Below are 57,671 nucleotides of genomic sequence, written 5' to 3'. Positions count from 1 at the left end.
TCAGGTAAGAAATGTACGATACCTTTGTGGCAATCAATACAGGTCTGTCCATTGGCTTTTGCGCTAATATGGGTTTGTTTGGCTAATTTTGCTTGTGCGGAAAGTTCCATTGCATCAAAACTGTGGCAGCTACGACAGGTTTCGGAATCCGTTGATTTCATTTCATCCCATACGCGTTGTGCCATTTCTGCTCGGTGTGCTTCGTATTTCTGTTTAGAATCCAGTTTGCCTTGCAATTCATACCACACATCTTTCAGGGCGATGAATTTCGCTTTCAGATAATGCCAGCCTTCTTGCGGAACATGACAATCGGCACATTCTGCACGAATACCTTTTGCATTCGCAAAATGGGTTGAACCTTCCCATTCTTGTTGCGGGTGAGTCATGGAATGGCAACTAACACAAAATTCCGGTGAGCTGGTTTTATGCATAATTGTTTGTGTTCCCCACAACGCCATTGCCCCTATGCCGATAAAGCAGAGTGCGGTCAGAATTTTGGTTGTTTTTGACATAGATGTACTCCAAATTGATAAAAAATAATAAAAAGATAAATAACTATTAATAGTTAACAGTATTTTAAAGAAATTGAGTTAATGAGTGATGATCTAAGTCAAGGAAGTGGGATATAAGAGGATTTTTAAGCGTTTTTATCTTAAATCATTATATAGTGATTTTTATAATGATTGGGGGGGCGGGAAAAAGTGCGGTCAAAAATACAAGAAATTTTGACCGCACTTTAAAAGTGTTTGAATTAGTCGGGATTATTTCGCCGCTTTTAATTCTTGATAATATTGTTCGTAGTATTGAATTGCATCACCTACATCATCCTGCCAATGGCTATTTTTTAATATTTCAGCTGTTGGATAGATTGACGGATCTTCGGTAATTTCTTTTGGTAATACTTTTTTCGCTTCAACGTTGGCAGTTGGGTAACCAATCGCGAGGGTTAATTTTTCAGCTGCTTTTGCACCTAACATATAGTTGATAAGTTTATGTGCGCCATCAGGGTTTTTTGAAGTTGCCGGAATCGCTAAGGTATCAACCCAAAGTACAGGGCCTTCTTTTGGAAATACCATGTCTAATGGTGCTTGCTCTTTTTTAGCGATACGCACGGAACCATTCCATAACTGACCGACTTCTACTTCACCGGAGATGAAAGAGTTAGCCGGGTTGTCAGAATTGAAAGAAAGAACATTTGGACGTAATTTCAATAATTCTTCATAGGCTTGTTTGATGATAGCCGGATCTTGAGTGTTCGGGTCTTGACCAATTTTTAACAGTGCAATGTTAAATACTTCACGGGCATCATCTAGTAATTGTACTTTATTGGCAAACTCAGGTTTCCATAAATCGCCCCAAGAGGTGAAATCTGCCCCTTTGTAAGTATTGGTGTTAAACGCAATACCCGGTGCACCCAATAATTGAGGAAGCGAGTATTTGTTTCCTTTGTCATAAGGTTTGTCGAGCCAATCAGGATCTAATTCTTTAATTACAGGTAATTTACTGTGATCAAGTTCTTTTAACATCCCTTCACGTGCCATTTTTGACACAAAGTAGTTAGAAGGTGCGATAACATCATAACCGCCGGCTGCGCCTTGGGTTTTGAGTTTTGCATACATGGTTTCGTTTGATTCAAGACTTGAAACGATAACTTTAATGCCGGTTTCTTTGGTAAAATCATCCAATAGACCATCCGGAACATATTCAGTCCAAGTATATAAGTACACAGTATCATTAGCAGTAGCCGGTGCGTTTGCATTTTCAGACTTGCTTTCTTTATCATTACAAGCTGTTAAGGTTGCAGCCACCAAACCGGCGGTGATTAAACCTGCAAATTTTTTCATTTTTGTTTGTTCTCCGTAAAAGAGGGGTAAAAAAACCACCTACAGGAATTGTAGGTATAAAAAAACGCCTTGATTGTGCGTCAAGGCGTATTCTATTTGATATTAAAAGGTTTGTGAAACCTTTTATTATGTCTTAGTAATTATTTTTACGAGTAATGAGTTGGCTTAAAATTACCAGTGCTAATGAAAGCACAATCATGATGGTTGCCAGTGCATTGACTTCAGGTGTTACGCCGGTTTTTACCAATGAGAAGATACGTAACGGTAAAATTTCATAGCTGACACCACTCACAAATGAGGAAACCACAACATCATCCAGTGAGATGGTGAAACTTAATAGCCAACCTGAAACGATTGCAGGTAAGGCAAGCGGAATAATGATTTTGCGTAAAATCGTTACTTCGCTCGCTCCCAAGTCTTTTGCTGCCTCCAACATTTTGGAATCAAATCCGTTTAAGCGGGAGAAAATTGTTACGGTAACATAAGGTAAACAGAAGGTAACGTGTGCCAAGAGTAATGACCAAAAACCTAATGAAATCCCTACAACCATAAACAATGCCAACAAAGACACGGCCATAACGATATCCGGCGACATCATCACAATAAATAACATACCGCTTACCGCTTGTTTACCGCGGAAACGATAACGATACAATGCGATTGCGGTTAAGCCACCCACAATGGTTGCTAAGGTGGCGGCAAAAAATGCGATGGTTACCGAATGGATCGCCGCTTGAATTAAGGTATCGTTATTGAATAAACGCTCGTACCAGTTCCAACTAAATCCTTTCCAACTCAAACCGTAGCGGTCGGCATTGAAAGAATTGGTTACCAAAATGATGATTGGGATATACAAATAAGCGTATACCACAAATATAAAGATATTACGTAGTAAACGGCTCATTATTCCAACTCCACTTTTTTATTTAGTAGTTTATTTGCACGATAGTAAACGAAGATAAGCAATGCCATCAAAATCGTTAAACCGATACTAATTGCAGAACCGAACGGCCAGTTACGGGAAATCAAGAATTCGCTCTTAATGACGTTCCCTACTAACAAGACTTTCGCTCCGCCTAATAAATCCGCTACATAGAACATTCCCATTGCCGGTAATAGTACTAATAAACAACCGGCAACAATACCCGGCATGGTTAATGGCAAAATAACACGGAAGAAACGTTGGAATGCATTTGCGCCTAAGTCTTTTGCGGCTTCAAGTAAACGTCCGTCTAATTTTTCAATGGCAGAGTAGAGCGGAAGAATCATAAACGGTAGAAGTAGATAAACTAAACCGATAATAACCGCAACTTCCGTATTCAAAATACGAATCGGCTCGCTCAAAATCCCCATTTCCATTAGCATAGTATTCAGTACGCCTTTCACACCGAGGAAGATTTTCATTCCATAAATACGGATCAACGAGTTTGTCCAAAATGGTAATACCACAAGAAACAATAAGAGCGGTCGGTATTTCGGGTGAATTTTGCTGACCATAAAGGCGAACGGATAGCCAATCAGTAAGCAAATAATCGTTGCAATGCCGGACATATACAAGGAATTCCACACCACCTGCGCATAAAGCGGGTTGAACAGGTTGATGTAGTTATCAAAGTTAAACGGCAAAGTGTAGAAGTTGCTACCATCTCGGGTTAAAAAACTTACCGCTAATACCAATAGGTTTGGAATCAGCACAAAGAAGATTAGCCAAGCGAAGATAATTGCAACAGTAATTTTCTGAAATTTGTTATTAATTATCTTCATCGTTGAGTACAACCTCCCAGCCTTCGTGCCATGTAACGCCCACACGTTGTCCGACGCTGTGATCCATATGAGGATCATCTTCGTTAAAGAATTCGCTCACAAGTACACGCATACCGTTATGGTCAAATTCTACGGTAGATTCTAATGTCATACCTTTATAAGTACGGTCAATAATATGGCCGATAATTGCCTTAGATTGTTCATTTTCATCAAGTTCTTCAATCACAATATCTTCAGGACGAAGGAGAACTTGAAGTTTTTGATCTTTTTCTACCGGCATATCGGTATAGATATCACAGACACGACCTTCTACATTTGCCAGTACCACGTTCTCGGATTTACGTTCAATTACGGTTGCATTAAAGACGTTAATTTCACCAATGAAACGTGCGACAAATAAGTTTGCCGGTTCTTCATAAATCTCTCGTGGCGAACCGTCTTGGGCGATTTTACCTTTACGTAACAACACGATGCGATCGGACATGGTGATCGCTTCTTCTTGATCGTGGGTGACGAAAATAAAGGTAATTCCCAATTGGCGTTGCAATACCTTAAGTTCGTATTGCATTTGTTTACGTAATTTATAATCTAAAGCAGATAATGATTCATCCAATAATAATACTTTCGGTTTATTAACTACTGCACGGGCAATAGCGATACGTTGCTGTTGGCCGCCTGATAATTGGGTCGGTTTACGATCTGCCATCTCTTCCAACTGAACCATGCGCAAGGCTTCCAACACACGGGGTTTGATTTCAGCCTCGGGTACTTTTTGCATACGTAAGCCGAAAGCCACGTTTTCAAAAATGGTCATATGTGGGAACAGCGCATAACTTTGAAAAACCGTATTAATGTGGCGTTTTTCTGCAGGGACATTGGTAATGTCTTCACCGTCCAGAATAATATGACCGGAATCTAGTTCCTCTAGGCCTGCCAATAAGCGCAAAACTGTTGTTTTACCACAACCGGAAGGGCCAAGAATAGTGACAAATTCACCGTTATTAATGGTTAAGTTAAAATCGTTAATGATGGTGTTAGAACCGTAAGATTTTTTGACTGAACGAAGCTCAATGATAGGCTTGTTTTGAACCGGATTTTCCACTAGCTTTGGTTTTCTCCCTAATTTCACCAATAAGTTGGTACTGAGTAGAAATAAAGACCTGCAAAGTTGCAGGGGCGACATAAAAACAAGCGCCTATGATATAGCGAATTGTTAATAATGAAAAGGATTTCATACACTTGAACATAAAAAAAATTACCGCGTTCAAAAGAAGGTGAAAAATCTATCGCACTTTCTGTTTTATGAGTTGATTTTTTCACTAATTGATGGGCGTTTTGCTGAAATTTATAGCAGAAATATGTCTGAATAACTAATATCAGGAGAAATGTAAATTTTTGTCTTGCTTTTGTAAAGATATGTAAATATAATCGCTAGCGTTTTATCGAGATTCCTTTTGATAAAGCTAAACTTTAGAGATTTTATTCATAAATTCCTTTTTTATCCCCTGTTTCAGCAGGGGATTTTTTTATGCATTTTGAAAAGAGCAGAAAAAATAACCGCACTTTGATTACCCCATCAAAAGTGCGGTTAAATTTTTCGTCATTTTTATTGATTAGGGAGGGCTCCTGAATTCCAATCAGGTGATTTTACAGGGCGTTTAATTTGTAATAAAAAACGCTGATTTGCCGAGGCTTGTGGTTGAACAACAGTACTTGACGGAGTAGAAAATGAAATGCCGCCTTTCAGTAGTTGTTGAACGCTACCGGTGTTAAATTCCGCTCCTTTCCAACCTAAGCTGAAGTCATAGCCGGATGATACCCAAAATTCAGAATTTTTACGTACTAAATGTTGGTATTTTGGTGTGATCGCAATATGAATAAGCACGCGATCACCCAAATCATTGAGATCAAATTTACGTATCGCTCCAACTTCGACACCACGATAAAGCACAGGTGAACCTTCCGTTAAATTCATCGCATCATTGGTTTCAAGAATAAACGGCACGCCGTTGCTGTATTTATTGCGACTCGGCGAAGTTTGTGCAAGATTAAACTGCGTTTTAGCTTTTCCTTTTCCGACTTCCACATCGATATAGGGTTGTAATAAACTATCTAAGTTTTCAATTGCTCCAGCTGAAATCTGCGGTGAAATAATCTTAAAGGTTGCCCCTTCTTTAGCAATCATGCCCATATAATTAGGGTTGATAAGGGCTTTTGCGGTAATTTTGTGTGATTTCGGATCTAACGTAATACTTTCAACTTCACCAATAGACAATCCTAGATAGCGTAAGCTCATACCTTTGCTCAAATTTGTTGCATCATCTGCGGTCAGAGTGATTACTTGCCCGGCAGATTTTGCCCGCAGCTCATTTGGATACAATGTGTTATTTTTTCCTGAACCGCTGTTATCAAAACTAATTGCTCCTTTTAACGAGCGGGCAATAGGTGTTGCCTGAATACTAATACCTTTCGGAGTAATATCCACTTGGGCGGCACTTTCTACCCAGAAGATACTTTTATCCGTTAATAAATGTTTATAAGGCGGATAAATATAAACATCCACATTAAAATGGTTTGTTTGAGGTTGAATATTGGTAATTTTACCTACTTCATATTGATGATACAGTATGAGAGAGCCTTTACTGATACTTGGTAACGTTGAAGTTTTTAACGTAATATCGGGTTCGACTAAATTGCCGGTAATGCCGGATTCCGCATTTTGTGTATTTTTGTAAAGCGGGTAAGTTTTGAGTGCATTGCCTAAGCCTTTTTTCGCAATAATACGAATGCCCCCTTGTAGCCATTTTTCCGGATGGGCGGATTCAAAACGAACCCCATCTATGCCTAAATTGACATCGAAGTTTGAAGCTGCGACAAAAAGCGTATTTGGGTTAATTAAATTCCGATATGCGGACCCAATAGCCACTTGGTATTCGACACCTTCTACGTTAATTTGTTGTTTAACAATTTCACCAATTGCAATATTGTTGTAATAAACGGATTGCCCTTCCGATACACCGTGGCTTTCCGGCGCGGTGAGTTTAATTACCAGCGTATTTGGTGCTTTTAACAGTAATTCGTTTTCTTTAACCACATCAAATTGCAATTTTTCTGTTCCATCACCCGGAATGATTTCAAAGTAATCGCCACGGAAAAAACGTTGTGGATCGGCTAAATCAGCCAAACTCGGTTTTTTGTTACGAAAAATAATATGGGTATGGGTTTTTAATAAATTTATTTGGTTCGGATCAACAAGTAACGTACCTTTTAGCATACCTTCATTATTTTCATCAACAGTGAGTGCTGAAAGTACGCCAACTTTGTGTTCTTGAAAATAGACATCTGTACGGCCAGCTTCTAAACCGGCAACATTTGGTAGCGTGATACTGACTTCAATGCCACGTTTAGCCTCTTGTAAGCTTGAGTAGAGTGTATAGATTGTATTTTCGGTTGCATTTGCACTGTTTACCGGTGAATCAAAAGAAACGGCACCTTGTACAACGGCATTGAGACTCTCCATACTGAAGTTTAAACCGGACGGACTAATATTTGCGGTCACGCCACTGATATTCCAAAAGCGTGAGTCCTTTTTCACAAAATGCGTATATTCTTTGCCAATGACGACATCAATTTCAACTTTATTATTTTCATTAAAGCGATAATCATAAATTTTACCAACAGGTAATTTTTTGAAATAGACGGAAGAGCCGATAGAAATTGATCCTAAATCATCGGCAACCAAATGAATTAACAAATCACCGGGAGAAACTTGGGCGATAGGGCCTTTTTCTTGGGCAATAAATTGATCTTCAGTATCGCCGTCTCCCGGTTGTAGCGTAATATAGTTTCCCGAAACGAGAGAATCCAAACCTGAAATACCGGCAATCGAGACGCTTGGTTGTACTACCCAAAATTTTGTATTTTCACGCAGTACTCCGGTCGCTTCAGGGTAGATATTGGCAATGACTTCGACTTTTTGCATATTATCGGTAAAGTTGACTTTCTTGACGACACCGATTTGTAGTCCTTGATAGCGAATCGGTGTCTTATCAGCGACTAAACCGGATCCGTTTGTAAACGTAATCTTGATTGTTTTACCTTGTTCTTCAATAATTTGGAAGAAAAGAATTGCACCGATACAAAGGGCAATAAAAGGTAACAACCAAAAGGGCGAAACTTTTCGGTTTTTACGTAAAACGGCTTGAATCGTTTTATATTGCGAATCAACGTTTATAGTGTGATTCGTTGAATGTTCATTATTCGGTTGTTGTTTTTCGGTCATAAATTTTCCAAATAAGTCGGCTATCGAATTGTGAGGTTGAAATCATTGTGAGAAATACAGCTGCACCAAAGTAAAAAGCTGCCGGCCCCACTGTAAAATTAATAATCTGCCCCCGCGTGACAAGTGACATCATTAACGCAAGAACGAATAAATCAAGCATGGACCAACGTCCGATAAAGTGTACGATATGTAATAAACGTATTTGCCATTTAATAGAGTGTTGCCAGTTAAAGTGAACGCAGGCAAGTAGATAGAGCATAATTAAAATTTTACTAATTGGCACAAAAATACTGGCAAAAAATACAACAAAGGCAACAAAATAGCTTTTCATTTCAATAAATGAAATTACACCAGACATCAATGTATCCTCGCTTAAAACACCGGTCAGATAAACACCGGATATTGGCAATAGGTTTGCTGGAAAAAGCATAATAATACCGGCAATCAAGGTTGCCCAAGTACGCTGTAATTTTATTGACTCGGGGAGATCTAAATGTGAGTCACAACGAGGGCAAATATGCCGGTTATTTATCTGTTTTATGTCTGAATGAGGAAACGAATAATTGCAAGCGGTGCATAATTCAGTTTTATCTTCTGTTGATGAAAGCATTTTCTTGTGTTCGGGGTAAAATTCGTCCCATAGTTCGTTCAGATTAATTTTGATAAATAATAATGTGGTTAAAAGAGCGGTAAATATAAACGCTAGTAAATAGACATCAATTTCCAATGCAGCATATTCGCGCACTTTAAACATTGATACACCGAGTGCTACGAGATAAACATCAAACATCACCCAGGGCTTAATATAGCTTAAAAAAAGTAACACATTACGTGGACGCATATTAAGTAACTTAGCGAACCATAACATTAAAACCAAGAGAGCGAAAGAAATCGGCATTAAGACGGCACAAATAAATACCAAAAAAGCGGTGTACTGGTAGCCCGCAGTCGCCATTTTCCAAATTCCTTCCCATACAGAGGCACTCACTTTTACACCGAGTAAATCAATGCTTAATAGAGGGAATTTTAAGGCAAAGGGCATTAAAATAAGAATTGAGAGTGCAATCATCGCACAGCGATGTAACGACCAACGATTTGTTGTATTTAATACATGATGACAACGAGGGCACTCTGCATGTTCATTTTCGGGCAACGGATAAGGTACCGAGACGACTTTATCGCATTCACTGCAACGAGTGATTTTATTGTGAATGTTTGCAAGATTCGGTGTAGTCGCCATAATAATATTTTTGCTGTACAAAGTGCGGTCAAAAAAGATTGACTATTCTATCCTTATTCCTCTGTATTTGTGAAGTTTAAATGAACAAACGTTTATTTAAATTGATAGCGTAACAAATAACTTGTTCTCTAAACTTGTTTGGAACATTGTCAATCCTTATAAAAGTGCGATAAACTACGCAAGTTTTTTATTTCAATCCTAGGACAAAAAATGACAGATGCCCAACTTGATGTTCAACAAACTGAAAAAACATCATCAAACCCACAAAAACTGACAAACAATAAGGAAATTATTGCTTATTTAGCGGAAAAATTTCCACTTTGCTTTATTTTAGAAGGTGAGGCAAAACCGTTAAAAATCGGTTTGTTCCAAGATTTAGTCGAAGCCTTAAAGGAAGATGAGCGGGTAAGTAAAACGCAATTACGCCATGCGCTTCGCCAATATACATCCAACTGGCGTTATTTACACGGCTGTCGTGAAGGGGCAGAACGTGTGGATTTGTATGGTAATCCGGCGGGTGTACTGGACGCTGAACATGTTGCACATGCGGCAGAGCAACTTGCTGAAGCAAAAGCAAAATTTGCTGAGAAACGCAAAGCGGAATTGGCGGCAAAAAAAGCGCAACAAAAACGCCAACCGCGTCGCCAAAATAATTTGAAGTCAGTGCGTAAACCAAAAGTTGAATTAAGTGCGGTTGATTTATCCACACTTTCTAAAGGTGCGGCTGTTAAAGTAAAAGTAGGCGATCGTGCTAAGAAAGGCATTGTTGTTGAAGTATTAAAAGATTCGGCACGTGTAGAACTTGAAAATGGCTTAGTAATGAATATCACGTCTGATCGTTTATTCGCCTAATCGCAATATTGATATTTTATCGGGAAAAGATTAAATGAAATTGATAATGACCAAAAGTATTTTAGCTACTGCTATATTAAGTGCATTGTTCCTTCACTCCAATTTGGGGTTTGCTGTCGAATCTAAGTTGAAGTTAAGCGATATTCAGATTCCTTCAGCAACGGAAGAAAATCTGTTGGCGACAAAACGTGCGACAACGCGCTTAACACAGTCTCATTATCGAAAATTTCAACTTGATGATGCTTTTTCAGAGAAGATATTTGATCGTTATATCAAAAGTTTGGATTATAGTCGGAATACTTTTCTACAATCGGATATCGATGAATTACGTCAGAAATACGGTACGCGGTTGGATGATCAGTTAAACCAAGGTGATCTTTCAGCCGCCTTTGCAATTTATGATTTAATGATGAAACGTCGTTACGAACGTTATGTCTATGCACTTTCATTGTTAGATAAAGAACCGAATTTAAACGGTAAAGATCAAATTGAAATTGATCGTGAAAAAGCGGATTTTCCTAAAACGGAAGAAGAAGCAAACCGTCTTTGGGAAGAACGTGTAAAAAATGATGTAATTAATTTAAAACTAAAAGATAAAAAATGGTCGGAAATTAAAAACAAACTGGCAAAACGCTATAATTTAGCAATTCGCCGTTTAACGCAAACGAAAGCGGATGATATTGTTCAGGTGTATCTAAATGCTTTTGCACGCGAAATTGATCCGCATACCAGTTATCTTTCACCACGTACCGCAAAAAGCTTTAACGAAAGTATGAATCTTTCATTAGAGGGGATCGGTGCAACACTGCAATCAGAGGATGATGAAACCAGCATTAAGTCGCTTGTTCCCGGTGCACCGGCGGAGCGTAGCAAAAAATTAAAAGCCGGCGATAAAATTATTGGTGTCGGACAGGAAAAAGGTGAAATCGAGGATATAGTTGGTTGGCGTCTAGAAGATATTGTTGACAAAATTAAAGGCAAAAAAGGTACGAAGGTTCGTCTTGAGGTTGAACCTGCTAAAGGTGGAAAATCACGTATTATTACCCTCGTGCGCGATAAAGTACGTATTGAAGATCAAGCTGCTAAATTAACTGTTGAGAAAGTCGAGGGTGAAAATATCGGGATAATTAAAATTCCAAGCTTCTACATCGGTTTAACGAAAGATGTAAAAAAATTATTGCTTCAGGCTGAGAAAAAACAGGTTAAAGGCTTGATTGTGGATTTGCGTGAGAACGGAGGCGGAGCCTTGACTGAAGCGGTGGCATTGAGCGGTTTATTTATCACCGACGGCCCTGTGGTGCAAGTTCGTGATGCTTACCAACGTATCCGTGTACATGAAGACGATGATCGTGCAGAGCAATATAAAGGGCCGTTATTGGTTATGATTAACCGTTTTAGTGCTTCCGCTTCAGAAATTTTTGCTGCGGCGATGCAAGATTACAATCGCGGTATTGTTGTTGGACAAAATACTTTCGGTAAAGGAACTGTGCAGCAAAGCCGTTCATTGAATTTTGTTTATGACTTAGATCAAACTCCTTTAGGGATTTTGCAATATACTATCCAAAAATTTTACCGTATTAATGGTGGATCCACGCAGTTGAAAGGCGTTTCTGCGGATATTCAGTTCCCTGAAATTATTGATGCGAAAGAATATGGTGAAGAAAAAGAGGATAATGCACTGCCTTGGGATAAAATTCCGGCATCCTCTTATTCGGAAACGGGCAATGTTCGCCAATATATTTCAGAATTAGAGAAAAAACACCAAGCTCGTGTTGAGAAAGAACCTGAGTTTATTGCGTTGAATGAAGAATTAAAAATTCGTGATGAACGCCGTGATCGCAAATTTATGTCTTTAAACTATCAAGAACGTAAAGCCGAAAATGATAGTGATGATGTGAGACGTTTGAAAAATATCAATGATCGTTTTAAACGCGAAGGGAAGAAATTATTAAAAAATATTGATGCTTTGCCGAAGGATTATGAAGCACCGGATTTCTTCTTAAAAGAAGCTGAAAAAATGGCGGCGGATTTGGTGAAATTGAGTTTAAAACAAGAAAAACCAAATGCACATATTCAACAAGAATCAAATAAATCAGTGATAAAAAAATAATAAATTTTGACCGCTCTTTGAATAAAGTGCGGTCTGTTTTATAAATCTTTAAAGGAACGCTTATGTCAAAAGGTATGGTTAAGTTGAGCGCACTGGCCTTATCACTATCAATGATGGTGTCAGGTTGTGCGTTGGCGGATTGGGCTAAAGAGACGGTTTCACCTCCTCGTCTATCGACGCTTGATATGTCGAAACTTTCCCCTGAAGAACGGGCTAAATTAGAGGCTGAAATCAAAGAAGATCAAGTCCGTTTGGCGGCTGAAAAGCAAGCTATGCTTGAGATGTCTCTTACTCACGAGATCGGTGAGCAAAATTTACAGTTTAAACCTATTCTTGCAAAACTTTATGCGGATAATAAATATGATTTATTGTGGCAAGATAAATCTGCGGAAAAACAATTTTTGCGGGAATATGCCGCTATGGTTGCGAGTAGTATTTCCAAACGTTCGGCTAAGTCTTTGGAGAGTTTAAGTCAAGCAGAGCAGAACGGTGGCCTAACGTATGATGTACTTTTGACTGACGCGTTTTTAGACTATATGTATTACAGTAAAAACGTGATCCAGCAGGCGCAACGTTGGCTGTATGCTTCTAATTCATACAAGCCACAGACACCAAGTGATGAGCAAATTCAACAATGGTTAAGTGCGGTTAAAAATAATGACGTTTTAACTTATGTGGAAGGTTTATCTACTGATAATTCACATTATCGACAAACTATTCAAGCTTTGTCGTCAATGATATCCGGTTCGGGTTTAACACCGACCGGTAAAAAGTTAGCGATTAATGCACAACGTTTGCGGGTAATCCCTGATTTTCATAATGGTATTTTTGTGAATATCCCAAGCTATCAGTTGCAATATTATCGCGATGGACGACTAGTATTAGAATCTCGCGTCATTGTAGGGAAAGATCAGCGCCGTACACCGGTTATGTACAGTAAATTAAGTAATGTGGTTGTGAATCCGCCATGGAATGCGCCGACACGTTTGGTTAATGAAGATATTGTTCCGAAATTAAGACGGAATCCGGGTTATGCGGCTGCACACGGCTATAGTATTCTTGATAGTAAAGGAAATAGCGTTGATCCCTATTCCATTGATTGGAATAAAATCGGTAAAAATTTTCCATACCGTATTCGCCAAGCGCCGGGGGATAGCGCATTAGGTAATTATAAGTTTAATATGCCGAGCTCAGATGCTATTTATTTACATGATACACCGAATCGTGGTCTTTTCTCGCGTAAAGATCGGGCACTAAGTTCAGGATGTGTTCGTGTGGAAAAATCCTCCCAACTTGCCGATATTTTATTAAAAGAAGCCGGTTGGTCGGATAATCGTAAACAAAGTGTTTTGGCAAGTAAGAAAACGACTTCAGCTAGTATTCGGTCGGATAATCCTGTTTTCCTATATTATGTCACGGCATGGGTTGAAAACGGTCAAACTAAAGTGCTACCGGATATTTACAAATATGATAGTGTCATTGGCGACAGTGAAATTAACTGGAATATCGTAAAAAAATATTTGTAATATTGACCGCACTTTAGTGAACTAAGACTTATCTTTATAAGTCGAAAAACGAAAGAATGAAATAAGAGAAAATAATGAATAAAATTAATCAAAGCCGACGTAAATGGCTATCTCTAGGCGGTATCGTATTGGGTGCAAGTATTGTGCCTAATACGGTTTTAGCGATGGTTTCTACTGCTAAACCCCGTATTTTGGCACTTCGCAATGTTAATACTGGTGAACGTCTAAGTGGCGTGTTTTCATCAAAGGGTGGATTTTCAACATCAATGCTGAAAAAGCTTGATTATTTTATGCGGGATAAACGAACAAACCAAATTCACAGAATGGATCCGAACTTATTTCTGAAACTTTATCGTATTCAAAGTAATTTAGGGCTACAAACCGCTGAAATTCAGATCATTTGTGGTTATAGATCTCCGGCTACCAATGCAATGCGTCATCGCCAAAGCCGTGGAGTTGCAAGCAATAGCTATCATGTAAAAGGTCAAGCGGTGGATTTTCGTATTGATGGTACATCATTAGTGAAAATCAAACAGACGGCAGAAAAACTGAATAACGGTGGGGTAGGATTTTATCCGCGTAGCAATTTTATCCATGTGGATACCGGCCCGGTAAGAACTTGGCGGGGCGTGTAAAAGTATTGAAAAATTGACCGCACTTTGGTGCGGTTTTTGTTATGAGGAAAAAAATGAATATTGAGATTATTCCCGTTACTCCCTTCCAACAAAATTGTAGTTTGATTTGGGATAATGAAAGAAATGCCGCTATTGTTGATCCGGGAGGAGAAGCGGAAAAACTAATTCAGCAAATTGAAAAATTCGGAGTAAATTTAAAAGCCATTTTACTGACTCATGCCCATCTCGATCATGTTGGTGCGGCCGAGCAGATTAAACTGCACTTTAATGTCGAAATTTGGGGCTCACAAGAAAGTGATCGGTTTCTATTCGATAGTCTGCCGGAGCAGGCTGAACGTTTTGGTTTACCAAATATTAAAGCGTTTTTACCGGATCGTTGGTTGAATGAGGGAGAGGTGGTTAATATTGGGGATTTTCGATTTGATATTTTGCACTTACCCGGTCATACTCCCGGCCATATTGGGTTCATTGAGCAAGAGAAAAAATTTGCTTTTACCGGTGATGTATTGTTTCAGGGCAGTGTAGGAAGAACGGATTTTCCTCAAGGGAGTCATGAACAGCTTATTTCTTCTATCCGTGAGAAATTATTTAAGCTTCATAATGATATGATCATTATTGCCGGTCATGGCCCTTATACCACTATTCAACGTGAAAAAGCCACTAATCCTTTCTTAAAGTAAAAAATAAAGGCACATTTTCGTGCCTTTATTTGAAATAACTACATTTTTTCAACGGTTTTAATACCTAGCAAATCTAACCCTTGTTTTAAGGTTTTTTCCGTTAATAAAGCCAGTTTTAAACGGCTTAACTTAACCGTTTCATCTTCCGAATTTAGAATTGGGCAGTGTTCGTAGAACGAAGAAAATGCACCGGCTAATTCATATAAATAACCACAAAGGACATGAGGCGTACCTTCTCTGCCAACGGTTTGCACCGCTTCTTCAAATTGTAAAAGCTTGATAGCAAGGGAACGCTCTTTTTCATCAATTAGCATTAACGGAGTGTTGTAAAGTGCGGTCAATTCCACCTGAGTTTTGTTGAAGATTGAACGAATACGCGTGTAGGCATATTGCATATAAGGCGCAGTATTGCCTTCAAAACTGAGCATATTATCCCAATCGAATACATAATCTGTGGTACGGTTTTTGGAAAGATCCGCATATTTCACCGAACCAATTCCCACCGCCTCGGCAACGGCTGCTTTTTCGTCATTAGACAAATTATTGCTTTTTTCGTTAATTAATATTGTCGCCCGCTCAATGGCTTCATCTAATAAATCTGCCAATTTTACTGTTCCACCGGTACGGGTTTTGAATGGCTTGCCATCTTTACCGAGCATCATTCCGAAATTTTTGTGCTCTAATGAAAAGCTATCAGGTACGTAACCCGCTTTACGGGTAATCAGCCATGCCTGTTGCATATGCTGGCTTTGGCGAGTATCGGAAAATACTAAAGCCCGATCGGCTTTCAATGTTTCATAACGATATTTTGCCGCAGCGATGTCGGTAGTCGTGTAAAGGAAACCGCCGTCTTTTTTCTGTACGATGACCCCCATCGGTTCGCCTTCTTTATTTTTGAATTCATCTAAATACACGACAAGCGCACCATCGTCTTCAACCGCCAATCCTTGCTTTTTTAAATCCTCGACAATGCCGGGTAACATTGGATTATAAAGGCTTTCGCCCATAACATCTTTTTCCGTTAAGGTCACGTTTAAACGATCATAATTATGCTGATTCTGCTGCATAGTGATGTCCACTAATTGTTTCCACATAGAACGGCAGTATTCGTCTCCACTTTGCAGTTTCACCACATAATTACGGGCTTTCTCAGCAAATTGCTCATCTTCATCATAGTGTTTTTTAGCTTCTCGATAGAAGGCTTCTAAATCCTGCAATTCCATTTCACTTGCGTTTTCGTTTTGCATTTTTTCAAGATAAGCAATCAACATCCCAAACTGGGTTCCCCAGTCTCCCACATGATTGGCACGAATCACCTTGTGTCCTAGAAATTCAAGCGTACGCGCGACGGCATCGCCAATAATTGTTGAGCGCAAGTGGCCGACATGCATTTCTTTAGCTACGTTAGGTGAAGAGTAGTCAATCACAACAGTTTGTTTATCTAGAGTTTGAATACCTAAATTAGATTGGTTAAGTGTGTGGGAAATTTGTTCTGCAATCCAGTTTGGATTTAAGAAAATATTAATAAAACCGGGACCGGCAATTTCTAATTTTTCTGCAATATCCGCAAGATTTGCCTTCATTAATACACTTTGTGCAAATTCACGTGGGGCTAAATTCATTTTTTTTGCGGCAGCCATAATACCGTTTGCTTGGTAGTCACCAAATTGAGGTTTTCCTGATTGACGTACGAGTGCGTCACAAGATTCGTCAGCACCGGCTGCTATCATCGCTTGTTTAATTTTATCGGATAAAATAGATTGGATATTCACGCTTTTTCCTGTGTTTAAATTGAATATTAAAAATAATGGATTATGATAGCGTTCTTTATTGATTTCTCAAAGGGAGAATATGAAATTAAACGAAAATCTAATCGAACTTGAAGAAGAATTAGAGGAGTTTGAGCGAAAAATTCAAGAGCTTGCGAATATGATGGAGATTAATTTATCTGATTATGAAATCGATCATCTTGCTTTGCGGGTAAATAGTGAACAAAAAGCCAAAAATTGGCTGACACATTTATTAAAGTGCGGTAGAATTTTGTCCGGTAACATCATTAACGGTCGGTCTATCTATTTAATTCAATTAGACAAGCCTTTTGCCTTTGCCGGGCAATTTGTTGATGTTATTGAATTACCGTTTCCTAAAAATAAACAATATCCTCAAGAAACTTGGGAGCATATTGAGATTGTTGTTCCTTTCCTTCCAGATGAGCAGACTGAAGATTGGGTTGAACGAATCAATAAGCAATTTTTATGGCAACGATTATCCGAATTAACAATAAAAGTGAGTGAACCTAAAGCTGAAGGGGAACGTTTAGCAAATCCTTCTATTGCAGTGAGTTTCGTCGATAAAAGCGAAAATGATACTTGTATTAAAGTTCACCCTTATTCTATTAAAAAAATACTCGAGGTTTAGCACAATGAAAAAAATGACTTTAGCATTGACCGTTTTATTAAGCTTAGGTTTGGCAGCTTGTTCATCAAATAACCAAAAAGATGAAAGTGCGTATAAAGGTCAAGTAATTTTTAGTGAAATGAAAGGTGAAAACCTTCAATTGACTATTCGTAAAAATAATTGTTCTTACAAGGTTGAGGGCGAATCAGAAACAGTTACCCACGCGTATGATTCAACTTTAGTGGTGGGAGCTTGTGTAAAAGTGTCTGATAATGGAAACGGTTTAAAAAATATTTCTACTTGGTCTCCAAGAAATCCGATTTAATTTATAAGTTATAAGGTTGGTTAATTATGAAAAAAATGGCAGTAGCACTAGCGCTTGCTGTTACGCTCGGTGTAACAGGTTGTGCGAATACTGATATTTTTAGTGGTGATGTTTATTCTGCCGGTCAGGCAAAGGAAGCCCGTTCAATTAGTTACGGTACATTAGTTTCTGTTCGTCCGGTAAAAATTCAAGCGGATAATCAGGGCGTAATCGGTAGTGTCGGCGGTGGTGTACTTGGCGGTGTTGCGGGTAGTGCAATCGGTGGTGGTCGCGGTCAAGCAATCGCTACGGCTGTAGGTGCGATTGCCGGTGCTATAGCTGGTAGCAAAGTTGAAGAAAAAGCGAGCCAAGTAAATGCTGTGGAACTTGTAATTAAGAAAGATGACGGAAAAAGCATTGTTGTCGTGCAAAAAGCAGATCCTAAATTTGTTGCTGGGAAAAGAGTGCAAATTGTAGGTGGTTCATCACTCAATGTTTCTGTAATTAACTAATGGATTTTATTCCATGAAAAAAGCGAATATCATGTTCGCTTTTTTAGTTTTTTAAACACTGTCTAATATTTCCCGTATTTATTTAATTCCCTTATACAAATTTTTTCAAATTCTTCAAAGAATGTGGGAAAGGTTTTTGCCGTACATTGAGGATCAAGAATAGTGACTGCGGTATCTGACAGAGCAACAAGAGCAAAACACATTGCCATACGATGATCATTATAGGTCTCAATATTTGCATGTTGAAATTTGTTTAATGGAAGCGGTTGAATGTGAATAAAATCTTCTCCTTCTTCAACTTCTGCTCCGATTTTTCTTAATTCAGTTGCCATTGCGCTGAGACGATCGGTTTCCTTCACACGCCAGTTATAAATATTGCGAATAGTTGTTTCACCTTCAGCAAAAAGTGCGGTTGTTGCTATAGTCATTGCGGCATCAGGGATATGGTTCATATCCATATCAATTCCGTGAAGTTTGGATTTTTCCACCTGAATAAAATCCGCTCCCCAAGTTACTTTAGCGCCCATTTTTTTTAACACTTCAGCAAATAAACGGTCGCCTTGTATGGAATTTTTTCCAATACCTGTGATTTTTACTTTGCCTTTGATCGCTGCGGCCGCTAAAAAGTAAGAGGCGGAAGAGGCGTCACCTTCTACTAAATATGTACCGGGTGAAAGATAAGATTGGTTACCTTGAATACGGAAAGTTTTGTAGTCGTGGTTTTTTACATCTACACCGAAATCCTTCATCATTGCCAGCGTGATGTCAATATAAGGCTTGGAAACTAACTCTCCAATTAGTTCGATTTCCGTATCATTCTCTGCAAGGGGTGCTGCCATTAAAAGTGCGGTCAGAAATTGAGATGAAATTGAACCGTCAATTTTTATTTTTCCACCTTTGATACCACGATTTCGAATAGCAAGAGGAGGATAACCCTCGTTTTCCAAATAATGTATGTCTGCACCTGCTTGGCGAAGCGCATCAACTAAATGTCGAATAGGGCGTTCTTTCATTCGGGGTTCTCCGGTAAGAATCACTTCACCCTCTGTTTCGCCTTTCAAACAAAGTGCTGCACTTAACGGGCGCATTGCTGTACCGGCATTACCAAGAAAAAGAGAAATCCCACCTTGAATATTAAACGCACCATCCAAACCTTTAATTTCGCAGGACGTTTTATCCTCAGAAAGTTGGTAATTGACTCCGAGTGCTTTGAGCGCATTCAACATATGACGAATGTCATCACTATCGAGCAAATTAGTCACTTTTGTTGTGCCTTTAGCTAATGCTGCTAGAAGCAGAGCTCGGTTAGATAAACTTTTTGAGCCGGGAAGGTTAATTGTGCCTTCAACCGCTTTAATTGGCATGAGAGTAATTGATTCCATTACAGCACCACTGTTTTGTTTTTATAAACGAAAATTCTATCGTGCAGTGCTAGATCAAGTGCACGGCTGAGAACTGTTTTTTCTACATCCCGACCGGCATGCATCATCGCATCTGCGCTATAAGTATGATCTACATTAATTACATTTTGCATAATGATTGGGCCTTGATCCAGCTCATTATTGATGAAATGTGCAGTAGCTCCAATGATTTTTACACCGCGTTCATAGGCTTGATGATAGGGTTTTGCGCCAATAAATGCAGGCAAGAAAGAGTGATGAATATTAATTACTCTGTTTGGATAGCGCTCTACGAACTCAGGATTGAGAACTCGCATATACTTGGCTAGTACAATATAATCCGGAGCATACTCGTCAATTTTTGTCGCAAGTAATTTATCATGTTCAACGCGGCTTAAACCTTCATGGCTAATGTAATGAAATGGAATATTAAAACGCTCGACTAATTCCCGTAAATTATTATGATTGCCAATAACTGCAACGATTTCTACATCCAGCGCGCCATAATAATTTTTCATTAAAATATCACCAAGACAATGTGCTTCTTTTGTGACTAAAATGGCAATACGTTTGCGTTTTGAGCTAATTAATCGACAATTTGTCCCTTTCGGTAAACTATATTTGAGATCTTCAAGTAATGTTGTTTCATTAAAAATCCCTTCAAGTTCCGTGCGCATAAAGAAATGTTTTGTTTCAAAATCAACAAATTCATTATTATGTAAAATATTTAATTGGTGCTTATAACAAATATTGGTAATCTTAGCGATCAATCCTTTATCATCAGGACAATCGGTAAGAAGTATTTTCTTTTCGATCATAGTCTTAATACAATGCTTTTATTATAGATAAAAGAGAACCCATAAGATATATGGGTTCTTTAGAGAGAGGAAATAATTAAATTTCAAAGTCTGATAAAGACTTACCGGCATCCAATGCCTTTTGAATTACGCTTGGAGTACGCCCTTGACCGGTCCATGTTTTTTGTTCCCCGTTTTCTGTCGTGTATTTATATTTCGCAGGGAGCGGTTTACGCTTTTTACGGGAATTCGACGAGAAAGTACCGATAATGGCTTGCAATTCTTCAGCAGTAATTCCTTCCTGCTTAATTAATTCTTTATATTTTGCGATACGTGCCTTACGTTCAATTTCTGCTTGTTGAATTTCTTCCATTTGTACACGTTTTTCAGCAATCGCTTCTTCAAGTTTTTTTAATGTATTTTCAGCTTGTTCTAATGTTAAATCACGTACTACTGCACGAATACTGTGACGGTTAGTAAATATTTTGATTAAATCAGCCATAATAAACCTCTACTTTATGATGTGTAAAAATATAAACCTTAGTTGCTCATGATAACGAAATTAATTCATAAGGTAAATCTTAAATTTAAATAAAATTAAGCTAAATGATGTGATGAACGTTATTTTTAAATATTTATTATGGTTATTATCTCATTATGGATCTTGACAAATTAAAGTGATTTATAGAATTTATTAGATTTTTCTTCTGTTTTCCTGTAATCTTCCGACTCCTTACAAAGTAGAGGTGCGATTACTATAAGTATTTTTTCCGAGTGGATAGCGATGACGAAAAAGGAAAGGAGTAGTTGCCGAAATCAGTTAAAAGTCGTTTTAACTGGTTGGTGGCGTATCTGAAAGGAACGTTACTGTCATAGTGAATAGCTATGGAGCGCTACGGTTAGGTGGGGGTCATTATTATCCCGTTTTCTTACCGTTGTCTCCATTAATTTTAGGTGTAACTTAATGGAACTTATCGATTATTCTTCTTCAATTTGGTCTATTTTTCCCGCATTGCTGGCGATTATACTAGCGATTGCAACACGTCGTGTATTAATTTCCCTGAGCGCAGGGATTTTAGTTGGTGCGTTGATGCTCAATCATGCCTCAATTTTACCTACCCTTATTTATCTGAAAGATAACATTATTTCCTTGGTGTACAATGATGGCGCAATTAATTCAAATATGAATATTGTTCTTTTTTTACTTTTGCTTGGTATTTTAACCGCACTTTTAACGGTATCCGGTAGTAACCGTGCATTTGTGGAATGGGCTCAAAAGCGGATTAAGGATCGCCGTGGAGCAAAATTATTAGCCGCTTCTTTGGTTTTTGTTACCTTTATTGATGATTATTTTCATAGCCTTGCTGTAGGGGCTATTGCCCGTCCTGTTACCGATCGTTTCAAGGTCTCTCGTGCAAAATTAGCTTATATCCTTGATTCTACTGCTGCACCGATGTGTGTAATGACGCCGGTTTCAAGTTGGGGAGCTTATATTATTACCTTAGTGGCAGGTTTATTAACCACCTATTCCATTACTGAATACACGCCAATTGGGGCATTTGTGGCAATGAGTGCAATGAATTACTATGCGATCTTTGCTTTACTTATGGTATTTTTTGTTGCTTATTTTTCATTTGATATCGCTTCCATGGCTCGTCATGAAAAAGCAGCAATGGCGCGTGAAAATCATGAGTTGGAAGAAGATTTGGGAACGAAAGGTCGTGTGCGGAGTCTGATCCTGCCGATAGTGATTTTGATCGTCATAACCGTTTCAATGATGATCTATAGTGGTGCCGATACGCTTGCCAAATCCGGTGTGCGGTTTTCCATATTAGGCGCTTTTGAAAATACTAATGTGGGTGTCTCTCTTGTTATTGGAGGCTCAAGTGCGGTCGTTATCTCAACGATTTTGATTATCTTGGATGGTCAGATCAGTTTTTTTGAGTATGCTCGTGCATGGAAACTAGGTATTAAATCTATGTTAGGGGCAATTGCAATTTTATTTTTTGCTTGGACAATCAATAAAATTGTCGGTGATGTGCAAACGGGCAAATATTTGTCTTCTTTGGTTTCTGATAATATACCCGTTCAATTTTTACCTGTTCTCTTATTCATTCTTGCTTCGGCAATGGCATTTTCTACAGGTACAAGTTGGGGAACCTTTGGTATTATGTTACCGATTGCAGCCTCAATGGCAATGAATGCAGCACCGGAATTAATGTTGCCTTGTCTTTCTGCTGTAATGGCTGGAGCTGTATGTGGTGATCACTGCTCGCCGGTTTCAGATACAACGATTCTTTCTTCTACCGGAGCAAAATGTAATCATATGGATCACGTCACAACCCAATTACCTTATGCTTTAACGGTTGCGATGGCAAGTTGTATCGGTTATATCACGGTTGGTTTTACAGAATCCGGAGTGGCCGGGTTTATTACAACGGCAGTATCCCTAGTTATACTCGTTTTTATCGTGAAAAAACGTTAAAAATGTGATCCGGCTCAAAAAAGCAAATAAAAAATAAAATTTTACTATTTTTATAAAATGCGACATAAAGTCGCATTTTTTTGTATTTTAACTAAATTTATTTTATTTTATGTTTTATTTTTAGTGTTTTTTAGTTTTTTATTTTGTTATTTTGGGGTTCCTATGTTGGTAGGGTATCTAGACAAAGATTTTTTTGCCAGTATGATGAATACAAATCCAGAAAATATCAGTTAATAATCAATTAAAGAGCGGTCAATTTTAGGAGTGAATTATGAAAAAATTATCCGGTGCCGAAATGGTAGTGCAATCACTACGTGATGAAGGGGTAGAGTATTTGTTTGGCTATCCGGGGGGAGCAGTACTTGATATTTATGATGCGATTCATACCCTTGGCGGAATTGAACACATTCTTGTACGTCATGAACAAGCCGCGGTTCATATGGCGGATGGTTATGCACGTGCAACAGGTAAAGTGGGCTGCGTATTAGTCACGTCAGGTCCCGGTGCGACCAATGCCATAACCGGTATCGCCACGGCTTATGCTGATTCTATACCAATGGTTGTGATTTCAGGACAAGTAATGAGACATTTAATTGGTAGTGATGCTTTCCAAGAATGTGATATGGTTGGGATTTCTCGCCCTGTCGTAAAACACAGTTTTATTGTAAAAAAAGCGGAAGACATTCCTGAAATCATCAAAAAAGCATTTTATATTGCATCAACCGGTCGTCCCGGCCCTGTTGTTGTTGATATTCCGAAAGATACGGTAAATCCAGATCATAAATTACCTTATGAATATCCAAAATCTGTTGAAATGCGTTCTTACAATCCAACGGTAAATGGGCATAAAGGGCAGATTAAAAAAGCATTAAAAGCCTTATTAGTGGCAAAGAAACCCATTTTATTCGTGGGTGGCGGGGCGGTTGCCGCCGAATGTAGTGAGGAATTAACCCAATTGGCACAGCGCTTGAATTTACCGGTTACCTCTTCTTTAATGGGGTTAGGTGTTTATTCGGGAAGCGATAAGCAATTTTTAGGCATGTTGGGGATGCATGGAACCTATGAAGCTAATAATGCCATGCATGAAAGTGATTTGATCTTAGGAATTGGCGTACGTTTTGACGATCGCACGACAAATAACCTCGATAAATATTGCCCGTATGCAAAAGTGATTCAAATTGACATCGATCCGGCCTCGATTTCTAAAAATGTGAAAGTGGCGATTCCGATTGTAGGCAGTGCGAAGAATGTGCTGACGGAGTTTTTAAGTTTATTGGGAGAAGAAGGGGGAAACCACCCGCAAAATCATCTTGAGGATTGGTGGAAACAGATTAATGAATGGAAAGCAAAAAACTGCTTGGATTTCGACCGCACTTCGGGTGTGATTAAACCTCAACAAGTGATGGAAGCTGTTTATCGGATTACCAACGGAGAGGCTTATGTCGCTTCAGATGTAGGACAGCATCAAATGTTTGCAGCGTTACATTACCCGTTCAATAAGCCTCGTCACTGGATTAACTCGGGCGGGTTAGGCACAATGGGGTTTGGTTTACCTGCCGCGTTAGGAGCAAAACTTGCCCAACCTAACGCCAAGGTTGTTTGTGTTACCGGTGACGGCAGTATCCAAATGAATATTCAGGAACTTTCTACTGCAACCCAATATGGTATTCCTATTGTCATTATTTGTTTGAATAATCATTTCTTAGGTATGGTGAAACAATGGCAAGATTTGATTTATTCAGGGCGTCATTCGCAAACTTATATGAATTCCTTACCGGATTTTGTGAAATTGGCAGAATCTTACGGACATGTGGGGATTAAAATTGCGACGCCAGATGAGTTGGAGAGTAAATTAGAAGAAGCATTCAAACTTAAAAATAAACTGGTATTTGTCGATATCAATGTCGATGAAAGTGAACATGTTTATCCTATGCAAGTGCGTGGTGGAGCAATGAATGAAATGATTTTAGGTAAAACAAAAGGGGAGAATGAATAATGCGTAGAATTTTGTCTGTTTTATTAGAAAATGAGTCCGGTGCGCTATCACGAGTAGTGGGTTTATTCTCTCAACGTGCATTCAATATTGAAAGTCTTACCGTTGCACCAACGGATGATCCTACGTTATCACGGATGACCATTGAAGCGGTGGGTGATGAACAAGTGCTGGAGCAAATTGAAAAGCAACTACATAAGTTGGTTGATGTATTTAAAGTGATCAATTTAAGTGAGCATGAACATGTTGAACGTGAAGTTCTACTGGTAAAAATCCGTGCAACGGGGGCATCACGTGATGAAATTAAACGTCTTACCGATATTTTCCGTGGTCAGATCGTGGATGTTACGCCTAAATCTTATACGGTTCAATTAACCGGTACAAAAGATAAATTAGATGCTTTTGTGGCGGCAGTGAAGGAAGAAACAACACTACTTGAAATTGTTCGTTCAGGGTTGATCAGCCTTTCCCGCGGTGAGAAAAATATTCTTTAATTTATCCTTTTGATTGATGAAAAAATCTATACTCATAATGAGAGTAGATTTTTTTATATTTTGTTGCATTGAGTACCTTTAAGCTGCTTATTCGGTAGTAAAGTGGATGTTTTAAATGAAAAATACAGCCAAATAAAGGTGTTTTTAGATGGTTGATACGAAAAAGGAAGCCAAACGGCTTCCTTTTTAAGTGTAGATTAATTCGTTTATCTTTGTCGCATTGCCGGGAAGAGGATTACATCGCGAATAGACGGCGCATTTGCATAAAGCATGGCTAGACGGTCGATTCCTAATCCTTCTCCTGCGGTTGGCGGTAAACCATGTTCTAATGCAACAACAAAGTCTTCGTCTTTAAACATGGCTTCATCATCCCCTGCTTCCTTTGCTGCAACTTGAGCATCAAAGCGTTCATTCTGGTCTTCTGCATCGTTTAATTCTGAAAAACCATTGCCGATTTCACGTCCGCCGATAAATAATTCAAAGCGGTCGGTGACTTCCGGATTTTCATCATTGCGACGGGCAAGCGGTGAAATTTCTGCGGGATGTGCCATTAAGAAAGTCGGTTGAATTAAATGGTGTTCCGCCACTTCCTCAAAAATTGCATTGACAATACTGCCTAATCCCCAAGATTTTTGCACCTCAATGCCTAAACGTTCAGCGGTAGCTTTGGCTCGGTCGAAATCGTATAAATCTTCTTTTACAATGCCTTTTTCCGCACCATATTTGATGGTTGCGTCATGTAATGTAATACGCTCAAATGGTTTGCCAAAGTCAAATTCGTATTCACCGTATTTCACGATAGTTGTGCCAAGGATATCAATAGCGAGTTTACGTAATAATTCTTCGGTGTTATCCATTAAGTCATGGTAATCCGCATAGGCTTGATAGTATTCAAGCATAGTAAATTCCGGATTATGGCGAACGGAAACCCCTTCATTGCGGAAGTTACGATTTAATTCGAATACCCGTTCAAAACCGCCGACTACCAAACGTTTTAAATAAAGTTCCGGCGCAATACGCAAATACATATCCACATCAAGAGCATTATGATGTGTCACGAACGGACGGGCGGATGCTCCTCCCGGAATCGCTTGCAACATTGGCGTTTCTACTTCCATGAAACCTTTTGAAATGAAATATTCACGAATGCCTGCGACGACTTTTGATCTAATGATAAAAGTACGGCGGGATTCTTCATTAGAAATTAAGTCTAAATAACGTTGGCGATAACGCATTTCTTGGTCTGTTAAGCCGTGGAATTTATCCGGCAATGGGCGAAGTGCTTTAGTTAATAGTTGAACTTCACTTGCTTTAACCGTAAGCTCGCCAGTTTTGGTTTTAAATAATGTTCCTTTAATTCCGACAATATCTCCCAAATCCCATTGACCGACATCATCTTTATACACTCCTTCCGGTAGGTTATCGCGAGCTACATAAAGCTGAATTTTACCGCTCATATCCTGTAATGTGATAAAGGTTGCTTTACCCATTGCACGACGGGTCATAATACGGCCGGCAACAGTCACTTCAACATTTTTTTCTTTTAATGCTTCGCCTTCTTCTGATTCGTATTGATTATGCAAATCTTGTGCAAGCGAATCGCGGCGGAATTGGTTCGGGAACGCGTTACCTTTAGCGCGTAACGCAGCTAATTTTTCACGGCGAACGAGCATTTCGCCTTGAAGATCAATTTCTGGGGTTTGTGGTTCTGACATATTGAATCTCCTGTACAATTGTTGGGTTGATTATATCTGATTTATCAAGTGAACAAAACAATCACTTCTTTCATCTTCTTATAATTCAGTTTAGTTCCAGTTAAATGTTAATCATTTTTCTCTTCAGTCTAATTAAGCTCCCTACTACTTTATCATAAGTTAAATTAATTTTTAATATTAAATTATCAGTAAAAATTATGATCATGATCAATGTTAAGTTTATCTAATCAATATAATATTTGATTAGCCAATCTGATTTCGTTGTATTGGCTGACAAAAACGATACTCATGAAATTGTAAGGAGGAGATGAATGACATCATCTAAAAAAATAGGGCTTTTTACCTGTATTGCGGTGGTTGCAGGTAACATGATGGGAAGCGGAATCGCTTTACTTCCGGCAGGGCTTGCCAAGATAGGATCGATTTCTATTATTGGCTGGATTATTGCTACCATTGGTGCATTAGCACTTGCCTATGTATTTGCGAGGCTGAGTACGAAAAACCCACAAGAGGGAGGACCTGTTGCCTATGCAGGCGAAATTTCCCCGCTGTTGGGTTATCAAACCTCAATTATGTATTATCACGCTAATTGGATTGGCAATCTTGCCATCGCTATTACGGCGATTGCTTATTCTTCAGTCTTTTTTCCCATTCTTAATCAGCCAATTCCAGCGGCAATTGCAGTTATCGCTGTAGTCTGGTTATTCACTTTTGTAAATTTATTAGGTGGAGCTTGGGTAAGTAAATTAACATCTATCGGGCTAATCCTTGTTTTGATTCCTGTAGTTGGCACAGCAATTTTTGGCTGGGCTTGGTTTGATATAAATATTTACCAAGCTAACTGGCTTGGTGATCCAACGATTGATTCGTCCAAATCTATTATCAATTCTGTGTTGCTCTGCTTGTGGGCATTTGTTGGTGTGGAATCCGCTGCCGTAAGTAGCGGATTAGTGAAAAATCCACAACGTACCGTACCACTGGCTACCTTACTAGGAACGACTGTTGCAGGTCTTATTTACATTTCCGCATCACAGGCAATTTCAGGCATGTTTCCAAATGGAGAAATTGCACAATCTGGTGCGCCTTTTGCTATCAGTTCGGCAAAAATGGTGGGGGATTGGGTAAAACCTTTTGTATCTGCTTTTACTGCTATTGCTTGTTTAACTTCTTTGGGGTCTTGGATGATGTTAGTCGGACAGGCTGGCTTGCGAGCAGCCAAAGATGGTAATTTTCCGACTGTTTTTGCACAAACAGATAACAATAATGTTCCAAGAAAAGGCTTAATCATTGCGTCAACAATGATGACTATTTTAATGGTTCTCATCACTATTGTCAGTGCTAGTGGATCGAATGCAGCAGATTTATTCACTCAATTAACTAGCATTGCAGTAATGCTCACTATGTTCCCTTATTTCTATTCGGCAATTAACTTGCTCCGCTTTGAGGGGATGACTACCAAAAGCACTATCAGTCTTGTTGCTTCCGTATTAGCGATTTTATTTTGTTTTATCGCCTTAGCGGGAGCAGAGAAATATCAAATTACAGCCACAGTATTGGTTTCCCTCACCATTTTTGCCTTCTATGCCAAAAAGCTTGGTAACAAATCAGTCAATACAGTAAGTAAAGGAGTTTAATATGAAAACTATCGTTATGGGTTACAATAAAACGACGTATTATACCAAATCTCTAACACATTATTTACAGCGGCAGAACTATCAAGTGCTTGAAGTATGTTTGAGATCGGAGTTATTAAATTTGATTAAGAATAATACCCGAATTGTGGCTGTGCTACTTAATATGGATTTCTTCAACGATGATTTTTTTAGCCAAGAACTAGTGAAGAAAATGAATATGATTAATGAAAACTTACCTATTTTCTTGTTAAAAGACTCGGAAAATGATGAGGAGTTGGATTTTGAAAGTTTAGAAAATAACGTGCAATACATTGAGAGTAATCTTTATTCGGAGCAGGATATTTTGTACAAAATTGAAAAAGCGGTAACAAATTACTTAGACAAAATTACTCCTCCCTTAACTAAAGCCCTGTTTAAATATGTTGATGAGGGAAAATATACCTTCTGTACACCAGGACATATGGGCGGCACCGCATTTCAAAAATCACCAATAGGCACGATTTTCTATGATTTCTTCGGTGAAAATACCTTGAAATCTGATATTTCTATTTCGGTAGGAGAACTAGGTTCATTATTGGATCATTCTGGACCTCATGCTGAAGCAGAGAAATATATTGCCAAAACCTTTAATGCAGATCGCAGTTATATCATCACCAACGGCACATCTACCGCCAATAAAGTAGTAGGAATGTATTCTGTACCAGCTGGCAAAACAGTGTTGATTGACCGCAATTGCCATAAATCGCTTACTCATTTATTGATGATGAGTGATATTGTACCTATTTATTTCAAACCTACCCGTAATGCTTATGGTTTGTTGGGGGGAATTCCTCAAAGTGAATTTACCGATGATGTTATCAAACAAAAAATTGCTACGACACAAAACGCCAGTTGGCCGGTACATGCAGTAATCACTAATTCTACCTATGATGGTTTGTTTTACAACACCGATAAAATCAAAAAAAATTTAAATGTAAAGTCCATTCATTTTGATTCTGCTTGGGTCCCATATACCAATTTCAGCCCAATTTACCGAGGTAAAACGGGAATGGGAGGTGTTCAACTACCGAATAAAGTGATTTATGAAACCCAATCTACTCATAAACTGCTAGCTGCATTTTCACAAGCTTCCATGATTCATATTAAAGGTAAGATTGACGAAGATGTTTTTAATGAAGCTTATATGATGCATACCTCTACCTCACCAAATTATGGGATTGTGGCATCTACTGAGGTTGCTGCGGCAATGATGAATGACAATATGGGAAAACGCTTGATCCAAGATTCTATTGAAAGAGCGGTTAAATTAAGAAAACTTATTCGTCAGTCGTATTTAGCTAGTGATGATTGGTATTTTAATGTTTGGCAGCCTGAGAATATTGATTGCACCGAATGTTGGGAGCTTGAGCCAAATCAATCTTGGCATGGTTTCAAACATATTGATAGTGAACATATGTATTTAGACCCAATCAAAGTCACGCTATTAACCCCTGGTTTGAGCAAAGAAGGGCAATTACAAGAAACAGGTATTCCCGCCGTATTAGTGTCCAAATTCCTTGATAGTAAAGGTATCATTATTGAAAAAATAGGACCTTATAATTTATTAGTACTCATCAGTATCGGTGTTGATGACACTAAAGCAGTAAGTTTGGTACAAGGATTAAATGAGTTTAAAGCTCTCTATGATCAAAATGTACTTGTGAAGGATATTCTAGCTGAAGTGTATGCGGAGTCGCCGGAGTTTTATGAAAAAATGGGGATTCAAACCCTAGCCCATGGGATTCATCAATTGATTTGTAAACATAATTTACCGGAACTAATGTACAAAGCCTTTGATATTTTACCGAAGATGGTAATGACTCCAAATAAAGCTTTCCAGCTAGAATTGAGCGGTTCTGTGCAAGATTGTTATATTGAAGATATGATTGGAAAAATTAATGCTAATATGATCTTGCCTTATCCTCCGGGAGTACCACTGGTTATGCCGGGTGAAATGATCACCGAAGAAAGTCGCCCGATTTTGGAATTCTTACTAATGCTATGTGAAATAGGTACTCATTATCCTGGGTTTGCCACTGATATTCACGGTGCATATAAACAAGACGATGGGCGGTATAAGGTGAAAATTATCGTTGAATAATCATATTCATGGTTGTCACTTTATTTGTATAGGTAATAAATCACTCCGAACGAATACCCCACTTTGGTGGGGTATTTTTATCGATAAATATTTCAAAAGTGCGGTTTATTTTAAGAGCATTTATATTGCAATAATTTTTGACCGTTTTCAATTATACATCTAGTTAAACGTTGGATAGATTCCGATTCTAAATTGTAACGATGCCAATACAGTTTTTTGTGCTGTACTAATTGGGGTTCTAAATTTACAATTGTGCCAGCTGCAAGTTCTTTTTCAATTTGTTGGCGAGAAATCATAGTGCAGGCCACGTCCTGTAGAATGAGTGGTATATAGGCTTCAGAGGAAGGAATTATATGGCTAATTAAATTGCCGGGACTCATACCATAATATTCTTGCAGGAATAAATTGTGTTGATCAAATTCAGTAGAAAATGCCAGAACAGGTGCTTTTAGTAGGCTCTCTTGATTAACGCCATGAGGGAAGAATCTGTCTGCAAATTTTGGTGAAGATACAAAAACGTAGTCTAAAGAACCAATATAATCACATTTGCCGTTAATGATCGGTTTTGAATGAGTGCTTACTGCTCCGACAACATTGCCTGATAATAGGCTATTTAACGTATAAGTTTCATCTTTTACATTAATATCAAGACGTAAAGATGGATCCGTAAGTATTTCATTAACAGCGGGTAAAAACCAGGTGGCAAGGGAATCTGCATTAATGGAAATTGGGATTATTTCGATGTCTATGCCACCATTATCAAAAATATCGTGCTCAATTAAACGGACATGGTTAAGTAATTTTAATAACTTTTGCCCAAGAGCGGTTGGCTTTGGAGACGCTGTACGAGTGACTAATAATTCACCAAATTCATTTTCTAGTTGCTTAATCCGCTGTGACACAGCGGACTGAGTAATGCCTAATTTATTTGAGGCTTTTTCAAATCCCTGCTCTTTAATGATAAGATCAAGTAACTTCAAAGACTTATAATCAATATTTCTCATTTATTTCTCATCTATTTGCCTAGTTTTTTACTATTGATCTAATTATAAACCCGCCTTCAAACTGGCTTCAATAAAGCGATCCAAATCGCCGTCAAGTACGGCTTGCGTGTTACGATTTTCGATACCGGTACGTAGATCTTTTATGCGTGAATCGTCCAACACATAAGAACGAATTTGACTGCCCCAACCAATGTCCGATTTATTGTCTTCCATAGCTTGTTTATCTGCATTTTTCTTTTGTAGCTCCAGTTCATACAATTTTGCTTTTAATTGCTTCATTGCCTGATCTTTATTTTTGTGTTGGGAACGATCATTTTGACATTGCACGACAATACCGCTCGGAATATGGGTAATTCGCACCGCACTTTCGGTTTTATTGACATGCTGACCTCCGGCACCGGAAGCACGATAAACATCAATCCGTAAATCTGCTAGATTAATTTCAATATCAATATCATCATTGACTTCAGGATAAACAAACACGGCGCTAAAAGAGGTATGACGGCGGTTATTGGAGTCAAAAGGGCTTTTTCGTACTAAACGGTGAATGCCGGTTTCAGTACGTAGCCAACCAAAGGCATATTCACCGCTGATTTTGATGGTGGCAGATTTTAAACCTGCGACATCACCATCGGAAACTTCCATCAATTCCGTTTTAAAACCTTTGCTTTCCGCCCAACGTAAATACATGCGCAATAACATTTCCGTCCAATCTTGCGCTTCTGTACCTCCTGAGCCGGCTTGTAAATCGACATAACAATCAGAGGCGTCATGTTCTCCACTGAACATACGACGAAATTCTAATTGAGCTAGTTGTATTTCAAGCGTTTCTAATTCTGCGATGGCTTCTTTGAAGGTTTCTTCATCCTCAGCTTCTATTGCAAGCTCAAGTAATCCGTCCACATCTTCCAAGCCTTGTTCTAAATTATTGATGGTATTCACCACCTGTTCAAGCGCTACTCGCTCTTTTCCTAAGGCTTGGGCTTTATCCGGGTCGTTCCATACTTCAGGCTGTTCTAATTCAGCATTGACCTCTTCTAAACGTTCGACTTTAGTATCGAAGTCAAAGATACCCCCGAAGCACGGAAGTGCGGTCGGAAAGATCGGCGATTTTATTTTTCACGGGGTTTATTTCAAACATAATAAATTTGCTTTAACTCTAAACTGGTGGATTATATGCTATTTTCTTATTTTTGGGTAGCTAGGGTTGCAGAAATTGGTAATTTATCTATAATCCCAGATTCGCTTAATTTAGCAAATTTAGGAATGAAAAATGAAGAAAATGTTAACCGCACTTTTATGTGTTACGGCAGCAAGTGCAATGGCTGATGATTCAGCAATAAAAAGCCAATTACAAGCACTTGACGCGAAAAATATTGACATCAAAAATTCGCCTGTTCGCGGTGTTAAAACAGCCGTAACCGATGAAGGAATTATTTATGTAACGGAAGACGGTAAATATGCTTTTCAGGGGAAACTGTACGAATTAACAAACAAAGGTCCTGTGGATGTGAGCGGTAAGTTATTGGTGGATAAACTCAATTCTTATAAAAATGAAATGATTGTTTATCCGGCAAAAAATGAAAAATACGTTGTTACTGTCTTTATGGATATTACTTGCCACTACTGTCATTTATTACATCAACAATTAAAAGAATATAATGATCTTGGTATTACCGTGCGTTATTTAGCTTTCCCTCGTGGTGGCATGAGAAGTGAAACTGCAAAACAAATGGAAGCTATTTGGACTGCCAAAGATCCTGCTTTTGCTTTAAACGAAGCTGAAAGTGGTAGATTGCCGAAAGAAGTTAAAATACCTAATATTGTGAAAAAACACTATAAGTTAGGTATTCAATTCGGTGTAAGCGGCACACCGAGAGTTATTACTTCAAGCGGTGAGATAATCGGCGGATATTTAAAACCGTCAGATTTATTGGCTGCGCTGAAAGAAAGCAAGTAATAATTGATTTTTGTTTAATAAAAACAACGTTGTATTTTATAAAAGAGCTGTTGGTTTAACAGCTCTTTACTTATGAATTAATCCCCAGTGAATAAACTCATTAAACGCCGTGAAATCCCAATCGGAGGTTCTGTTTCCGAACATCCTTTATTGGATCGCCTTTATCGTGCCCGTCATATTAAAAACAGGCAAGAATTAGACCGCACTTTAAAATCTATGTTAAATCCGAATCAGCTTTATGGCATTACTCAGGCGGTTGCATTGTTGGTGTCGGCTTATCAAACCCAACAAAAAATTGTCATTGTGGGGGATTTTGATGCTGACGGGGCAACAAGTACGGCATTAGCGATATTAGCACTTCGTCAGCTTGGTTTTACGAATATTGATTATTTGGTGCCAAATCGCTTTGAACAAGGTTATGGATTGAGTACTCCCGTAGCTGAGATGGCGATTGAAAAAGGCGTGCAATTACTCATGACAGTGGATAATGGTGTATCTTCTTTTGACGGAATTACTTTTTTGAAAGAAAAAGGAATTCGGGTTTTAGTGACAGATCATCATCTGCCTCCGGATAGACTGCCACCGGCTGATGCTATTGTGAACCCTAACTTAAATCAATGTGATTTTCCTTCAAAATCCTTGGCTGGCGTAGGGGTCGCATTTTATTTGATGCTGGCGCTACGGGCGAAATTTCGTGAGTTGGGTATTTTTACGGCGGAAAACCAACCTAATTTTACAGAACTGTTAGACCTCGTAGCGCTTGGTACGATTGCTGATGTCGTGCCGCTTGATCAGAATAATCGTATTTTAGCTTATCAAGGTTTAATGCGTATTCGGGCTAAATATTGTCGACTGGGGATTATTGCTTTAGCGGAAGTAGCGAATCGTAATGTTGAGCAGTTTTCAGCAAGCGATCTTGGCTTTTCTATTGGCCCTCGTCTAAATGCGGCGGGGCGATTGGATAATATGTCTATTGGCGTGGAATTATTACTTGCGGAAGATATGCAAACTGCGCGTGAACTTGCTTTGGAACTTGATCAACTTAATCAAACACGCAAAGAAATTGAAGCGGGAATGAAACTTGAGGCACTGGAAATTTGCCGAAATCTCACCGCACTTTTTAATGCCTTGCCAACAGGTATCGTGCTTTATCAAGCGGATTGGCATCAAGGTGTGTTAGGCATCGTTTCGTCTCGCATTAAAGATCAGTATCATCGTCCGGTTATTGCTTTTGCGCAAGATGAAAAAGGAGTATTGAGAGGTTCTGCCCGCTCTATTGAAGGGGTACATATCCGTGATCTATTAGAACGAATTCATTCTCAATATCCCGATATGATCTTAAAATTTGGTGGACATGCAATGGCGGCCGGTTTAAGTATTCGTGAAGAATGTTTTAGCCAATTTCAACAAATTTTTAATCAAACAGTGCTAGATTGGTTGGATGAAACGCATTTACAAGGCATAATTTGGACAGATGGCGAATTAGGAACGAATGAATTCACCCTTGAAACGGCGGAATTGTTAAAAAATGGTGGTCCTTGGGGGCAGGCATTTGCCGAGCCTTGCTTTGACGGTGAATTTAAAATTTTGGATCAACGTGCAATTGGGCAAGGGCAAAATCACTTAAAAATGTTGGTTGAACCGAAACAGGGCGGCCCACTTTTAGATGCCATTGCCTTTAATGTTGATACCCGACTGTATCCCGATTTATCCATTAAACGGGCCCGTTTAGCCTATAAACTGGATATAAATGAATTTCGTGGTAATCGTAACATCCAATTATTAGTCGAGCATATTGAACCCATAGATGAGTAAAGTAAGAAAGTGGCGATGGGGCAATCTTGCGTTATTTGGTATTGCAACGCAATTTGCTTTCGCAGAAACGAATCCAAAAGATTTTTCTGTACAAAATCAACCGCACTTGCCGTCTGCAAATACATTAGGATTTGAAGACGGGCGTGATTATTTTTCCTATAAAGAACCGGTGGTTCATCCTTTGCGTGCAGATAAGAAAATTCGTATTCAATTCTTTTTTGATTATGATTGTCGAGTGTGTTCGTCCGCGCAAGATATTTTGGAATTCTATAGTCAAATGCGCCCTGACAAAATTGTGTTGGAACAATATCCGGTGGCAACCATCGAAAATCAATTTAGTGCAAAGGTGTTCTACACATTGAAAGCATTAAAAGCAGGGGAATTATCGGATGTATTATTGTTTGAAACGGCAGAAAAATCACGTTATGTCGAACTGGCATCACCGGCAAAAATGCTAAAATGGGCAGAGAAGCAGGGACTTGATAAACAAATCTTTGCAAAAACCGAACATTCTTCGGAGATAAAGGAAAAAGTAAAAGATTCCATTGAATTAACGGAAGAATATGGTGTTTTTACCTATCCTTATGTGGTGATTGGTGGGAAATATGTACTCACGGCAAGCACGCTTTATAACGATGATTACAGTGTGGCTGTATTAGATTATTTAGTGAATAAATTGGAAAAGGAGAGAGAAAAATGAAAATAGGTATTGTTGGTGCAATGGCGCAAGAAGTCGAAATACTGAAAGGCTTAATGACGGATAAGATCGAAACAAGAGTAGCAAGTGCGGTCATTTTTGAGGGAAAAATTAATGGAAAATCCGTTGCTTTGTTGCAATCAGGGATCGGTAAAGTCGCCGCTGCAATCGGAACTACCGCCTTACTACAACTGACAAAACCAGATATTGTGATCAATACGGGATCAGCCGGTGGCGTAGCGAAAGGATTAAAAGTCGGCGATATTGTCATTTCCGATGAAACCCGTTATCACGATGTGGATGTTACGGCATTCGGCTATGAAAAAGGTCAACTTCCGGCTAATCCCGCTGCATTTTTGTCTGATGAGAAATTAGCGGATCTTGCACAAAAAACGGCTGAAGCACAGGGGCAATCGGTAAAACGTGGGTTAATTTGTTCCGGTGACAGCTTTATTCATAGCGAAGATAAAATTGCGGAAATCAAAGCGGATTTCCCTCATGTGATAGCGGTCGAGATGGAGGCAACGGCAATCGCTCAAGTGTGCTATGCATTTAATGTGCCCTTTGTGGTTGTACGTGCGATTTCTGATAGTGGAGATGGGGAAGCGAGTCTGTCTTTTGAGGAATTTTTACCGCTTGCGGCGAAGCAATCTTCAGCATTGGTTTTAGGTATGTTAGACAAATTATAGGATTTCTTATGGGAATAATTATTACCGTTGATGGCCCAAGTGGGGCGGGAAAAGGCACATTGTGCTATGCGTTAGCGGAAAAATTAGGTTATGCCTTGTTAGATAGTGGGGCGATTTATCGTGTTACAGCATTGGCTGCGCTAAAAAGTGCGGTCGATTTATCCGATGAATTTGCGTTGGCGGAATTGGCAGGTAATTTGGATATTCAATTTGTTCCGCAAGATGGGGAAGTGAAGATTTTATTAAACGGAGAGAATGTAAGCCGTTTAATTCGCACTCAAGAAACAGCGGATGCCGCATCAAAAATCGCTGTTTTTCCACAAGTTAGAGCGGCACTACTGCAACTTCAACGGGATTTTGCCAAAAATAATAACCTCATTGCTGACGGACGTGATATGGGAACCGTGGTATTTCCCAATGCTCAGATAAAACTCTTTTTAGATGCAAGTGCCGAAGAACGTGCAAAAAGGCGCTACAAACAGTTGCAAAGCAAGGGAATTAGTGGTAACTTTGCACAGGTTTTGGCCGAGATAAAGGAACGGGATTTTCGTGATAGAAATCGTGGGGTCGCTCCGCTTAAGCCGGCTGAAGATGCGTTGTTACTTGATAGTACAACATTGAGTATTGATGACGTGATTGCTCAAGCGATGGCTTATATTCAACAACGTAAAAATACTTAACTTTGTTTATTCAAGGATGAATAGACGTTTATTCTCAACCCCACATCTTATGGATAAAATGTGGATGTTATTAACTTTTAAAGAAGATTATTTATATGTCAGAATCTTTTGCTCAACTCTTTGAAGAATCATTAAAAGGCCTTGAAACCCGTCAAGGTTCAATCGTTAGCGGTACTGTAGTAGCTATTCAAAAAGGTTTCGTCCTTGTTGATGCCGGTTTAAAATCCGAATCTGCAATTCCCGTTGCTGAGTTCCTAAATGCACAAGGTGAACTTGAAGTTCAAGTCGGCGATACGGTGAATGTTGCATTAGATGCAGTTGAAGATGGTTTCGGTGAAACTAAGCTTTCTCGTGAGAAAGCGGTTCGTCACGAATCTTGGATTGAATTAGAAAAAGCTTATGAAGAAAAAGCGACTGTTATCGGTTTAATCAACGGTAAAGTAAAAGGCGGTTTCACAGTTGAGCTAAACGGTGTTCGTGCATTCTTACCTGGTTCTTTAGTTGATACTCGCCCTGCTCGTGATGCGGATCACTTATTAGGTAAAGAATTAGAATTCAAAGTGATCAAATTAGATCAAAAACGTAATAACGTTGTGGTTTCTCGTCGCGCAGTGATTGAGTCAGAAAATAGCCAAGAACGTGAACAAGTGTTAGAAAACCTTGTTGAAGGTTCGGAAGTTAAAGGTATTGTTAAAAACTTAACTGATTACGGTGCGTTCGTTGATTTAGGCGGTGTTGATGGTTTACTTCATATCACGGATATGGCTTGGAAACGTGTTAAACACCCAAGCGAAATCGTGAATGTCGGTGATGAAGTAACCGTTAAAGTATTGAAGTTTGATAAGGATCGTACTCGTGTGTCTTTAGGCTTAAAACAATTAGGTCAAGATCCATGGGTTGCTATCGCTGAAAATCATCCGGTAAACAGCAAATTAACCGGTAAAGTAACTAACCTAACTGACTATGGCTGTTTTGTTGAGATCTTAGATGGTGTTGAAGGCTTAGTTCACGTTTCTGAAATGGATTGGACTAACAAAAACATTCATCCGTCTAAAGTGGTTAGCTTAGGCGATGTTGTTGAAGTCATGGTATTAGAAATTGACGAAGAACGTCGTCGTATTTCTTTAGGCTTAAAACAATGTAAACCTAACCCGTGGACTCAATTTGCTGAAACTCACAATAAAGGCGACAAAGTAACCGGTAAAATTAAATCTATCACTGATTTCGGTATCTTTATCGGTCTTGAAGGTGGAATCGATGGTTTAGTTCATTTATCTGATATTTCTTGGAATGTATCAGGTGAAGAAGCGGTTCGTAACTACAAAAAAGGTGACGAAGTTTCTGCAGTAGTATTAGCAGTAGATGCAGTTAAAGAGCGTATTTCTTTAGGTATCAAACAACTTGAAGAAGATCCGTTTAATAACTTCATCGCAATCAATAAGAAGGGTGCGGTAGTTTCTGCAACTGTGGTTGAAGCTGATGCAAAAGGCGCTAAAGTAGAATTAGTAGGCGGAGCTGAAGGTTATATTCGTGCGGCAGATCTTACTGATGAAGTGGCGGCAGGTGATGTCGTTGAAGCGAAATACACCGGTGTAGATCGTAAAGCCCGTATTGTTCATTTATCTGTAAAAGCAAAAGCTCAAGCTGAAGAAGCTGCGGCAGTTGCAAGCGTGAATAACAAACAAGAAGAAGTTGCTATTCCGAATGCAATGGCTGAAGCGTTTAAAGCAGCTAAAGGTGAATAATTAATTTATTCTGTCAGGCTGGGTTTGTCCCAGCCTTCTTTTTTCTTCAAGTTTTATTGATAATTCATATGGTAAATGAATTATCAATAAAACTTGTTGTCATAAGCATACTAAATTAGAAATAAAGGAGAAATATGATGACCAAATCAGAACTTATTGAAAATTTATCTGCTAAACATCCTTCTTTACCTGTAAAAGAAATTGAAGCTATTGTGAAAGATATTTTAGAACTTATTGCACAATCGTTGGAAGAAGCGAACCGCATAGAAATTCGGGGATTTGGAAGTTTTTCTCTTCATTATCGTCAGCCCCGCCTCGGTAGAAACCCGAAGACAGGCGATTCTGTGAAATTAGATGCTAAATGTGTACCTCATTTTAAGGCGGGTAAAGAACTGAGAGAACGTGTAGATATATTCTCTTAGAAATAGATGAAATAGCGACACTTAGGTGTCGTTTTTCATTAGAAACTTTGGCATAATAAAGAAAACGTTTTCTAAAGGATCTTGTATGATTAAATACATTTTAGGATTTATAATTACTTTAGCCATCGTGCTTGTAGCAGTTACAATTGGTGCGAATAATGATCAAATAATTACGTTCAATTATATTTTTGCAGAAAGTCAGTTCCAACTTTCAACACTTGTTGCTATTTTGTTTGGTTTAGGATTAATTTTAGGATGGCTTATTACTGGTTTCTTCTACTTAAAATTGAAACTAAAAAATATGTCTCTTAGCCGTCAAATTAAACGTCAAACTTTACAAATTAATGAATTAACAAGCATTCGTGATAAGGCTAAGGCAGAATAATGCTTGAGTTGCTCTTTCTGCTTTTGCCTATCGCTGCTGCTTATGGTTGGTATATGGGGCAGCGTAGTGCTAAGAAAGATCAGGAAGGTATTAGTAATAAACTCTCCCGTGATTATGTTACGGGAGTCAATTTTTTGCTTTCTAATCAAACTGATAAAGCAGTAGATTTGTTTTTGGATATATTACAAAAGCAAGAGGCTGAAAATGATATAGAAAGTCGTTCACAATTTGAAGCCGAATTAACTCTTGGTAACTTATTCCGTTCTCGAGGAGAAGTTGATCGGGCGTTACGTATTCATCAGGCTCTTGATCGTAGTCCTAATTATTCTTTTGAGCAAAAACTTCTTGCTAAACAACAGCTGGCACGTGATTTTATGACTATCGGTTTTCTTGATCGTGCAGAAAATCTTTATATTTTATTGGTCGATGAACCGGAATTTGCTGAAAACGCATTACAACAACTTTTGTTAATTTATCAAAAAACAAAAGAGTGGAAAAAAGCGGTGAATATTGCCGAAAAATTAGCAAAAATTCATCCTAAAGCTAATAATGTTGAATTAGCTCAATGTTATTGTGAATATACTCAAAGTTTGAGTACTGAAAGTGCGGTCGAAAAACGTCGAATTTTACAAAAAGCGCTACAAATTTCTTCAAGCTGTGTTAGAGCTTCAATATTGTTAGCAGATTTAGATATTGAAGAAAGAGCTTATCAACAAGCAATTAAGACATTAGAAAATGTACTTTATCAAAACGCTGATTATATTGGAGAAGTTTTACCCACTTTAGAATATTGTCATAAAGAATTAAATCAGCTTGATAATTTTGAATTATTTTTAATCCGGGCAGGGCAAGTAACTAAGAATGATGAGGTTGATTTAGCACTTGCAAAATTAATTGAAGAAAAAGATGGAAAATCGTCGGCACAAGCTAATCTTTACCAACGATTAACGAAAAATCCAAGCACACTTATTTTCCATCGTTTTATCCAATATCAAATTGATGATGCAGAAGAAGGCCGAGGAAAAGAAAGCCTGGTTTTGCTTCACAAAATGGTAGGGGAACGTATCAAACAGAGCGCAGTTTATCGCTGCTCAAATTGTGGTTATCAACTTCATAAACTACTTTGGAATTGCCCGTCTTGCCGTCATTGGGAAACGATTAAACCATTATCCGCACAAGAACATCATTAAAGAGGAAAATTTATGACTAGCAAAGTTATTGTTGCACTTGATTACGAAACAGAAGCAGAAGCGCTTGCGTTAGTTGATCAAATTGATCCAAGTTTATGCCGTTTAAAAGTCGGCAAAGAAATGTTTACCACGTTGGGAACGAATTTTGTAAAACAACTACATCAACGTAATTTTGACGTTTTCCTTGATTTAAAATTCCACGATATTCCGAATACTGTGGCTAGAGCAGTGCGTTCTGCCGCCGATTTAGGCGTATGGATGGTGGATGTTCACGCTAGTGGCGGTTTAAAAATGATGGAAGAAGCGAAAAAAATTCTTGAGCCTTATGGTAAAGATGCGCCACTTTTGATTGCCGTAACTGTTTTAACCAGTATGGAAGATTTGGATTTACTTCAAATTGGTATTAATGCTTCACCGATGGAACAGGTATTACGCCTTGCACATTTAACGCAGCGTGCAGGATTAGACGGCGTAGTTTGCTCACCGCAAGAAGTGGAAATTTTACGTAATAGCTGTGGTGCCGATTTCAAATTAATTACCCCCGGAATTCGTCCGATTGGTGCTGATTTTGGCGATCAACGTCGTGTAATGACGCCGGCCGCGGCAATTAAATCCGGTTCTGATTATTTAGTGATTGGTCGCCCGATTACACAAGCTGAAAATCCGGCGGAAGTGCTTCATTCTATTAACGCTTCTATTGCACCATAATTATGTCCGAATCTGTTTTAGTTTATTCCACTGAAAGTGGGCGAATTAAAGAAGAAAAAGCTCAACCATCAAGACCTAAGGGGGATGGTATTGTGCGTATTCAACGACAAACCAGCGGTCGAAAAGGTGCCGCTGTTTCTGTCATTACCGGATTAGATTTATTGGATGAAGAATTGAAAAAACTTGCTACGGAACTCAAGAAACGCTGTGGTACAGGCGGTTCTGTAAAGGGCGGTGATATTGAAATCCAAGGTGAAAAAAGAGAGTTGCTCAAACGATTACTGGAAGAAAAAGGTTTCACCGTGAAGATAGTAGGCGGTTAGAAAAATAAAAATCCATCTTTAAAGATGGATTTTTTATATCTCAATCTCAACTTAATGGAGATAAGCAATGAGAATCGCACCAATAAAGCTTATGAGAGAAAGCAGTAGAAATATTGGATTGGCTTTTACTACTTTTCTGCCAAAGAATTTTGCTGAAAAGATAACGTACAAAATGAGCAGACAGAGTTTAGCAATAAGCCAAGTTTCCAATTCAAAAGGCAATAGGAAAAATATGATTGCTCCGCTTATAATTAAAAGCGTATCTGCTAAGTGCGGTAAAATTTTTAACAGTTTTATGGCTCGCCAATCTTTCCCACTTAATTGCATTATGCCGCGAACAATTAAAAGCCCTAAACTTAAAAATGCACAGAAAACGTGCAAAGAAATTAACATAATCACTCCTAAATAAACACTCTATTTCTATTTGATTTCATAAAGAGTAACACCACACTCACGATTGGTGCTTATTGGTGCAACTTCATAGTCTTTACCGGCTTCAGGAATAAAGGTGATAGTATTTCCTTTACAGCCCTTTCCTTTGATAATAGTAGTAATTTTTTCCGTTGTTGTGTAATGCGTATGAGTGCTGTCCAGTGGAATAATTTCATTGGTTACTTGCACTTCGGTGTTAGCCGGAATAACAAATTCTTTAAAAAAGATGCCAGATAAGAATTTTGAATGTGCAGATGGATTTTTACTTAATAGTGTTTCCGGCATTCCAATACTCTCGTTTCCTTTAGCGCCAACCATTGAACTAAATGCTTGTGCTAAACCGCCTCCAATAGTCACTTTTTCTTTTTTACCATCGATATTGACTGTTAGAAAAGATGGTCGTCCGTTTTGTCCGTATAAACGAATTCTGGCATCTTTTGTGACATCATAAGGGGTATTTTGATTAGAGAGCTCGGTTGAAACACAGGCTGTCGCTCCCAATGCTATGATTGAAATGAGTAATAATTTTTTCATTTTGACTCCTGAAATTATAAAGTGCGGTTAAAATTAACCGCACTTTTCTTGCCTTTTATTTTGCAATACGTTTATATTTCATTCTGTGTGGCTGCAATGCCTCTGTGCCAAAGGTTTTCTTTTTCCACTCTTCGTAGTCGGAGAAGTTGCCTTCGTAGAAGGTGACTTTGCCTTCATCGCCATAGTCTAAAATATGGGTTGCAATACGGTCTAGGAACCAACGGTCATGGGAGATCACCATTGCACAACCCGGGAATTCCAAGATTGCATTTTCTAATGCACGCAAGGTTTCTACATCAAGATCATTAGTCGGTTCATCCAGTAAGAGCACGTTGCCGCCTGCTTGTAATAATTTAGCTAAATGTAAACGCCCACGCTCACCACCGGAGAGTTCGCCAACCCGTTTTTGTTGATCAACACCTTTGAAATTGAAGCGTCCTACATAAGCACGGCTTGGAATTTCAAAATTACCGATGGTGAGAATATCTTGTCCGTTTGATACTTCTTCCCACACGGTTTTTTTATCATCCATGGCATCACGGAATTGATCTACGGAGGCGAGAACAACGGTTTCTCCCATTGTAATAGAGCCGCTATCAGGTTTTTCCTGACCTGAAAGCATACGGAATAGAGTAGATTTACCCGCCCCGTTAGCCCCGATGATCCCTACAATCGCACCTTTCGGAATGGAGAAAGAAAGGTCATCAATTAGGGTACGATCTCCGTAAGATTTAGTGAGATTTTGTACTTCGATCACTTTATCACCTAAACGTGGACCCGGTGGAATAAAGAGTTCATTGGTCTCATTACGTTTTTGATATTCACCTGAATTGAGTTCCTCAAAACGTGCCATACGTGCTTTGCTTTTCGCCTGGCGGCCTTTCGGATTTTGGCGAACCCATTCCAATTCTTTCTCAATAGATTTTTGACGAGCCGATTCCGCCGCTTGCTCTTGGGCTAGGCGTTTTTCTTTTTGCTCCAACCAAGAGGAGTAGTTACCTTCCCACGGAATTCCCTCACCACGGTCAAGCTCTAAAATCCAACCGGCCACATTGTCTAGGAAATAGCGGTCGTGGGTAATTGCTACTACCGTACCTTCATAGTCGTGTAAGAAACGCTCCAACCACGCCACTGATTCTGCATCTAGGTGGTTAGTCGGCTCGTCGAGTAATAGCATATCCGGCTTTTCAAGCAACAGGCGACAAAGTGCGACACGGCGGCGTTCACCACCCGACAAATGCTCAATTTTTGCGTCCCAATCAGGTAAACGTAATGCATCGGCGGCACGCTCTAGCTGATTATCTAAATTATGTCCGTCTTGTGCTTGAATGATTGCTTCCAACTCGGCTTGTTCTGCTGCGAGTTTATCAAAATCCGCATCAGGATCGGCATAAAGGGCATAAACTTCATCAAGACGAGTAAGCGCATTTTTAACTTCAGAGACGGCCTCTTCCACGGCTTCACGCACGGTTTGTTGCGGTTCTAACTTTGGCTCTTGTGGAAGATAGCCAATTTTAATGCCCGGTTGTGGACGTGCTTCTCCTTCGATCTCCTTATCAATCCCGGCCATAATGCGGAGTAGAGTGGATTTACCCGCCCCGTTTAAGCCAAGAACCCCAATTTTCGCACCGGGAAAAAAACTTAGGGAAATATCTTTTAAAATATGCCGTTTAGGTGGAACAACCTTCCCGACACGATGCATGGTATAAACAAATTGTGATGACATAATCGTTCTTTCTCACTGGTTAAAAAAGTGCGGTCATTTTACTTGATGTTTAGCAAATAAGCTAATGAGAAGGCAAAAAAAACCACCCGATTTGGGTGGTAGGAAAGTAGTTTAGCTATATATTTATGATTATTTTATTTAGGAACTTTATGAATATCAAGCAATCACTTGACGAGGTGCATAGTACATAAAACCTCTTGAAAAATAAAATTCAATCTTCTTGTTTATTGATGTAAGTCAATAAATTTCGATGAGTTATTAATTTTTGATTATAAAGTAAACGTTTTTTAGAATTTTTTTGTCTATGCTAGAATAAACGAATTTTTTAGATGAGGGCTAATATGAAAAGACTATTACTACTTTCTTTATTTTATACCGATACGGTATTTGCTCATCCTCATGCTTTTATTGAAATGCAAAGTAAACCGTTGATTGAACAAAATCAATTAATTGGCTTTTCGATGAAATGGACATTGGATGAGCCAAGTTCTTCAGCGATTCTGTATGATATGAAGCAGGTGCGGAGTGAGGTTGAGCAACAAAAATTGATCGATGATGTGATGAATAATGTGGTGAACGAACATTATTTTAGTTATTTTTTTGATAAAAATAACAACAAAATTAAATATAAAAAACAAATACAAAATTATGGTGTAAATAAGAAAGAGGCAAAAGTTCAATACTATTTTGATTTTTTATTGGCACAACCTCAGCGATTAAAGAATAACGAATTTACGCTGATGACTTACGATCGGACTTATTATGTTTCTATGTATTATCCGGAGGAAAAAAGTGCGGTCGATTTTTCTGCACTTCCGGAAAACTGTAAAGGGGAAATCATTGAGCCAAATGTGGATGAGAAAATACGATTCTATGCCTCATCGCTCGATAAAACTCGGAAGGATGAGGATGATTCTCTCGGTATGCTTTTTGCACAGAAAATAAAAATTTGGTGTGAGTAGGTGTAGCTATGAAGTCTGTTTTTCCATTTAAATGGTTGATTGCATTACTTGCCGTATTTATTGGTATTTTTTGGTTGTTACCTTGGCTTTTTATGAAAACCATAGGGTGGCAGCAGATGTTTAACCGATTGATATCTGAAAATCTTCACGCTATTCAGCAACATTCTACTTCGGCAGGCGTGTTATTAATTACAGTAAGTTTTCTATATGGTGTATTGCATGCGCTTGGGCCGGGCCATGGCAAATTTATTATTGCAAGCTATTTATCTACGCATGAAAGTGAACTAAAACAAAGTGTGAAATTAAGCTTACTTTCCTCACTTATGCAGGGGATCGTGGCAATTACTGCAACCTCTATTATTGTGGTGATTCTAAATCTCTCCTCTCGCTATTTCAAATTAAGCCAATTATGGTTGGAACGTAGTGCGTTAATTTTATTACTCGGGCTTGGGATTTATTGGATTTATCAAGGAACGAGAAAATCAGCAAAAGCCTTTCGTATTAAATCCGTTCGGCTGACTCATTTGCCGTTACAAAGTGCGGTCAAAATTAACCGCACTTTTAAAGCGGATTGTGGCTGTGGACATCAACATTTACCGAATGCGGTTCAATTAAAACAAGCCAATAGTTGGAAAAGCCAATTTCTTGTGATTATGAGTATTGGTTTACGCCCTTGTACAGGGGCAATTTTTGTGCTTTTCCTTGCTTATATGACGAATCTTTTCATTTGGGGGATTTTTGCTACGTTAGCGATGTCAATCGGCACTGGGCTGACGCTTTCCCTTTTTGCTATTTTGGTGCGTTATGCTAAGAATATAGCAATACAACTAGGGAAATGGTACGGGGCGAAAGCATTAAATCGATATAGCGGACAAATAGTAAAAATCGTTGCGGGTAGCATGATGATTTTCTTTGCGTTAACGTTACTTTACGGCACAACCCTTGAATCGATTGGTGGCGTAGTATTGTTTGGAAGGTAAAAGATAAAAATAAAACCCATCAAAATGATGGGTTTAACATCTTTTGGTTGCTAATTTAGAATTCGTAAAAGGAGACAAACAAATCCTAAACCAAAAGAGAAATTGGCTCCTCCTGCTGGACTTGAACCAGCGACATATGGATTAACAGTCCACCGTTCTACCGACTGAACTAAGGAGGAATAAATTCTGTATCACAGTGAATCGGAGGCGCATTTTAATGATCGAGTAATAGTTTGTCAACGGGTAAAATAAAAAAATTCAAAAAAATTTTAACGTATTTTTCTATCCACAAAGACTGTGGATAACTTTGTGGATTAAAATAAAATAAGATCCGGTAATGCTGATAAATACTGGGATTGTACAATGCGGGACAGTAATTGATTGCAAAATGACGTTTCCTTATTTATCAATTAGTTAAGTAAAGTCCAGCAAAAAATATAAAAAAAGTTTTCAATTTTGTGAGGTTTTTCTCTTGACATCGCTAACACTGTGTAAAACTTACCTTTTTCACTCTATATGGAGTAATAAATATGCTAGAATAGCGCCAATAAAAACTTATCCAATTTTAACCGCACTTTTATGGCAGAAAAAATTAACAGTAAACCTTTTATTCTTCATTCCGATTTCAACCCTTCCGGTGATCAGCCTCAAGCCATTGAAAAACTCGCTGAAAATTTAGATGACGGGCTTGCCCACCAAACCCTTCTTGGGGTAACTGGATCGGGTAAAACTTTTACTATCGCCAATGTGATCGCAAAACTTAATCGTCCGGCGATGTTACTTGCACCAAATAAAACCCTTGCCGCCCAGCTTTATGCAGAAATGAAGGCTTTTTTCCCTGAAAATGCGGTGGAATATTTCGTTTCTTACTATGATTATTATCAACCTGAAGCCTATGTGCCAAGTAGTGACACTTTTATTGAAAAAGATGCCTCCATTAATGATCAAATCGAACAAATGCGTCTTTCCGCAACCAAATCTTTTTTGGAGCGCCGTGATACGATTGTAGTGGCTTCGGTTTCTGCTATTTACGGTTTGGGTGATCCGAATAGTTATTTAAAAATGATGTTGCATTTGCAACAAGGTGCGATTATTGATCAACGCCAAATTCTTGCCAAATTGGCAGAATTGCAATACACGCGTAATGATCAAGCCTTTCAGCGGGGAACATTTCGTGTGCGTGGTGAAATTATTGATATTTTTCCTGCAGAATCTGACGATATTGCCGTCCGTATTGAATTATTTGATGATGAAATTGAACGATTAAGTTTGTTTGATCCGCTGACCGGGCATCATTTAGGTGCGGTGCCACGCTATACGGTGTATCCGAAAACCCACTATGTTACGCCACGTGAACGCATTTTAGATGCCATCGAAAAAATCAAAGCAGAGTTGATACAACGCCGTGAATATTTCATCAAAGAAAATAAATTGCTGGAAGAACAGCGCATTAGTCAGCGAACAATGTTCGATATTGAAATGATGAATGAATTGGGCTATTGCTCCGGCATTGAAAATTACTCGCGCTATCTTTCCGGTCGGAATGAGGGTGAACCGCCACCGACATTGTTCGATTATATGCCCTCTGATGCTATTTTGATTATTGATGAATCCCACGTGACCGTCCCACAAATCGGTGGAATGTATCGTGGCGACCGTTCACGCAAAGAAACGTTGGTAGAGTATGGTTTCCGTTTGCCTTCAGCCTTAGATAACCGCCCGTTGCGTTTTGAAGAATTTGAACGCCTTGCGCCGCAAACTATTTATGTTTCCGCTACACCGGGGCCTTATGAATTAGAAAAATCCGGCGATGAAATTATCGACCAAGTGGTGCGTCCGACAGGCTTGCTTGATCCGGAAATTGAAATTCGCCCCGTTGCTATTCAGGTGGACGACTTGCTTTCCGAAGCACGCCAAAGAGCGGATAGAAATGAGCGTGTTTTAGTGACGACCCTTACCAAAAAAATGGCGGAAGATCTCACGGATTATCTGGATGAGCACGGTATTCGGGTGCGTTATCTCCATTCGGATATTGACACTGTTGAACGGGTGGAAATCATCCGTGATTTACGTTTAGGTGAATTTGATGTACTGGTTGGCATTAACTTATTACGTGAGGGTTTGGATATTCCGGAAGTTTCACTTGTGGCAATTTTAGACTCGGATAAAGAAGGTTTCTTGCGTTCTGAACGTTCGCTTATTCAAACCATTGGCCGTGCAGCACGTAATCTGAAAGGAAAAGCGATTTTATATGCCGATAGCATTACCAAATCCATGGAAAAAGCTATCACGGAAACCAACCGCCGCCGTGAAAAACAAATGAAGTATAATGAAGATCACGGTATTGTTCCTCAAGCCTTAAATAAAAAAGTGGGCGAATTACTGGATATTGGTCAAGGTGTAACGAATAGAGGGAAAGGTAAATCACGTGGAAAAACGGTGGCAGAACCGACCGCACTTTATAACGCACCGAAAAATGCCAAAGAATATCAGCAACAGGTCAAAAAACTGGAACAGCAAATGTACAAATTTGCTCAAGATTTGGAATTTGAAAAAGCAGCCGCTATTCGGGATCAACTCCACCAATTAAGAGAACAATTTGTGATGAGCGAATAAGGGAAAATAGCCGTGTTATATCGGGAAGTAATATAGTATTACACTGTATAATGTTAATGTGATGATAAAACTAGGTATTATTTTCTTTGTGACAATAGTCATGATGAATGTCCCTAACAATAAAAATAATATAATGACAGTTTTCAGACTAAAATCATTGATTATATTTACTATATCCTTCCCGGAAAACGCACTGTTAAAGACAATGATTCCAATCATTGCTTGGGCACTATAACTTATTGATTTATAGATAAATCCCTCTTTATTATTTAGATGTTTATTTTCTTTTAGAAAAAAAGGGGATATTCTAAAGATAAAAATAGTTATTGCTGAGAAAAGAATTAAAAAGAGAATGTTTGTCATTTTTTCTTACCAATATAATCAAAAGCAGCTAATGAAATACCAATTAAAAATGGTGCGATAATCATTGTATATTCTTTAAATAAGAATAGAAATATAGGTGCCAATAATAATCCTATCCAATACGCACTAATATCAAGATAGTCCGGCCAATGTTTTGCTGCTAAAGCGGTAAATTGTAATGGCAAAACAATTTTCACTATTTCATAAAATAGAGGCGAGCTAATCTCTGAGCCGGTATAGTAGCCAATAAGTGTTGATAAAACAGATACCAAGTAAATGGGTAACCCTACACCTAAGAAGTATAAAAAATAGTTTTCTTCCCTATTTTTAAATCTAGAAATGCAGGCTGAAAAAACAGATGGAACAATCAAAATGCTTGATAAAAAAATGTTTTTATATGAAATATTTTTAAAATAGCCGGATAACGCTGATGACATTAAAATAAATCTAGAGTTTAGCGCTAAAATTATTGGAATTAGAGATATTCCTGAACTATAGCTTTGGATAAGAAGAAATTGTAATGGGGTTGAAAATATAAAAATACTTGTTGCTATTACCTCAAATAAACTTAAGCCTTGACTAGCACCTAAAGATCCAATAGGGACATATAGAAAAATAAAAGCTAACCCAAAAGATATTGAATCTTTTAGCCCGGCATTAAATGATTTATTTGAAAATAATTTCATTAGATATATCTCGCTTGTTCTATATTAAAAATCGTTTTCTCGGTGCTTTACTTATTAAAGAGCTAAAAGTCTTTTTAAGGTACTTCAATAGTCATGCTTGATTATTAACATTATTTTCACAGCTAAATAATAAAATATTGCGCTCGCTATCAGATTAACAAATCTAAAATTTCTATATCACTCTTAGATTGGGTTTAAACTACTATAATAGATGAAGAAAAAATTTTAAATCTGTTTGTTAATGGGATGTTAAACTTGTGAGTTAGATCACAATTTTTAAGATGATTATTGGAAGGAAATGTTTAGAGAGATTTATACTTATTCAAGATTTATCGCAGTTATGTTACAAAAGGGCAAGTAAACTTGCCCTTATTATGTATGAAACTATTTATACTCTACTAAAATATCACTTTCGGTCACACTATCACCGTAAACCGGTAATAAGGTTTTTTCGTAGGCTTGTTTGAGTACGCCTTCTTTTGAAAGTTTTTCAATTTCAGTGTTGAGCCAATTTAATAAATCCGCTGCATCTTTACGGACGGCAGGCGCAATCACATCTTGATCACCAAAACTTTTCACGCCTACGGTATAGCCCGGATTTTGTTTTACCCAAGCAAATAAGAAGGTGTTGTCATTGGATAGGGCATCCCCTCTGTCGTCTCGTAGCGCTTCAAAGGTTTCCGTGTTTTGTTCAAATTTCAATAATTTGATATTCGGATAATTCTTGGTGAAGAAAATATCCGCTGTGGTGCCTTTATCAACGATAAGTGTTTTGTCTTTTAACTGCTCAAGATCGGTAATTACCGCACCATTTTTTGAAACCACTCCAAGGGCAACTTTCATATAAGGATTGGCAAAATCAACCACTTCTTTTCGTGCAGCCGTTACGGTGAAATTGGCGAGGATAATATCCACTTTTTTGGAAAGTAAATATTCCGCACGATTGGCGGCATCCACTAATACAAATTCCGCTTTATTTTCATCACCTAAGAGATCTTTGGTAATGGCTTTGCCGATTTCCACATCGAAGCCTTGGCTTTTGCCTTGGGCATCTACATAGCCGAAAGGCGGCTTGTCGCTGAATACACCAATACGAATTTTGCCGGCTTGTTTCAATTGCTCAATGGTTGAGGGAGTTTGTGAAGTCTCTTTGCTTGACGTATTGTCGTTGCAGGCGGTAAGCCCTAGGGCTAAGGTTGCCGTGGCAAAAAGTGCGGTTAAATTTTTAAATGTTTTCTTCATAGTTTGTTCCTCTCGGTTCATAGTTTAAGATGTTTAAAAATGTTTTCGCCCGATCCGTGGTAGGGTTGGTGAAAAAATCTTCCGGTTTGGCTTGTTCAATAATTTGCCCTTTATCCATAAAAACAATACTATTTGCCACTTGGTGGGCAAACCCCATTTCATGGGTGACAATCAACATTGTCATGCCTTCTTTGGCAAGCCCTAATATCACATCAAGTACCTCGCGTACCATTTCGGGATCGAGGGCGGCGGTGACTTCGTCAAATAGCATAATTTCAGGATTCATACAAAGCGCACGCACAATAGCGATTCGCTGTTTCTGCCCACCGGAAAGCTCACGCGGGTAGGCGTTTTTTCGATCAAATAATCCCACACGTTTTAATAATTCGTCCGCTTGTTTTTCGGCTTCCGCCCGATCACGTTTTTGAACCTTTAAAGGCCCAAGCAAAATATTGTCGATTACCGATAAATGAGCGAATAATTCATAGCTTTGGAATACCATTCCAATTCGTTGACGTGCATTGATCCAACTTATCTCTTTGCCAAGTTCACCGGCATTTTGGAGTAATAATTGACCGCTCTTTATGGGCTCTAAGCCGTTTAATGTACGAAGTAATGTGCTTTTGCCACAGCCGGACGGGCCTAAAATCACCACGACTTCGCCTTTTTCGACGGAAAGATTAATCCCTTTTAGTGCTTCAATCTCGCCATAGTTTTTTATAAGATTTTTTATTTCTAGTAATGCCATATATATTCCTTTAGCTTTCCCAACGGGTTTCTAAATAACGGGAAAATAATGAGAGCGGATAACAGATCACAAAATAGAGAAAGAAAATGACCCCGTATATCCAAAGTGCCGCCGATTGATTGCTAAAAAGTGAATGTTCAATAATTTGTTGACCCACTTTAATCACTTCTATTACACCAATTAACATCGCCAAGGAGCTGGTTTTCACCATTCGGGTGAAAAGGTTGATAGCACTTGGGGTGACTCGCTTTAGACTTTGTGGGAGCAAAATATAAATAAAGGTTTGAAAGGGCGTTAATCCTAAGGCATAAGCGGATTCAACCTGATGTTTTTCAATGGAAGTTAATGCGCCTCGCACAAGATCGCCCATTTCCGCGGTTCCCCAAAAAATAAAGACCCAAATGCAGACGGTGATGGCGTCTAAATGTATGTCAAACCATTTTGCCAATCCAAAGTAAGTGATAAATAATAGAACGAGCAAAGGGATGATGCGGACAAATTCTAAATAAACTTGGCAAATAGCTCTAATTACAGCATTTCTGCTTGTCATCAGCAGACCTAAGATTAACCCAAAAAGGCAGGCAAAAAAGACAGAAACGAAGGCTATTTCAGCGGTCACCCAAAGACCGTTTAGCAGTCTGGTGAAATTATTGCCTTGGAATAATAATTCAAATCCCATATTTTGCTCTCCGTGTGCGCTGTTCTAAATAACGAATAGAAATTGAGATAGGCAGCAAAATAACTAAATAAAACACAACTAATAAAAATAGCGCTTCGTTGGTTTTATAATCCATTCCGATAATTTCTTTTGCCATAAACATGAGTTCTGCTACCGCAACAGCACTAATGACAGAGGTTTCTTTCATTAAAAATAGACAATTCGCGCCTATCGCGGGGAGAGAAATCGCTAATGCCTGCGGAAAAATAACATAACGAAAAGCTTGAAATGGTGTTAAACCAATGCTGAGTGCAGACTCAATTTGACCTTTGGAAACTGCTTCTAAACCACCACGAATCGCTTCTGCCATGTAGCTTCCGCCCAAAAAAGCTAAGCCGATTACCCCACAAGTAAAACCGTCTAATTTGATGTCGACTTTTGAAAGCCCGAAGTAAAGGAAGAAAACTTGAATCAATAATGGGGTATTGCGTGAAAGTTCAATATAACTTTTCACCAACCAATTTAATGCCTTAAAGTTATAACTATTGATGACTGCACAAATCGTGCCAATAATAAATGAGCATAAAATCCCCCAAAACGAGAGGGCAAGGGTTATCAATGTTGCATCAACAAAGCGTGGTAACACGCTGATAATGTAATCCCAATTCATTGTTTCTTTTATAACATAAGCGTTTTCGTAGGCATTATAGTAGAGAAGATTTTTCTCATCGGGAAAGAATTGAAATGAATTAGTTATAATGGAATGGAATAAATGAATTCTTGATATTGAGATTAAATGTTAGTTATGGTGAATAAAAAAAAAAGCCTATTTGTGGGGAAATAGGCGGGAATGTGGAGTGATTATCATGACGCTGTATCTAACTGGAGATACAACCATTTGTTGTTAGAATGAGTACATGATAATTGTTCTCAATAAGTCTGTCAATAAATAAATGCAAATAATTCTCAAAATTTTATTATTTCATATAAGGCACGGATTCAGTTAATGAAAGTGCGGTAGGAATTCCCTCTAAAATTTCAAATTTACCGGCGTAAGCATAAGCCTCTACACCTTGTTCTATTGCCTCTTTTAATAATCGATCGTAGTCGGGATCGATATATTCGGCAATTTTAAAACGATCAAACCCATTGTGCAGACCGGCAAACAATACTACGGCACGATGTCCTTGTTTTTTCATTGTCAATAATTCTCGCACGTGTTTTTGTCCTCGTGTTGTGACGGCATCAGGGAACATGCCGAGATTGCCTTTTACCAAGGTGATCGACTTCACTTCCACATAGCAATCGGGAAGCCCTTCACCTTTTAGTAAAAAATCAATACGGCTATTTTCTTCACCGTACTTGACTTCAGGATAGATGTCATCATACATCGCCAATTCTTTAATTTGCTTGTTTTTTAATGCTTCAAATACAAGCTGATTGGAGCGGTGAGTGTTAATACAGCAAAGCTGTCCGTTAGCAAGTTGGGTCAGTTCCCATGAGTGGGGGTATTTCCTTGTTTGGCTATCGGAATGGGAATACCAGACGGTATCGCCTTTTTCTCCGCAGCCTGTCATCGCACCGGTGTTGGCGCAGTGAATAGTCATTATTTCACCGTTAGTTAATTTAATATCGGCGAGAAAACGTTTATAGCGGCGAATCAGTTTTGCTGATTGAAGAGCGGGAAGTTTCATAATATTCCTTATAAAGTGCGGTTGAAATTTAATGGTTTTTTATCGAATGAGATGATGAATTGGAAGATTTCCACGCATTTGCTTACGATAGCTCACTGGGGAAAGTCCGGTATATTTTTGAAAATTTTCGTAAAAGCGGCTTAAAGAATTAAAACCTGCTGTGAGTGAAATATCGAGCATGGTTTTATCGGTATCGGTGAGTAATGCCTTGGCGTGGTTAATCCTCATCATCGTAATATATTGTTTGATCGTTAGTTGCATTACACGTTGAAATAGCCCCATAGCATAGTTGGTATTCAAGCCGACCGCAGCGGCGACTTGAGACACGGTGAGGGCTTGATTAAAGTGACTAGCGATATAGTTAAGCATTTGAATCACATAATATTGAGTATGGCGTGAGGATTTACCGTTCATGTGATTTTCATAATTTGTCTTTAATAAAAGCTCCCACCCGTCAAGTTCTAGGCGTTTTAACAGTAATTGCACTTCACTATAGACTAATTGGTTGCGATTTTTATCCTCTTTTGTCAGCTCGTTTTCCCAGCGCATAATTTCAAACGTGCCGGCGAGCGCAGGGTTTTGGGATTGAATGACGACCCCATGGGTGATGTGAGTCACCAGTTTATCGGTTAATTGCCAAGAAAGAAACTGATGAACAGGAATATCAATCACCGCCATTTCAGTACAGTTTTTACGATCCACCAAACTATGCGGAATCGCCGCCCAGAAAACAGCAATATGATTTTTTTTGATTGTAATTTGTGAACCGTTGTAGAAATATGTTACGTCATCGTTAAAGGGGATATTGATTTCAATATGTCCGTGCCAATGATGGGCAGGCATATTCAAAGGGGGCTGCCATAGTTTTACCCGTAGCGATTGTTTTTCTAAAGGTAAGGAAAGGGGACTGGTTGTTTTACTACCCAGGGCGTTTTCCGGATCAAAATAATCCAACACAATATCTTCAGATTGCATTCATTACCTACGAAATATTACCAAGCAAAAGAGCGGTCAAATTATAGCGAATTTTTTGATAAATTCCTATTTTCCTAGAAATTTTTCCCGAAAATTCATTTTTTAATATCGAGATCTCATAAAGTGAGTTTTTAGGAATCTTGTATAAAGAAATGGTATAGGAAAGGACTTTTCCTTTTGTCATGATGAGGTTATGAAACTCACTGAAAGGAGGAACTCATTATGAGTTTATCAATGAAAACCAAGATCAGTTTTGGATTGGGGGCTTATGGTAAGGATTTTGCTATCGGCATTGTGTATATGTATTTAATGTATTATTACACGGACGTGTTGGGAGTATCCGGTGCGGTTGTGGGCACTATTTTTATGGTTGCCCGTGTGTGGGATGCGTTAAATGATCCCATTATGGGTTGGATTGTCAATAATACACGATCTCGCTGGGGAAAATTTAAACCTTGGATTTTGATTGGCACGATTCTTAATTCAATTTCACTTTTTTCTCTTTTTTGTGCAGATTATTTCTCCGGTACGGCACTTGTCGTTTACATTGCGGTTACCTATATTCTCTGGGGAATGACCTATACCTTAATGGATATACCGTTTTGGTCGCTTACACCGACTTTAACCCTTGACCAACGGGAACGTGAAGAAATCGTGCCTTATCCGCGTTTCTTTGCCAGTCTTGCCGGTTTTGTGACTGCCGGTATCTGTATGCCGTTTGTCGATGCAGTGGGCGGCGATGATAAAGGTTTTGGGTTTAGAATGTTTACACTTGTGATTATCGGCTTTTTTGTGGCTTCGACGATTATTACTTTAATGAATGTCAAAGAAAAATATTCTTTCGATGCAATTGAAAGCGGTGAACCGCAGAAAAAAGTACCGTTAAAAACTCTCATATCGCTTATTCCACGCAACGATCAGCTTTCAAGTTTGCTTGTAATGGCGCTTTGTTACAACATTGCAGGCAATATCATTTCAGGTTTCGCCATTTATTATTTCACCTATGTAGTGGGCGATAAAGAAATGTTCCCATATTATATGTCTTATGCCGGTGTTGCTAATCTCACCGTGATAATTTTATTCGCCCGTTTGGCAAAACTTTTCTCACGCCGTATGTTATGGATTGGCATTTCTGTTAGCTCCATTATTAGTTGTGCAATCTTAGCTTATACCGGTATTACCGAACATCACAGTATTTTCCTGATTATTCTTGCCGGTATTTTTATGCAGATTGGTAGTGCATTGTTCTGGACACTCCAAGTGATTATGGTGGCAGATACCGTAGATTACGGCGAATACAAGCTCGGTATTCGTTCCGAAAGTATCGCCTATGCAGTACAAACTATGGTAGTAAAAGCCGGTTCCGCCGTTTCCGCGTTTTTAATCGGGGTATTATTAACCGCCATTGATTATGTACCTAATGTAGCGCAAAGTGAAAGCACCTTATTTTATATGAAAGTGATCATGATAGGCTTACCGATTTTCTTCTATGTAGTGAAATTGTTTGTCTATTTCCGTTATTACAAACTGCACGGTGATTTACTCGCCAAAGTCAATATCACCTTATTAGATAAATATCGCAAAGTTGAAACAAAATACTAAGAGGAAAGTGTTATGAGTTCACAATTAGTTC

The 57,671-nt window shown here is 38.6% G+C and carries 54 protein-coding genes, 1 tRNA gene and 1 riboswitch (2 of these 56 running past the window's edge); of the genes, 29 read left to right on the top strand and 26 right to left on the bottom strand.

Annotation, left to right across the window (positions count from 1 at the left end):
* The 7 genes from FEE42_RS03130 to FEE42_RS03100 all read right to left on the bottom strand — a co-directional run.
* Positions 1-512 carry the start of a NapC/NirT family cytochrome c gene (locus FEE42_RS03130; RefSeq protein ID WP_164027697.1) on the bottom strand. It extends 586 nt beyond the left edge of the window, so the window shows 512 of its 1,098 coding nt (coding positions 1-512); its start codon is at positions 510-512; its stop codon lies beyond the left edge, outside the window.
* A 249-nt stretch (positions 513-761) separates the two neighbouring features.
* Complete coding sequence (locus FEE42_RS03125) at positions 762-1,844, bottom strand: extracellular solute-binding protein (protein ID WP_059366596.1); 1,083 nt, start codon at positions 1,842-1,844, stop codon at positions 762-764.
* Positions 1,845-1,977: 133 nt separating this feature from the next.
* The gene (gene potC, locus FEE42_RS03120; protein ID WP_059366594.1) at positions 1,978-2,748 is read right to left on the bottom strand and encodes a spermidine/putrescine ABC transporter permease PotC; all 771 of its coding nucleotides are present in this window, start codon (positions 2,746-2,748) and stop codon (positions 1,978-1,980) included.
* Positions 2,748-3,608 carry a spermidine/putrescine ABC transporter permease PotB gene (gene potB / locus FEE42_RS03115; protein ID WP_059366592.1) on the bottom strand — a complete coding sequence of 287 codons (861 nt, stop codon included), beginning with the start codon at positions 3,606-3,608 and terminating at the stop codon, positions 2,748-2,750. Before potB ends, potC begins: the two co-directional genes overlap by 1 nt.
* Positions 3,595-4,710 carry a spermidine/putrescine ABC transporter ATP-binding protein PotA gene (gene potA, locus FEE42_RS03110; protein ID WP_059366591.1) on the bottom strand — a complete coding sequence of 372 codons (1,116 nt, stop codon included), beginning with the start codon at positions 4,708-4,710 and terminating at the stop codon, positions 3,595-3,597. The genes potB and potA overlap by 14 nt, the downstream gene beginning before the upstream one ends.
* Positions 4,711-5,214: 504 nt before the next feature.
* On the bottom strand, positions 5,215-7,890 hold the full coding sequence (locus FEE42_RS03105) for a PqiB family protein (protein ID WP_164027696.1): 2,676 nt from the start codon (positions 7,888-7,890) through the stop codon (positions 5,215-5,217).
* The gene (locus tag FEE42_RS03100) at positions 7,865-9,130 is read right to left on the bottom strand and encodes a paraquat-inducible protein A (protein WP_059368839.1); all 1,266 of its coding nucleotides are present in this window, start codon (positions 9,128-9,130) and stop codon (positions 7,865-7,867) included. Before FEE42_RS03100 ends, FEE42_RS03105 begins: the two co-directional genes overlap by 26 nt.
* Before the next feature lie 210 nt (positions 9,131-9,340).
* Here FEE42_RS03100 and proQ point away from each other — a divergent pair, with 210 nt between their 5' ends.
* From proQ to FEE42_RS03075, 5 genes are all read left to right on the top strand, one after another.
* Positions 9,341-9,982 carry an RNA chaperone ProQ gene (gene proQ / locus FEE42_RS03095; protein ID WP_164027695.1) on the top strand — a complete coding sequence of 214 codons (642 nt, stop codon included), beginning with the start codon at positions 9,341-9,343 and terminating at the stop codon, positions 9,980-9,982.
* Between the two features lie 34 nt (positions 9,983-10,016).
* Positions 10,017-12,092: a carboxy terminal-processing peptidase gene (gene prc, locus FEE42_RS03090; protein WP_164027694.1), complete on the top strand. Its 2,076-nt coding sequence runs from the start codon at positions 10,017-10,019 to the stop codon at positions 12,090-12,092.
* Between the two features lie 62 nt (positions 12,093-12,154).
* Positions 12,155-13,618, top strand: a complete 1,464-nt coding sequence (locus FEE42_RS03085; RefSeq protein WP_164027693.1) for a L,D-transpeptidase family protein — start codon at positions 12,155-12,157, stop codon at positions 13,616-13,618.
* Positions 13,619-13,692: 74 nt separating this feature from the next.
* The gene (gene mepK / locus FEE42_RS03080; protein ID WP_077582897.1) at positions 13,693-14,253 is read left to right on the top strand and encodes a peptidoglycan L,D-endopeptidase MepK; all 561 of its coding nucleotides are present in this window, start codon (positions 13,693-13,695) and stop codon (positions 14,251-14,253) included.
* A gap of 53 nt (positions 14,254-14,306) precedes the next feature.
* Entirely contained in the window at positions 14,307-14,933 is a 627-nt protein-coding gene (locus FEE42_RS03075) for an MBL fold metallo-hydrolase (RefSeq protein ID WP_164027692.1), read from the top strand.
* Positions 14,934-14,971: 38 nt separating this feature from the next.
* Here the strand turns inward: FEE42_RS03075 and argS are convergent, their stop codons facing one another.
* Positions 14,972-16,705 carry an arginine--tRNA ligase gene (gene argS / locus FEE42_RS03070; RefSeq protein ID WP_164027691.1) on the bottom strand — a complete coding sequence of 578 codons (1,734 nt, stop codon included), beginning with the start codon at positions 16,703-16,705 and terminating at the stop codon, positions 14,972-14,974.
* A 79-nt stretch (positions 16,706-16,784) separates the two neighbouring features.
* Between argS and FEE42_RS03065 the strand changes: the two genes are divergently transcribed.
* Genes FEE42_RS03065 through FEE42_RS03055 form a run of 3 tightly spaced genes read left to right on the top strand, consistent with a single transcriptional unit; the run spans position 16,785 to position 18,146 of the window.
* A complete protein-coding gene (locus FEE42_RS03065; RefSeq protein WP_164027690.1) occupies positions 16,785-17,351 on the top strand; it encodes a VOC family protein in 567 nt (188 codons plus the stop codon).
* A gap of 4 nt (positions 17,352-17,355) precedes the next feature.
* A complete protein-coding gene (locus FEE42_RS03060; RefSeq protein WP_059366571.1) occupies positions 17,356-17,655 on the top strand; it encodes a hypothetical protein in 300 nt (99 codons plus the stop codon).
* A 26-nt stretch (positions 17,656-17,681) separates the two neighbouring features.
* Positions 17,682-18,146 (top strand): outer membrane lipoprotein, encoded by a 465-nt coding sequence (locus FEE42_RS03055; RefSeq protein WP_164027689.1) that lies wholly within the window; start codon positions 17,682-17,684, stop codon positions 18,144-18,146.
* 62 nt (positions 18,147-18,208) lie between these two features.
* Here the strand turns inward: FEE42_RS03055 and aroA are convergent, their stop codons facing one another.
* The 3 genes from aroA to FEE42_RS03040 all read right to left on the bottom strand — a co-directional run bounded on the left by aroA (position 18,209) and on the right by FEE42_RS03040 (position 20,845).
* Positions 18,209-19,528 (bottom strand): 3-phosphoshikimate 1-carboxyvinyltransferase, encoded by a 1,320-nt coding sequence (gene aroA / locus FEE42_RS03050; RefSeq protein WP_164027688.1) that lies wholly within the window; start codon positions 19,526-19,528, stop codon positions 18,209-18,211.
* Positions 19,528-20,364 (bottom strand): formyltetrahydrofolate deformylase, encoded by an 837-nt coding sequence (purU, locus tag FEE42_RS03045; protein WP_164027687.1) that lies wholly within the window; start codon positions 20,362-20,364, stop codon positions 19,528-19,530. The genes aroA and purU overlap by 1 nt, the downstream gene beginning before the upstream one ends.
* 76 nt (positions 20,365-20,440) lie before the next feature.
* On the bottom strand, positions 20,441-20,845 hold the full coding sequence (locus tag FEE42_RS03040; RefSeq protein WP_059366562.1) for an H-NS family histone-like protein: 405 nt from the start codon (positions 20,843-20,845) through the stop codon (positions 20,441-20,443).
* Between the two features lie 231 nt (positions 20,846-21,076).
* Positions 21,077-21,247, top strand: a riboswitch (Lysine riboswitch).
* A gap of 60 nt (positions 21,248-21,307) precedes the next feature.
* Here FEE42_RS03040 and FEE42_RS03035 point away from each other — a divergent pair.
* The 3 genes from FEE42_RS03035 to ilvN all read left to right on the top strand — a co-directional run bounded on the left by FEE42_RS03035 (position 21,308) and on the right by ilvN (position 25,315).
* On the top strand, positions 21,308-22,828 hold the full coding sequence (locus FEE42_RS03035; RefSeq protein WP_059366560.1) for a Na+/H+ antiporter NhaC family protein: 1,521 nt from the start codon (positions 21,308-21,310) through the stop codon (positions 22,826-22,828).
* A 271-nt stretch (positions 22,829-23,099) separates the two neighbouring features.
* Complete coding sequence (locus tag FEE42_RS03030) at positions 23,100-24,824, top strand: acetolactate synthase 3 large subunit (protein ID WP_164027686.1); 1,725 nt, start codon at positions 23,100-23,102, stop codon at positions 24,822-24,824.
* On the top strand, positions 24,824-25,315 hold the full coding sequence (gene ilvN / locus FEE42_RS03025) for an acetolactate synthase small subunit (protein ID WP_059366557.1): 492 nt from the start codon (positions 24,824-24,826) through the stop codon (positions 25,313-25,315). Before FEE42_RS03030 ends, ilvN begins: the two co-directional genes overlap by 1 nt.
* 206 nt (positions 25,316-25,521) lie before the next feature.
* Here ilvN and lysS read toward each other — a convergent pair whose 3' ends face one another.
* Complete coding sequence (lysS, locus tag FEE42_RS03020; protein ID WP_059366554.1) at positions 25,522-27,030, bottom strand: lysine--tRNA ligase; 1,509 nt, start codon at positions 27,028-27,030, stop codon at positions 25,522-25,524.
* 311 nt (positions 27,031-27,341) lie between these two features.
* Here lysS and cadB point away from each other — a divergent pair, with 311 nt between their 5' ends.
* On the top strand, positions 27,342-28,664 hold the full coding sequence (cadB, locus tag FEE42_RS03015; RefSeq protein WP_059366552.1) for a cadaverine/lysine antiporter: 1,323 nt from the start codon (positions 27,342-27,344) through the stop codon (positions 28,662-28,664).
* 1 nt (position 28,665) lies between these two features.
* Positions 28,666-30,804, top strand: a complete 2,139-nt coding sequence (locus FEE42_RS03010) for a lysine decarboxylase LdcC (protein ID WP_164027685.1) — start codon at positions 28,666-28,668, stop codon at positions 30,802-30,804.
* A gap of 110 nt (positions 30,805-30,914) precedes the next feature.
* On the opposite strand, the gene FEE42_RS03005 is transcribed toward FEE42_RS03010, so the two are convergent.
* Positions 30,915-31,808 (bottom strand): LysR family transcriptional regulator ArgP, encoded by an 894-nt coding sequence (locus FEE42_RS03005; RefSeq protein ID WP_059366548.1) that lies wholly within the window; start codon positions 31,806-31,808, stop codon positions 30,915-30,917.
* Between the two features lie 42 nt (positions 31,809-31,850).
* Positions 31,851-32,949 (bottom strand): peptide chain release factor 2 gene (gene prfB / locus FEE42_RS03000; RefSeq protein ID WP_110890447.1). Its coding sequence is split into 2 segments (ribosomal slippage): positions 31,851-32,873 and positions 32,875-32,949, totalling 1,098 coding nucleotides; the frame shifts between segments, so codons are not numbered across the junction.
* Between the two features lie 132 nt (positions 32,950-33,081).
* Between prfB and dsbC the strand changes: the two genes are divergently transcribed.
* The 11 genes from dsbC (at position 33,082) to yciH (ending at position 42,422) form a co-directional block, all read left to right on the top strand.
* A complete protein-coding gene (gene dsbC, locus FEE42_RS02995; protein WP_059366544.1) occupies positions 33,082-33,768 on the top strand; it encodes a bifunctional protein-disulfide isomerase/oxidoreductase DsbC in 687 nt (228 codons plus the stop codon).
* A gap of 87 nt (positions 33,769-33,855) precedes the next feature.
* Positions 33,856-35,583 carry a single-stranded-DNA-specific exonuclease RecJ gene (gene recJ, locus FEE42_RS02990; protein WP_164027684.1) on the top strand — a complete coding sequence of 576 codons (1,728 nt, stop codon included), beginning with the start codon at positions 33,856-33,858 and terminating at the stop codon, positions 35,581-35,583.
* A complete protein-coding gene (locus FEE42_RS02985) occupies positions 35,576-36,283 on the top strand; it encodes a thiol:disulfide interchange protein DsbA/DsbL (RefSeq protein WP_059366540.1) in 708 nt (235 codons plus the stop codon). The genes recJ and FEE42_RS02985 overlap by 8 nt, the downstream gene beginning before the upstream one ends.
* Positions 36,280-36,969 (top strand): 5'-methylthioadenosine/adenosylhomocysteine nucleosidase, encoded by a 690-nt coding sequence (locus FEE42_RS02980; RefSeq protein ID WP_164027683.1) that lies wholly within the window; start codon positions 36,280-36,282, stop codon positions 36,967-36,969. The genes FEE42_RS02985 and FEE42_RS02980 overlap by 4 nt, the downstream gene beginning before the upstream one ends.
* A gap of 8 nt (positions 36,970-36,977) precedes the next feature.
* A complete protein-coding gene (cmk, locus tag FEE42_RS02975) occupies positions 36,978-37,649 on the top strand; it encodes a (d)CMP kinase (RefSeq protein WP_164027682.1) in 672 nt (223 codons plus the stop codon).
* Between the two features lie 95 nt (positions 37,650-37,744).
* On the top strand, positions 37,745-39,394 hold the full coding sequence (gene rpsA / locus FEE42_RS02970) for a 30S ribosomal protein S1 (protein WP_077587061.1): 1,650 nt from the start codon (positions 37,745-37,747) through the stop codon (positions 39,392-39,394).
* 137 nt (positions 39,395-39,531) lie between these two features.
* Positions 39,532-39,816 (top strand): integration host factor subunit beta, encoded by a 285-nt coding sequence (locus FEE42_RS02965; protein WP_059366533.1) that lies wholly within the window; start codon positions 39,532-39,534, stop codon positions 39,814-39,816.
* A gap of 85 nt (positions 39,817-39,901) precedes the next feature.
* The gene (locus FEE42_RS02960) at positions 39,902-40,201 is read left to right on the top strand and encodes a LapA family protein (protein WP_059366530.1); all 300 of its coding nucleotides are present in this window, start codon (positions 39,902-39,904) and stop codon (positions 40,199-40,201) included.
* The gene (gene lapB, locus FEE42_RS02955; protein ID WP_164027681.1) at positions 40,201-41,391 is read left to right on the top strand and encodes a lipopolysaccharide assembly protein LapB; all 1,191 of its coding nucleotides are present in this window, start codon (positions 40,201-40,203) and stop codon (positions 41,389-41,391) included. The genes FEE42_RS02960 and lapB overlap by 1 nt, the downstream gene beginning before the upstream one ends.
* Before the next feature lie 12 nt (positions 41,392-41,403).
* Positions 41,404-42,099 carry an orotidine-5'-phosphate decarboxylase gene (gene pyrF, locus FEE42_RS02950; protein ID WP_059366526.1) on the top strand — a complete coding sequence of 232 codons (696 nt, stop codon included), beginning with the start codon at positions 41,404-41,406 and terminating at the stop codon, positions 42,097-42,099.
* A 2-nt stretch (positions 42,100-42,101) separates the two neighbouring features.
* Positions 42,102-42,422 carry a stress response translation initiation inhibitor YciH gene (gene yciH / locus FEE42_RS02945; protein ID WP_059366525.1) on the top strand — a complete coding sequence of 107 codons (321 nt, stop codon included), beginning with the start codon at positions 42,102-42,104 and terminating at the stop codon, positions 42,420-42,422.
* A 51-nt stretch (positions 42,423-42,473) separates the two neighbouring features.
* On the opposite strand, the gene FEE42_RS02940 is transcribed toward yciH, so the two are convergent.
* The 3 genes from FEE42_RS02940 to ettA are packed head-to-tail and all read right to left on the bottom strand — an operon-like array spanning position 42,474 to position 45,114.
* The gene (locus FEE42_RS02940; RefSeq protein ID WP_164027680.1) at positions 42,474-42,815 is read right to left on the bottom strand and encodes a SirB2 family protein; all 342 of its coding nucleotides are present in this window, start codon (positions 42,813-42,815) and stop codon (positions 42,474-42,476) included.
* Between the two features lie 27 nt (positions 42,816-42,842).
* A complete protein-coding gene (locus tag FEE42_RS02935) occupies positions 42,843-43,388 on the bottom strand; it encodes a hypothetical protein (RefSeq protein WP_059366521.1) in 546 nt (181 codons plus the stop codon).
* Between the two features lie 55 nt (positions 43,389-43,443).
* Positions 43,444-45,114 (bottom strand): energy-dependent translational throttle protein EttA, encoded by a 1,671-nt coding sequence (gene ettA, locus FEE42_RS02930; RefSeq protein WP_164027679.1) that lies wholly within the window; start codon positions 45,112-45,114, stop codon positions 43,444-43,446.
* A gap of 341 nt (positions 45,115-45,455) precedes the next feature.
* On the opposite strand from ettA, the gene zevA reads away from it, so the two are divergent.
* Positions 45,456-46,076, top strand: coding sequence for a zinc transporter binding subunit ZevA (gene zevA / locus FEE42_RS02925; protein ID WP_059366510.1), 621 nt, complete (start codon positions 45,456-45,458; stop codon positions 46,074-46,076).
* An 8-nt stretch (positions 46,077-46,084) separates the two neighbouring features.
* Complete coding sequence (gene zevB, locus FEE42_RS02920) at positions 46,085-47,056, top strand: zinc transporter permease subunit ZevB (RefSeq protein ID WP_164027678.1); 972 nt, start codon at positions 46,085-46,087, stop codon at positions 47,054-47,056.
* 103 nt (positions 47,057-47,159) lie between these two features.
* Here the strand turns inward: zevB and FEE42_RS02915 are convergent.
* Positions 47,160-47,235 (bottom strand) — tRNA-Asn (locus tag FEE42_RS02915).
* Positions 47,236-47,635: 400 nt separating this feature from the next.
* On the opposite strand from FEE42_RS02915, the gene uvrB reads away from it, so the two are divergent.
* Entirely contained in the window at positions 47,636-49,672 is a 2,037-nt protein-coding gene (uvrB, locus tag FEE42_RS02910) for an excinuclease ABC subunit UvrB (RefSeq protein ID WP_164027677.1), read from the top strand.
* Between the two features lie 15 nt (positions 49,673-49,687).
* On the opposite strand, the gene FEE42_RS13020 is transcribed toward uvrB, so the two are convergent.
* From FEE42_RS13020 to melR, 8 genes are all read right to left on the bottom strand, one after another.
* Complete coding sequence (locus FEE42_RS13020; RefSeq protein WP_164027676.1) at positions 49,688-50,035, bottom strand: AzlD domain-containing protein; 348 nt, start codon at positions 50,033-50,035, stop codon at positions 49,688-49,690.
* Positions 50,032-50,721 carry an AzlC family ABC transporter permease gene (locus tag FEE42_RS02900; RefSeq protein WP_164027675.1) on the bottom strand — a complete coding sequence of 230 codons (690 nt, stop codon included), beginning with the start codon at positions 50,719-50,721 and terminating at the stop codon, positions 50,032-50,034. Before FEE42_RS02900 ends, FEE42_RS13020 begins: the two co-directional genes overlap by 4 nt.
* A gap of 384 nt (positions 50,722-51,105) precedes the next feature.
* Entirely contained in the window at positions 51,106-51,963 is an 858-nt protein-coding gene (locus FEE42_RS02895; RefSeq protein ID WP_164027674.1) for a cysteine ABC transporter substrate-binding protein, read from the bottom strand.
* The gene (locus FEE42_RS02890; RefSeq protein ID WP_164027673.1) at positions 51,947-52,711 is read right to left on the bottom strand and encodes an amino acid ABC transporter ATP-binding protein; all 765 of its coding nucleotides are present in this window, start codon (positions 52,709-52,711) and stop codon (positions 51,947-51,949) included. Before FEE42_RS02890 ends, FEE42_RS02895 begins: the two co-directional genes overlap by 17 nt.
* A 10-nt stretch (positions 52,712-52,721) precedes the next feature.
* A complete protein-coding gene (locus FEE42_RS02885) occupies positions 52,722-53,390 on the bottom strand; it encodes an amino acid ABC transporter permease (RefSeq protein WP_164027672.1) in 669 nt (222 codons plus the stop codon).
* On the bottom strand, positions 53,380-54,039 hold the full coding sequence (locus FEE42_RS02880; RefSeq protein WP_164027671.1) for an amino acid ABC transporter permease: 660 nt from the start codon (positions 54,037-54,039) through the stop codon (positions 53,380-53,382). Before FEE42_RS02880 ends, FEE42_RS02885 begins: the two co-directional genes overlap by 11 nt.
* Before the next feature lie 307 nt (positions 54,040-54,346).
* Entirely contained in the window at positions 54,347-55,063 is a 717-nt protein-coding gene (gene sfsA, locus FEE42_RS02875; protein WP_164027670.1) for a DNA/RNA nuclease SfsA, read from the bottom strand.
* A 39-nt stretch (positions 55,064-55,102) separates the two neighbouring features.
* Positions 55,103-56,038: a transcriptional regulator MelR gene (gene melR / locus FEE42_RS02870; RefSeq protein ID WP_164027669.1), complete on the bottom strand. Its 936-nt coding sequence runs from the start codon at positions 56,036-56,038 to the stop codon at positions 55,103-55,105.
* 222 nt (positions 56,039-56,260) lie between these two features.
* On the opposite strand from melR, the gene melB reads away from it, so the two are divergent.
* Positions 56,261-57,640, top strand: a complete 1,380-nt coding sequence (gene melB, locus FEE42_RS02865) for a melibiose:sodium transporter MelB (RefSeq protein ID WP_164027668.1) — start codon at positions 56,261-56,263, stop codon at positions 57,638-57,640.
* Positions 57,641-57,652: 12 nt separating this feature from the next.
* Positions 57,653-57,671: the start of an alpha-galactosidase gene (locus FEE42_RS02860; protein WP_135968659.1), read on the top strand. The gene runs 2,120 nt beyond the window's last position; only the first 19 of its 2,139 coding nucleotides appear in the window; it begins with the start codon at positions 57,653-57,655; the stop codon falls past the right edge of the window.

It is taken from the genome of Rodentibacter caecimuris, assembly GCF_010587025.1.
GTDB lineage: Bacteria > Pseudomonadota > Gammaproteobacteria > Enterobacterales > Pasteurellaceae > Rodentibacter > Rodentibacter caecimuris.
Note: the sequence above shows the minus strand (reverse complement) of the source record. Positions and strands in the feature narration are given on the sequence as shown.

Bases quoted from the DNA above. Each gene is read 5' to 3' on its own strand.
- FEE42_RS03125 (WP_059366596.1), bottom strand. From the start codon at position 1,844: ATGAAAAAATTTGCAGGTTTAATCACCGCCGGTTTGGTGGCTGCAACC.
- potC (WP_059366594.1), bottom strand. From the start codon at position 2,748: ATGAGCCGTTTACTACGTAATATCTTTATATTTGTGGTATACGCTTAT.
- potB (WP_059366592.1), bottom strand. From the start codon at position 3,608: ATGAAGATAATTAATAACAAATTTCAGAAAATTACTGTTGCAATTATC.
- FEE42_RS03105 (WP_164027696.1), bottom strand. From the start codon at position 7,890: ATGACCGAAAAACAACAACCGAATAATGAACATTCAACGAATCACACT.
- FEE42_RS03100 (WP_059368839.1), bottom strand. From the start codon at position 9,130: ATGGCGACTACACCGAATCTTGCAAACATTCACAATAAAATCACTCGT.
- proQ (WP_164027695.1), top strand. From the start codon at position 9,341: ATGACAGATGCCCAACTTGATGTTCAACAAACTGAAAAAACATCATCA.
- prc (WP_164027694.1), top strand. From the start codon at position 10,017: ATGAAATTGATAATGACCAAAAGTATTTTAGCTACTGCTATATTAAGT.
- FEE42_RS03085 (WP_164027693.1), top strand. From the start codon at position 12,155: ATGTCAAAAGGTATGGTTAAGTTGAGCGCACTGGCCTTATCACTATCA.
- mepK (WP_077582897.1), top strand. From the start codon at position 13,693: ATGAATAAAATTAATCAAAGCCGACGTAAATGGCTATCTCTAGGCGGT.
- FEE42_RS03075 (WP_164027692.1), top strand. From the start codon at position 14,307: ATGAATATTGAGATTATTCCCGTTACTCCCTTCCAACAAAATTGTAGT.
- FEE42_RS03065 (WP_164027690.1), top strand. From the start codon at position 16,785: ATGAAATTAAACGAAAATCTAATCGAACTTGAAGAAGAATTAGAGGAG.
- FEE42_RS03060 (WP_059366571.1), top strand. From the start codon at position 17,356: ATGAAAAAAATGACTTTAGCATTGACCGTTTTATTAAGCTTAGGTTTG.
- FEE42_RS03055 (WP_164027689.1), top strand. From the start codon at position 17,682: ATGAAAAAAATGGCAGTAGCACTAGCGCTTGCTGTTACGCTCGGTGTA.
- aroA (WP_164027688.1), bottom strand. From the start codon at position 19,528: ATGGAATCAATTACTCTCATGCCAATTAAAGCGGTTGAAGGCACAATT.
- purU (WP_164027687.1), bottom strand. From the start codon at position 20,364: ATGATCGAAAAGAAAATACTTCTTACCGATTGTCCTGATGATAAAGGA.
- FEE42_RS03040 (WP_059366562.1), bottom strand. From the start codon at position 20,845: ATGGCTGATTTAATCAAAATATTTACTAACCGTCACAGTATTCGTGCA.
- FEE42_RS03035 (WP_059366560.1), top strand. From the start codon at position 21,308: ATGGAACTTATCGATTATTCTTCTTCAATTTGGTCTATTTTTCCCGCA.
- FEE42_RS03030 (WP_164027686.1), top strand. From the start codon at position 23,100: ATGAAAAAATTATCCGGTGCCGAAATGGTAGTGCAATCACTACGTGAT.
- ilvN (WP_059366557.1), top strand. From the start codon at position 24,824: ATGCGTAGAATTTTGTCTGTTTTATTAGAAAATGAGTCCGGTGCGCTA.
- lysS (WP_059366554.1), bottom strand. From the start codon at position 27,030: ATGTCAGAACCACAAACCCCAGAAATTGATCTTCAAGGCGAAATGCTC.
- cadB (WP_059366552.1), top strand. From the start codon at position 27,342: ATGACATCATCTAAAAAAATAGGGCTTTTTACCTGTATTGCGGTGGTT.
- FEE42_RS03010 (WP_164027685.1), top strand. From the start codon at position 28,666: ATGAAAACTATCGTTATGGGTTACAATAAAACGACGTATTATACCAAA.
- FEE42_RS03005 (WP_059366548.1), bottom strand. From the start codon at position 31,808: ATGAGAAATATTGATTATAAGTCTTTGAAGTTACTTGATCTTATCATT.
- dsbC (WP_059366544.1), top strand. From the start codon at position 33,082: ATGAAGAAAATGTTAACCGCACTTTTATGTGTTACGGCAGCAAGTGCA.
- FEE42_RS02985 (WP_059366540.1), top strand. From the start codon at position 35,576: ATGAGTAAAGTAAGAAAGTGGCGATGGGGCAATCTTGCGTTATTTGGT.
- FEE42_RS02980 (WP_164027683.1), top strand. From the start codon at position 36,280: ATGAAAATAGGTATTGTTGGTGCAATGGCGCAAGAAGTCGAAATACTG.
- cmk (WP_164027682.1), top strand. From the start codon at position 36,978: ATGGGAATAATTATTACCGTTGATGGCCCAAGTGGGGCGGGAAAAGGC.
- rpsA (WP_077587061.1), top strand. From the start codon at position 37,745: ATGTCAGAATCTTTTGCTCAACTCTTTGAAGAATCATTAAAAGGCCTT.
- FEE42_RS02965 (WP_059366533.1), top strand. From the start codon at position 39,532: ATGACCAAATCAGAACTTATTGAAAATTTATCTGCTAAACATCCTTCT.
- FEE42_RS02960 (WP_059366530.1), top strand. From the start codon at position 39,902: ATGATTAAATACATTTTAGGATTTATAATTACTTTAGCCATCGTGCTT.
- lapB (WP_164027681.1), top strand. From the start codon at position 40,201: ATGCTTGAGTTGCTCTTTCTGCTTTTGCCTATCGCTGCTGCTTATGGT.
- pyrF (WP_059366526.1), top strand. From the start codon at position 41,404: ATGACTAGCAAAGTTATTGTTGCACTTGATTACGAAACAGAAGCAGAA.
- yciH (WP_059366525.1), top strand. From the start codon at position 42,102: ATGTCCGAATCTGTTTTAGTTTATTCCACTGAAAGTGGGCGAATTAAA.
- FEE42_RS02940 (WP_164027680.1), bottom strand. From the start codon at position 42,815: ATGTTAATTTCTTTGCACGTTTTCTGTGCATTTTTAAGTTTAGGGCTT.
- FEE42_RS02935 (WP_059366521.1), bottom strand. From the start codon at position 43,388: ATGAAAAAATTATTACTCATTTCAATCATAGCATTGGGAGCGACAGCC.
- ettA (WP_164027679.1), bottom strand. From the start codon at position 45,114: ATGTCATCACAATTTGTTTATACCATGCATCGTGTCGGGAAGGTTGTT.
- zevA (WP_059366510.1), top strand. From the start codon at position 45,456: ATGAAAAGACTATTACTACTTTCTTTATTTTATACCGATACGGTATTT.
- zevB (WP_164027678.1), top strand. From the start codon at position 46,085: ATGAAGTCTGTTTTTCCATTTAAATGGTTGATTGCATTACTTGCCGTA.
- uvrB (WP_164027677.1), top strand. From the start codon at position 47,636: ATGGCAGAAAAAATTAACAGTAAACCTTTTATTCTTCATTCCGATTTC.
- FEE42_RS13020 (WP_164027676.1), bottom strand. From the start codon at position 50,035: ATGACAAACATTCTCTTTTTAATTCTTTTCTCAGCAATAACTATTTTT.
- FEE42_RS02900 (WP_164027675.1), bottom strand. From the start codon at position 50,721: ATGAAATTATTTTCAAATAAATCATTTAATGCCGGGCTAAAAGATTCA.
- FEE42_RS02895 (WP_164027674.1), bottom strand. From the start codon at position 51,963: ATGAAGAAAACATTTAAAAATTTAACCGCACTTTTTGCCACGGCAACC.
- FEE42_RS02890 (WP_164027673.1), bottom strand. From the start codon at position 52,711: ATGGCATTACTAGAAATAAAAAATCTTATAAAAAACTATGGCGAGATT.
- FEE42_RS02885 (WP_164027672.1), bottom strand. From the start codon at position 53,390: ATGGGATTTGAATTATTATTCCAAGGCAATAATTTCACCAGACTGCTA.
- FEE42_RS02880 (WP_164027671.1), bottom strand. From the start codon at position 54,039: ATGAATTGGGATTACATTATCAGCGTGTTACCACGCTTTGTTGATGCA.
- sfsA (WP_164027670.1), bottom strand. From the start codon at position 55,063: ATGAAACTTCCCGCTCTTCAATCAGCAAAACTGATTCGCCGCTATAAA.
- melR (WP_164027669.1), bottom strand. From the start codon at position 56,038: ATGCAATCTGAAGATATTGTGTTGGATTATTTTGATCCGGAAAACGCC.
- melB (WP_164027668.1), top strand. From the start codon at position 56,261: ATGAGTTTATCAATGAAAACCAAGATCAGTTTTGGATTGGGGGCTTAT.